Here is a 57,671-nt window from a genome sequence, read left to right as displayed (position 1 = left end):
TATGGACTGTCGCCACGTGAACTCGAAGTGTTAGATTGTCTTGTCAATGGAGATACCTATAAAAAGATCGCTGAACATTGCCACATCAGCGTAGGTACCGTACGCTCACATATCATGAATATCTACCGTAAGCTGGATGTAAATTCCCGTTCCGGCGCCATTGTTAAAGCCATGCAGGAAAGGCTGGTAGGTTAATTGACCTGTCAGTTCCCCCATCTTAACTTTTTATTCCCCTGTTTTGTTATCTAAGTGGAACATGCTATTTTAGACCATTCCTTATTGTCTTATTAGCTGCTTATCACCACGTGTCATTTAAGACGTTGCACTAACCCGCAGTACCCGTAGCATATACCCAAGTATTGTACGGCGGTCGTTTGTCCGTTTACCCATGCCTCGTTCGTTATATTTATTATTAAAATTATTCTGTCATATTAAATCATTGAAAATTAAACTACTGAGTAGTCAACCATCGAACGGTCATTATAGAAATTGATCAAACCCAAGCAACAAAAATCATCGTTATGAGAATTAATGGTACAAACAAAGCCGGCGTGCTGCTGCTATTGGCGCTATTTGCCGCCTTTCCAGCCGTAGCACAACAGGCATCTGCCCCGGCAGAGGGAACTACAGCCTCCCGCAGTGGCGGGGCCGCCGAACAGGAAGGGCCTGTAAGAGGGACAGTGAAGGATATAAACGGGGTCGGCCTTATAGGTGTGACCATCCGCGTAAAAGGTACCTCTTCTGGTACCACCTCTGGTCCGGATGGCACTTTCACACTTAATCTGCCCGCAGGAAAAGATACCCTTGTCTTTTCCTATCTCGGTTATGTAAGCCAGGAAGTAAAAGCCGGCGCCTCTCCATTGAATGTTATTCTGCAATCTTCTGAGAGCCAGCTGGAACAGGTGGTAGTAGTAGGGTACGGTACCCAGCGTAAAAAAGACCTGACAGGGTCTATTTCATCCGTAAAAGGGGAAGACCTGCTTACCCAGCCCGTTCAAACCGTTACACAGGCTGCACAGGGCCGTATTGCGGGTGTACAGGTGATCTCTTCCGGACAACCGAACTCCCAGCCGCAGATCAGGGTACGTGGTACAGGCTCTGTACTGGCCGGCGCCAATCCCTTATATGTCGTGGATGGAGTATTGACAGATGATATCCGGAATATCGCTACCGCCGATATCCTTACTATGGACGTATTGAAAGATGCCTCGGCCGCTATTTATGGTGTGCGTGCTGCCAATGGCGTTATTATCATCACTACCCGGAAAGGCCGGGCCGGTGCTCCCCAGGTGCGATATGATGCAAACGTAGGTTTCCGTGAAGCTGCCAGCCTGGTGGAAATGGCCAGCCGCGATCAATATATCGACTATCTCGCCGATGCGTCCCCTGGCAAAGACCCGGTTAACAATCCTTATGTATTCAATGGTACTACTAACTGGTATAATGAAGTGCTCCGCAAAGCATTCCAGATGAATCATAATATTTCAGTGTCCGGCGGTTCTGAAAAAAGCACCTATTACCTGAGCGGGGGTTATATCCAGGAAGATGGTATCATCCAGACCAATAATTTCAAACGGTTCACTTTCAGGGCTAATAATGAGGTCCAGATTTCTGACCAGCTGCGTTTCACCTCACAGATCTCTTACTCGCGCGCTATTTCCCGCGATGTGGAACTGGGAGATACCTATAGAAATGTGTACAGGGCAGCGCCTATTGTAAGAGCATTTGATGGTGGCCGCTATGGTAATACCTCCGGATGGGCCAACGTAGGTAATCCGCTCCTGTCTATCAACAAAAGAAATGATGGTCGCCAGGAAAGCCGTTTTCAGGGTAATGCAGCGCTGGAATATTCACCGGTATCCTTCCTGAAATTCCGCTCCGGTTTCAATGCCGATCTGAAGTTCGGAAACGACCGTATCTATGCTTACGAGTACTTAAATGATGAGAATACCTTCCTGGTAGCCGGTGGTAACCAGCGGAACCCGGACAGCCGTCTCACTCGTGAAGAATACCGGTCACAGGGATGGATATGGGATAATACCATCACCTTTGACAAGACCTTCGATAAACACTCCGTAACCGTATTGGCAGGTTCTGTAACGGAAGGTTTCTATAGCACATCCCTGAAAGGTGTGCGCATTGATGTGCCGGAAAATGAAGACCTCTGGTACCTCGATCTGGGCGATCCTAACGTGCAGTCAACAATTAATAACGTCGGTGACAAATATGCCCGTCAGTCATTCGTAGGACGTATCAACTACGGCTATGATGGCCGCTACCTGTTGAGTGCTTCCCTACGTGCGGACGGCAGCTCAAAATTCAGCGACCGCTGGGGGTATTTCCCGACAGTAGGTGTGGGTTGGGTGATCTCTGAGGAAAGTTTTATGAAAGATAAAGCCATCTTCGATTTCCTGAAACTGCGCGGAAGCTGGGGCAGACTGGGGAATGATAACATTCCTACCAATGCATATATAGCAGTTACCAGTGTGGACGCACCTTATGTCTTTAACGGAGACGTTAGTCTTGGTGGCGCGCTGAAAGAGATCAAAGACCCGTTCCTGAAATGGGAGGCAACTACCCAGTATGACATTGGTGTTGAATTCGCCTTGCTGAAGAACAGGTTGAGCGGCGAGGTGGATTACTATAGCAAAAAAACAACAGATGCCCTGGTGGTAGTGAATACACCCGCCATCCTCGGTGACCAGGATAATTCCTACATCACAAATGCGGCTTCTTTCCAGAACAAAGGTTGGGAGATCTCACTTAACTGGAAGGATAAGATCACAGAAGATCTCAGCTATAACATAGGTGGTAATGTCACCTTTAATACGAACGAGCTGACAGGACTAAACGGCGGACAGGCATTGCTGGGCGGTAATGTTGGTCAGCAGAGCTTTGTGACCCGTACAGACAACGGGCATCCTGTAGGGAGTTTTTATGTAAGAAAGGCCATCGGCGTATTCAGGGACCAGGCAGAGATAGACAACTACAAGGGAGGACCTAATGGGAATGTGATCCAGCCTGGTGCGGCTCCCGGCGATCTCAAATATGCAGACCTGGATAACGATGGCGATATAGATGACAATGATAAATTCTATGCAGGATCATTCCAGCCCAAATGTTTCTTCGGCTTTAACCTGGGACTTAACTACAAAGGATTTGACCTGAGTGCTAATTTCTACGGGAACGCAGGTAACAAGATCTATAACGGTAAGAAAGCTTACAGGTTTGATCCTGCGGATAATATCGAGGCAGAGTATGCATCTAACCGCTGGACGACTGAACGGCCATCTACAACCGATCCACGGCTGATTTCCTCAAACACGCCTGCGTCCACTTACTTCGTGGAATCAGGTACTTATCTGCGCCTCAACAACCTGATGCTGGGATACTCTCTTTCAGCTAATGCTTTGAAGGCGATCGGCATCAAGAATTTCCGTGTCTACCTTACTTCACAGAACCTTTTCACGCTGAAGAAGTTCAGTGGTTTCAGCCCGGAACTGCCAGGTGGTACTATTGATGATGCGAACGCTACCAACAATAAAAGCGGTATCCTCGATGCAGGTATAGAACTGAACGCTTATCCAACCACCCGCACTTTCGCGCTGGGTGTTAATGTCACATTTTAAAACGGAACGACCATGAATCTTATACTCAAGCATAAACATATCTGGTGCTGCCTGCTGACGGCAGTACTGACCGGCATCACATCCTGCGATAGCTACCTGGATGTAAAACCCCAGGGTCAAATTGACCAGGAGGCTTCTGCATTAGACCCTGCTACCGCGCAGAAACTCGTGATAGGTGTGTACAACACCATGTGGGAAGGGGACATGCATGGCTTTGCCTTTGTTCAGATGACAAACATTGCCTCTGATGATGCAGATAAAGGCAGTAGTACCGGCGATGACATGCCTAACTCCGGCGCCCTGGACAACCTGACCATGGATGCATCTGTAGGTACGCTGAATAATATCTGGCGACTTTTCTTCCTGGGAGTGTCCCGTGCTAATCAGGCCCTCTCTTCACTGGAAGGAAGTACGCTGGATGAAACGCTGAAGAATCAGCTGATGGGAGAAGTGCGTTTCCTGAGAGCCTATTTCTATTTTGAACTGGTGCGTTTCTTCGGAGGAGTGCCTTTGATAGATAAGGTCATTACGCCACAGGAAGCAAATAGCGCTACTTATCAGACGAAGGCTACTGAAGATGCGGTCTATGGACTTATTATATCAGATCTTGAATATGGTGTGACCAATCTGGCAATTAAAGGTGGTCCTAATTCGGCAGTAGGCAGGGCTACAAAAGGTGCAGCTGCCGGCATGTTGGCAAAAGTGATGTTATACCGTCAGAACTGGCAGCGTGCATTCAGTCTGTCTGATTCTGTCATTACTCAGAAAGTTGGCGCTTACGGATTGGCGGACAACTATTTTGAGATCTTCAGGGAAGAGGGCGCCAATAATGAGGAATCCCTCTTTGAAGTGCAGACGGGGATCAACTCTGCCTGCGAAGCGGCTATTGCCAACTTTGCAGAATGCCAGGCGCCACGCGCAGGTGGTAAATTCGGTTGGGCCGATCTTGGATGGGGATTTGGTACTCCTTCTCAAAGCCTGTTGAATGAATATGACGACGGCGATCTCAGAGAAGCAGCTACCGTTATGACCATCAATCCTAACGGAACTTTCCTGTTTGACGGTTTCCGTATACCCAGCAGGGATAGTGTTGAAAATGACCGTTATAATTACAAATCGTATCACAGCCAGATTGACGAGTCCAATTGCGGTAACAGGGGACGTTTACCAAAGAACCTGCGCATATTGCGATTAGCAGAAGTACATTTGATCCATGCGGAAGCCGCATTGGCATTAAATAATTCCGGCGCAGCAATAGCAGATATCAATGCGTTGCATCCACGTGCCGGTCTGGGGCCGGTAGGAAGTGTGACCAGGGAATCTATCTGGCATGAGAAGAGAGTGGAAATGGCAATGGAGTACGATCGTTTCTTTGATCTGATCCGGCAGGATAAACTGCAACCAGGAAGAGCTGCCGCTGCTTTTACTGCTCACGGTAAAACATTTAACGCAAGGAACAGGGTGTTTCCTATTCCCCAGCGACAAATCGATCTGGGAGGCGGTAATCTTGTTCAGAATGACGGCTATAATTGATTGATCCCGTTTTATAAAAAGCGCCCCGTGAGTCACGGGGCGTTTTTATTCCCAGAAGCCCTGTGCTTTTATCTGCTGGGCGCCCAGCCGTTTGATCAGTTTCCTTATCTGCACAACCAAAGGAATGTTCCCTGCTACATAGAATGTCGTATCGGACATGGGGAATGGTTGTTGTAATAACCAACGCTCAACGCCTGCTATATAACCGGCAGTAGTATCGACCGGCATATCGAGTATTTTAAGGGGCAAGGGCTGCTTGTGGCTAATGAGGGTATATAACTGCTGCTGTGTTCCTTTCCGGTGAAATAACGAGCTAAAATGGCCTATTGCGCTGGCGTCTCCCAGGCATACCAGATGGGCGGCTGCCGTTGGCTGGTGAATGCCTCCTCCGGGGCCTGCATACAAAAGGGCCTGCCCGGGTCGCAGCAGCCTTGCCCAATTGCTGCCAGCGCCTTCATGACCGGCATCTATGAGTAAGGTCCCCTGTTTGTTGGCCTCATTCCAATGTGCAAGCGTATAGTCACGGTAGTGACCTTTCCCGGTTTCAAATTTCAGATGCTGGCAACTGCGCCACTTTGCAAGATCAGGAGTATGCAGTGTGATGGCCAGCAGGCTATCGGTGATATTTTCTGTTGTAATGACACGCGCGGTCTTGCCTATCCGCGACATCAGGAACGCGGTGGCTTTTTCTTTAAGGTATGACATAATGCAAAAGTAAAAGAGGCCGGAGGCCGGGTATTTACACTATTCCGGGTTAGAAGGGTACTTTTCCCGGGCCTTCTCTCTGAAGGCGGCAGGCGTCTGGCCTGTGTGCTGTTTGAAGAAGCGGTTAAAATAAGAGACTTCGTTGAACTGTAAATGCCAGGCAATTTCTTTTATGCTTTCCGTAGCATGTAACAGCAGGCGTTTGGCCTCCAGTATACGCCTTTCGTTGATATGTGCAGAAAGGGTTTGCCCGGTATGCTGTTTTACTACCTGGTTCAGATGATCTGCGGAAACGTGCATGGCGCTTGCATATTGAGCTGGTTTTGTCCATTCAACAAAATGTGCGGCCAGCAACTCTCGGTAACGCACTAACAACGACGGTCCCGATTGCGCATGGTTGACTGCATGACGTTGAAACAGCATGATGAGTAACGCGAGATAATGTTGTAACATAGCCACATATTGTGGTGGACGCTCTATATACTCACGCAGTAGCTGACCGAATATGAATTGCGCCTGTTGCAGATCAGAAGCCGGCAAACGGATAGCCCCTTTTACATAATTGGGCAGTTCTATCTGCATAGGCAGCAGGAAATCGGCGTTGAATGCGAGCAGGTAGCCATTGCCGCCATAGCCTTCAATATCGATCGCCTGGTGGACCTGGCCGGGAATGATCAGCAGCATTTCTCCTGCACTGATGGTGACCTGTTCAAAGTCCAGCATATGTGTGCTGCTACCGGTCAGGCAAAGCCCAAGTGCATAGAACTCATGCCGGTGTACCTGCATCATCCGCTTATCATCTCCTGAACTATAGGGTAGTTCTTCTACAATAAAAGGGACCTCCGGCTGAAAAATATTTTTCAGCTGATAGGATGTAATAAAAGGAACAGGCGCTGACATGATCTAATTATTTCCAGAATCGGGAAGAATGTTTCCAGAATATAGACGATCGGGAAATGGATAAATTGTATGGGAGCACAATAAAAAAAATATCTCCAACCCCTTGTTTATTAATTATATTATGAATAAATTTATATGCCTATGCAAAAACACATAACCTATGAAATGGATTGAAGAACTAAATGTAATCTACCAAAAGCTGGGAGCTGTTGGTTTTGAAGAAGTCAAAAAAGAGATCCTAAAAGCTCAGATGAGCGGCCACGGAGGAGAAACCTACTACCTCGTTCTACAACAACTCATTATGATCAAAAAGGACAAGGTTAAGATCTATGAACTGATCAAAGGTGAAGTTGAAAGTATCATTCACTTCAGCAAACATATGATCCACCTGAATTGATCTAACCGGCCAATTCCTCTTTCAGCCTGGCTACTTTCCAGTAAATCGGTGCGTTTTCCGGAATTTTAAGTAACCATTCCAGGCATTGTTGTTTATCTCTTTCGCGGATATAACTCAGTGCCATATAGAAAGCTGCATCATAGCGGAACGTTGACTGGCTGTTAAACACCTTCTGAAGATCACTACGAGCTGCTGCCAGCTTACCCTCGTCTATCAGGCTAACTCCCCTGTAGTAACGGGCCGTTGAATGTAAGGAGTCCCTAACTATTACCTGATCAAGTAAACTGATCGCTTTATTAAAATGTCCGTGATTGAAGGCTGCTGCTGCCTGATGCATAAGTAATGCAGTATCCTGTTCAGCTGACTGATGATTGGCATGTACCATCTCCGTTCCTGAGAACTGGCGGTAGACGTCTTTATGCCAGGGGCTGACAAATAACAGTCCTGCCAGGCCAGCACCTATTATTGCCGTTATGACCACGTAGATGCTCACTTTGGTGTTAGGGCCGTCTTTTGTGTGGAACCAGCGTTCCCGCTGGTCGGCGATCATTTCTTCCAGTTCTTCCCTGGTGTTGTCCGTACCTTGTTTGACGTGCGGAGCTGCTAAAGCGGCTTCAATATGTTTAATATGCTGCTCGTCAAGGCCGGGTGCGGGCGCTACCGGGTGGAAGGACATAGCCTTGTTAGGGGCCTTTTGCATGAGATCCTGCTTCCATTTCAGTTGACAGGCATACAGGAAAAAAGGCTCGAAGTGATTGGTCAGGGTTATTTTGTGAAGATGGGCATAATCGTATATCGCCATCAATACATCTTCGAATACATTGGCTGCTTCCTTCATGTTGCCGCCCCAGCCTGTCACCATATGTTTCACCTTACGGGCAAAACGCTTATAAATGGCGTCTACAATGGCAGGGGAGCTGTCTAGCAAACCATCAATATATTCATCGTCATTATTTATTATCCGGCTGGAAACCATAAGTTGCTACGTCTGCTAACTAATATTAAAAGTATTAAATCACTGGTCAATAGACAAAAATAATAATACAATGCTTGTGCCGGAATCTGCGAAGGACATATAAAAGCTGACAGCTATGTTTTGTTTTTTGGTCTATTAAATAAGTTTACTATTTGTATAGGGATACAGCCTGCATATTTTATATCAAAAATGAGCAGACCGCTATCCAAAACAGCAGTTCAATCCATATTATAAAGAGATAAAATAATACTGGTAATTCAGCATATCCCCGCGTAGAGGCTGGAGACGAGCGTTTTCAGTACTTGTTTAAGGGCCTCTGCTTCCTGCTCGCCGATAATACTGGTGTACTCCTGCTGTATTTCCTGGAAACTTTCTGACGCACAAATAACCAGCTTTTTACCCTCGTCAGTCAGGCAGATCAGCGACGCCCGGTTGTCGCTCGCATGTTTGCAGGTCCAGATATATCCTTCGGCCTCCAGGTTTTTCACCACTTTGCTCATGGCCTGTTTGGTGATACGGGCTTTTTTAGCCAGTTCATTGTTGATAGTGCCTTGCGGTTCGATGTTTACGATCAGCACAAGGTCTCCCAGTTTGAAGTTGTTATATCCCCTGTGCTGTAGTTTCGCTATTATTCTACAGTCCATATCCTTCTTCAACAAGCCTAACAACCTGATAAGACTATGTTGCCGTTGCGCCAGATGCTGCTCTAATCGCTCATCCAGTGAACTGTTCATATTAATGTTTTTTGGAGCTATTTAAATAAATATCGTCAGCGTTCCTGTAGCCAGCTGCTTACCCTCTCATTTCTTATCCCAACCTTATAGAGCTGCCAGTGTGCAGCAGGTGTGGACTTTCATTTGTTGAAAAGAGAGCGTGCAATGCCGAGTTCCAGTCCCCGGAGTTCCGCTAGTCCACGCAGGCGTCCGATAGCACTGTAGCCGGGGTTGGTTTTTTTGTGAAGGTCGTCCAGCATCTGGTGACCATGGTCCGGGCGCATAGGGATGGACACGCTCCGCTTATGCATAATGGCAAGTAAGGCCCTTACCACTGCGTACATGTCCACATCTCCCTCCAGGTGATTGGCCTCGTGGAAGTTGCCAATGCTGTCCCGTTGTGTGCTTCTGAGATGTATAAAGTGAATATGTTCACCCAGGCGTTCTACCATTCCGGGCAGGTCATTGTCTGCACGTACACCATAAGAGCCGGTGCAGAAACAAAGGCCGTTAGCCGCGTAAGGTGCTGCCGCCAGCAGTTCCCTGGCATCTTGTTCGGTACTCACGATCCGTGGTAAGCCCAGGATAGGGAATGGAGGATCATCCGGATGGATAGCCAGTTTTACGCCTACTTCCTCTGCTACAGGGGCTATTTGTTGCAGGAAGTAGAACAGGTGCAATTTAAGTTGAGTGGCGTCAATGCCTTTATATTTATCCAGGGCGGCCTGGAATTGCTGCAGGGAAAAACTTTCTTCAGAACCTGGCAGGCCGGCAATAATATTCCTTTGCAGTAATACTTTTTCAGCATCGGTCATACTGTCAAAGTGTTCTTTCGCCATGGATATTTCTGCCGGATCATAATCATTTTCGGCACCCGGACGCTGTAACATGAACAGGTCGAAGGCGAGGAAGGCTGCTTTTTCAAAGCGTAATGCTTTTGAACCGTCATTAACGGTATAAGCAAGATCGGTCCTTGTCCAGTCCAGCACCGGCATAAAGTTGTAGGTCACAACGTAAATACCGCACTGTGCCAGATTGCGAAGCGACTGTTGATAATGCTGTATATATTCTTTGAATCGTCCGCTTTGGGTCTTGATATCTTCATGAACAGGTACACTCTCTACTACTGACCAGGTAAGACCGGCAGCTTCGATCATTTCTTTCCTTTTCACTATTTCCTCTACAGTCCAGATCTCTCCGTTCGGAACATGATGTAACGCCGTTACAATACCGGTTGCTCCGGCTTGTTTAATATCGGCCAGGCTAACCGGATCATTCGGTCCGAACCAACGCCATGTCTGTTCCATTCTTAGCATACGCATATCAAGGTTTAAGTCCCAAAAATAGGACTTCCGGAAAATAATTAATGATTTAGTAATAATGATTCTTCTGTATCACAAGGCCACCGTCATGTTACGACTCTTTTTTCATACCGGAATTACGTGTACTCCAATGGTTTATAATGACGCTGTTCTTGTAAAAGTTTTGCAAACCTAAGAAAATCTGTGAAGATGAACCAACGCTTCATGAAATCATTGCCAGCATAATATCCATAACGTTGGTCTGTGTAGGTCCGGTTTTAATCAAACCTCCTGTATTTTCAAAGAAATGATAAGCGTCATGCTGCCTGAGATAATGCGCTGCATCCAGTCCCATTGCTGTAGCGCTGATCATCAGCGCATGGTCTGCAATAGCGCCTGCTGCATCCGTAGGTCCGTCGGTACCATCTGTGCCTGCACTTAAGATAGTAATATCTGGCCGGGTGTTTAACAATATGCCTGCCGCCAGCGCAAGATGCTGATTACGCCCTCCCAGACCTTTACCGGTAACTGTGACGGTACTTTCTCCGCCCATTAACAGGCACGCCGGCTTGCTGCCTTTCCAGTCTTTGGCCGCCGCCACGAGTTCCGCCGCCAGGGCTGTCGCTTCTCCTGTGGCTGTTGATGTCAGTATTTGTGTTTCATAGCCAAGATTGGTGGCGTGCTCCTTTGCTGCTTTTAATGCTATGGCATTACTGCCGATAAGGAAATTGTGTACGGCCTCCAATTGCAGATTGCCTGGTTTGGGCGTTTCCGTAAGCGTTCCCGCAAGCCCCTGTTGCAAATGTTCATGTATGCCTGGAGGTAATTTCCCCGTCAGATTATATTTATCAAGTATGGCCACCGCATCTGCAAACGTGGAGGGATCTGCTACCGTCGGACCGGACCCTATAATAGAAAGATCATCCCCAACCACATCACTCAGTATCAGACTACACCATGATGTAGTATTTGCCAGCAATGCCAGCTGTCCTCCCTTGACTGCCGACAGATGTTTACGTACCACATTCATCTCATGGATATCCGCACCGCTTTTCAACAACAGTTCAAATACCTGTTGCACTTGCGTCAGACTGGCCTCTTCCGGATAATCTGCCAGCAGGGCAGAAGCGCCTCCTGAAAGAAGGAAGAGAACAATATCACCTGGCTGCACGGTTTTTAATAGTGAAACCATCTGCGTGGTAGCCTTTACGCTATTTTCATCTGGCAGAGGATGACCTGCTTCTACGACCTGTATGTGCTGTAAGGGCAATGCGTGTTCATATTTGGTAATGACAATGCCCTGAAGATCCACATCAGACAGTATTGATTCAAGTGCCTGTGCCATAGCAGCGGCAGCTTTGCCGGCGCCAAATACCCATACAGGTCTTTCCGCAGGTAATACGAATGTTTTGTCACATACCGTCAGTTTCCCCTCTCGCAAATGCACATGTTGTTGCATCAGCGATGATGGTTGTACTGCTGCTACAGCTGCCTTAAATATTGAAATAGCGTCTTCGCGTATGCTCATCTGGATTTTTTGTCGTGCAGTAAATTTAAATCAATACAACAATAAGCCCAATCACCAATGGTGAGTTTATTGTGAAGATCATCTCTTAGAAATTTAATTATAACTGAGGTAAGGGTTAAACCTGAATAACAGATCCTGGTACAAGAGAGTTGTATAATTCCTGGCACTTGTTATAACCGTTGTGAAATATGCTTCCTGCGACTGACTGACAGCATAGGGCCGTGTTGACCTGGTATGTGGTACTACTGGTTATAGTGGTATTGGTTGCAGCTTATCAGCGGGCATTACGTTTTTGTTGCTTTTTATCCATCCTGGCTTCCATCTGTTCTTTCTTTTTCATTTCCCAGTCGTTCCACTTTTTATACTGGTCTGGCGTCAGCACAGATTTAAAGCGTTGGTTACGTTCTTCGTTCAATGCTTTCATCTGCTGCATTTTGTCCTTTTTAGAAAGGGACGTGTTATGTTTGAGTTCTTCCATACGACGGGTTATATCAGTATTGATCGTATGAATATCTTTGTCCTGCTGTTTGGTAAGGTTCAACCGCCGGTCAAGTTTATCACTCATTTTATCAGCGCGTTGTTCCGGCGTAAAGCGCACTTTTTTTGCTGTTGCCGTATCTCCCCTCTGTGCCATACTGGTGCTACTGATAGCCAATAACAGACACACCAACAGCCCACTGATACGGATCATAAATGTTTTCATAAAAAGGAAATTATCTCCTGTTAAATATAGGAAATTGCTGCAATATTAATACCAATCATCAAAAATCTAGATAAATATGCAGGCGTCACATTAATCATTTGTTACTTTTAAGGATCAGCTGGGATTATCTCCTGGATAGACATTGCTGATTGTGAACACACTATGAACCCAAAATCTAAATTGTCAAACAAAGCCAATGAGTAAACTTTTTTCGTCGCGTAAGCGGCTTTCCCATCTGTGTCTTTTATTGGGCGGCCTGCTTGCAGGTAGTTATGCCCGGGCACAGGAGACCTTTCCTGTGAATGGTGTAGCAGATAACAGAGAAGGCTGTTACGCCTTTGTTAAAGCCACTATTGTAAAAAATGGAAGTACTGTATTGAACAATGCCACCCTCGTGATCCGCAATGGCCGTATCGTGAGTGTAGGCAACGGTCCCGTACCTAAAGATGCTGTAGTGATCGATTGTGGAGGTAAATATATTTACCCTTCCTTCGTAGACTTGTATAGCGATTATGGAACGCCTGCCGTAAAGAAAGCCGCCGGTAGTTACAGGTCGGACCCACAGTTCTTATCTGCTACCAAAGGCGCATATGGATGGAACCAGGCTATTAAGAGTGAAGTGAATGCTGCAACAGTTTTCACGGTAGATGGTACAAGTGCTGCATCTCTGCGTAATGTTGGTTTTGGTACCGTGCTTTCTCATCAGCAGGATGGCATTGCCCGTGGTACCGGTGTACTGGTGACACTGGCAGACGATCGTGACAATAAAGTGCTGGTGAAAGAGAAGGCAAGTGCGCACTTTTCATTTGATAAAGGCAGCTCTACCCAGAACTATCCAAGTTCTTTAATGGGTAGCATCGCTTTATTACGGCAAACATATCTCGATGCCCAGTGGTATCAGTCGCATCCTGCAAAAGAAGGTACTAACCTTACACTGCAGGCGTGGAATGAGAATAGCAACTTACCGCAGATATTTGAAGCACAGGATAAATGGGATGCTTTACGTGCAGATAAAATAGGCGATGAATTTGGCGTGCAATACATTATCAGGGCTGGTGGTAATGAATACCAGCGTATTCCTGAAATGATCGCTACCAAAGCGTCATTCATCCTGCCGCTGAACTTCCCGCAACCTATAGATGTAGAGGACCCGAACGATGCACGTTTTGTTGCGCTGAGTGATATGAAACATTGGGAACTGGCGCCTACAGAAGCTGCTGCTTTTGAAAAGGCGAATATTCCTTTCTGCTTCACCGCATCCGGATTAAAAGATGTAAAACAGTTGCTCGCAGCTGTGAGAAAATCTATTGAATATGGTCTCAGCGAACAAAAGGCATTAGACGCATTGACACTGGCGCCTGCACGTATTATCAAAGCTGATGACCAGGTAGGTTCACTGGAGCCTGGTAAACTGGCTAACTTCCTGGTAACATCAGGCACTATCTTTAATGAGAACACAATTCTGTTCCAGAACTGGGTACAGGGGAAAAAATATGTTGTTAAAGACGAAGGTTGGAAAGACGTGCGTGGCACATATACACTCACTATCAATCCAGGCAACACTAAATATACTATCCTGTTAAAAGGATCTGCTGCAACACCTGCTTTGTCGCTGATCCAGCAGGATACACTGGCGGGTACCGTTACTATAAATGGTCAGCTGGTTAAACTTGCTTTCCCATTAAGGAAAGGTGGCGAGCAACTGAGGCTGAGCGGTGTAGCAGGAGCTGCAGAATGGACGGGTACAGGGCTTGATACAAGTGGTAAATGGGTGAAATGGAGTGCTGCATTCACTGCTGCCGCTTCTAAGCCGGATACTACCAAAACTAAGACTGCTCCACAGATAGGCAATCTTTATTTCCCTTTCAACGGTTACGGATGGGAAGCATTGCCTAAACAGCAGGATGTGCTGATAAAGAATGCTACTGTCTGGACAAACGAGAAAGAAGGCAAACTTGAAAATACAGACGTGCTGGTACGTAGTGGCAAGATCGCACAGATAGGTAAGAACCTACCTGCCGGTAATGCCCGCGTGATCGATGGTACGGGTAAGCACCTCACTGCAGGTATCATTGATGAGCACTCTCACATCGCTATATCCAAAGGTGTGAATGAAGGCTCACAATCTGTAACATCAGAAGTGCGTATAGCTGATGTCGTGAATCCGGATGATGTGAATATCTACAGACAACTGAGCGGAGGCGTGACCGCTTCTCATCTGTTGCATGGCTCTGCCAACACTATCGGCGGACAAAGCCAGCTGATAAAATTACGCTGGGGCGCTGATGCGGAAGAACTGAAATTTGCCGGATCTGATCCTTTTATCAAATTCGCATTGGGTGAGAACGTGAAGCAATCCAATTGGGGTGATCGCCAGCGCGAACGTTTCCCGCAAACACGTATGGGCGTTGAACAGGTACTGGCAGATGCATTTACCCGTGCCCGTGACTATGAAAAAGCAGGTGCAGGCAAACGCCGCGATCTTGAACTGGATGCGCTGGTAGAGATCCTGAACAACAAACGCTTTATTACCTGTCACTCTTATGTACAGAGTGAGATCAATATGCTGCTGCATGTGGCTGATACTTTTCATTTCCGTGTGAATACATTCACCCACATCCTGGAAGGATATAAAGTGGCCGATAAAATGAAACAGCATGGTGCCGGCGCTGGTACCTTCGCTGACTGGTGGGCGTATAAAATGGAAGTGCAGGATGCTATCCCTTATAATGCTACCATCATGCAACGTGTAGGTGTGAATGTTGCCATCAACTCTGATGATGCTGAAATGGCCCGCAGGCTGAACCATGAAGCTGCAAAGAACATTAAGTACGGTGATATGACAGAAGAGGAAGCACTGAAGCTTGTCACCCTCAATCCGGCTAAATTACTGCACGTGGATGCACAGGTAGGTAGTATTAAAGCTGGTAAAGACGCCGACCTCGTACTTTGGAGTGATAATCCGTTGAGCATTTATGCGAAGGCTGACAAGACCCTTGTAGACGGTATCGTTTATTTTGACAGGGAGAAAGACTTTGAGCTCCGCCAACGTATCAGCAAAGAACGTAACCGCCTGGTGCAGAAAATGCTGGGAGAGAAGAAAAAAGGTACGCCTACCCAGAAAGCAGCTGCTTCTATGGAAGAAATGTACCATTGTGAAGATCTGCAGGGAGGCCATCAGCAACGCCTGACAGATGGAAACAGCGAATTGTAATTGCCGGACAGTATCAATCAAACAACATGAAACGAATCATCTTAACATATCTCACAGCACTTTCCTGTACGGCAGCAATGGCCCAGGAAACAATATATCCTGCCCCTCCGCAGGGGAAGACCGTTTACCTGATCAATGGTGTTATTCATGCCGGTAACGGACAGGTCTTCCAAACCGGTTCACTGGTTTTCACGAACGGAAAGATCACTGCCGTAGGCAATAATCTTCCTGCTCCATCTGCCGATGGAATAGTCGTAGACCTGAAAGGTAAACATGTATATCCGGGCGTTATCGCACCGCTTACTTCCCTGGGTTTGACAGAAGTGGAAGCTGTAAGGTCAACCAACGACTTCAGCGAAGTAGGGGAGATCAATCCGTCAGTTCGTTCGCTGGTAGCTTACAATACCGACTCTAAAGTGATCAATACCCTTCGATCTAATGGTATCCTGTTAGCACAGGTAACTCCGGAAGGCGGAATGATACCTGGTTCTTCTTCAGTAGTACAACTGGATGCGTGGAACTGGGAAGATGCTGCCTATAAGAAAGATGGGGCTATACATTTCTATATGCCAAGCCTGTTGCCACCGCCTTCACTGCCCGGACGTTTCCCTATCACTAAAGACAGGGCAGAGGAGTTTGCTGAAAAGACCGGTAAGGTGCGCGCCTTCCTGAGTGAAGCAAAAGCGTATTACCAGGAAGATAAACACAGCGCGGTAAACCTGAAATTTGAAGCAGTTCGGAAGCTGTTCACAAAAGAACAGAAGCTGTTCATTCACTGTAACCTTGTAAAGGAAATGCTGGTGGCAGTCGACTTTGCAAAAGAGTTCGGCATTGACGTGGTAATTGCTGGTGGTGCAGATTCCTGGATCATAGCAGATGTCCTGAAACAGAATAATATTGCTGTGGTACTTGGCCAGCCGCATAGCCTGCCTGTTACGGCAGATGATGATGTGGACCAGCCATATAAAACGGCGGCTCAGTTACAGCAGGCAGGTGTATTGTTCTGCTTGAGCAATGAAGGCTTCTGGCAACAACGTAACCTGCCGTTTGAAGCAGGTACGGCTAGTGCTTATGGTTTGTCAAAGGAAGAGGCGCTGACGGCCGTTACATTGAACGCCGCAAAGATCCTGGGAATCGATAAAACGACCGGATCACTGGAGACAGGTAAGGATGCTAACATCGTTATCAGCACAGGCGATCTTCTTGATATGCGCAGCAGCATTGTAACCCAGGCCTTCATTCAGGGCAGGGAGATCAACCTCGACAATAAACACAAACAACTGTACGAACGTTATAAACATAAGTACGGCTTGAAGTAGAAAAAATAGAAAATCATTGAAAAGCAGGGTGTTGTATTTACAATACCCTGCTTTTTTTTAAGTTGTGGCATGAATTTTACTGTTGGATAGCAAATGCATTTAGAAATGGGAGCGATCCTCAAAAGAGAAGATGCTATCCGGAAGGTCACTGACCTGATCAACGAAGTACGGATATGCATGTTCACCACAATAGACGATCATGGACATGTCATTTCCAGGCCTATGGCCACCGTGGATGTGGACAAGGAAGGAAATGTCTGGTTCTTTTCAAACGAGTATTCTGGTAAGGTCACCCAGATTTCCGAGAATAATGAGTTAAACCTCATCTACTCTCATCCAGGACACAATACCTATCTGAACATCTTTGGTATTGGTTCGATCATCGTTGACAAGGAGAAAATGAAGCAGTTATGGACGCCGGCGGTAGAAGTCTGGTTTCCTGACGGCATTGATGATCCAAGATTATGCCTTCTCAAAGTCGACACAAAGCAGGCATGGTTCTGGGACAATTCCTCCAGTAAGATGGTCATCTTCTTTAATATGCTGACCTCGATCATCAGGGGCAAAAGGTATGAGGAAGGGGAACATGGGGAACTGGATATAGAGTAGAATAACACGTTACAGGTCACAACGGAAAGAGATTAAATAACAAAGGCTGGCAAATATGAATTGCCAGCCCTCGTTCTTATACTGTTTTGTTTACTTCGTTATTACCAGGGAGTAGTTTTTACTTCCTCTCTGTACAAGAATGTATTTGCCATTCAGTAACTGGTTCTTGTCAATCACTGCATCTATCCCGGTAACCTTTACTTTATTGATACTGATACCATTGTTCTGTACCATCTTTCTGGCTTCACTTTTGCTCGGCAGAATGCCCGTTTCCGCGAGAAATGAAACAATATCCTTTCCTGCGTCTATATCGGATGCTGCAAATTCGAACTGAGGTACACCATCCATTACTTCCAGCAATTGTTGTTCGGTCAGTGACTTTAATATCTCAGCAGTGTCTTTACCGAACAGCATCTCACTTGCCTTGACGGCAAATTCATACTCCTTTTCGCCGTGGATAAAGATGGTAAGTTCCTGAGCCAGTCTTTTTTGGAGCTGCCGTAAATGAGGGGCTTGATCATGAGCTGTGATCATTTCATCAATCTCTTCCTTATTGAGGAAAGTAAATATCCTGATATAGTTCTTGGCATCTTCATCCTGTGTTTTTAACCAGAATTGGTAGAACAGGTACGGAGATGTCTTCTCTGGGTCCAGCCACACGTTACCATTCTCAGATTTACCAAACTTACTGCCATCCGCTTTCTTCAGCAGCGGACAGGTGAACGCAAACGCCTCACCACCCGCCTTACGGCGTACCAGTTCAGTACCGGTCACTATATTACCCCACTGGTCAGAACCGCCCATTTGCAGTTTACAGTTCTTCGCAGTGTATAAATGGAAAAAGTCGTATCCCTGGATCAGCTGATAGGTGAATTCTGTAAAGGACATCCCGCTGTCTCCTTCCAGTCTTCTTTTTACAGAATCTTTGGACATCATGTAGTTAACAGTAATATGTTTACCTACATCACGGATGAAATCCAGGAAGGAAATGTCCTTAAACCAGTCAAAGTTATTGACCATTTCGGCGGCATTAGGTTTAGCCGGGTCGAAATCAAGGAACTTCTCCAGTTGTGCCTTAATACCTTTCTGGTTGTGCGCCAGGGTATCCAGATCCAGCATTTTCCGCTCTTCTGCCTTAAAAGAAGGATCACCCACCATACCTGTAGCACCACCCACCAGCGCCAGTGGCTTATGACCGGCCCTTTGCAGGTGTACCAGCAGCAGGATAGGTACCAGGCTGCCTATATGAAGGGAGTCTGCTGTCGGGTCAAAGCCCACGTAAGCAGTAGTCATTTCTTTTAATAATTGCTCCTCTGTGCCCGGCATTATATCCTGCACCATTCCTCTCCAGCGTAATTCCTCTATCAGGTTCATGATTAATTGGGATAATTTTTGCAAACGTAAGAAAAGAATTTTAAACGATATGGGGGAGAAGGGCGATGTACAGGAAATTCGTACATTAACATCCGGATAAAACCGCCATTTTCTGTAAAGAATACATTATGAAAAAAAGTTTGTTTTTTATCGCATGTCTGCTGCTGGCAGTCAATGTGTTAAGTGCCCAGGACTGTAAGAATTACTACTATTTGCTGAATAACGCAGAAGTAGAGATGACCATGTTCGACGCAAAGGGCACGGCTGTAGCTAAAAACGTATACAACGTATTGTCTGTCAGTAAGGAAGGTAGTGCCAGCGTATCCGATTTTACTTCTACACTGAAAGATGCAAAAGGTAAAACCATCTCTTCCGGAAAAGGAAAATTCAAATGTACCGGTGGAGAGATCATGGTGGATATGAAAATGTCCCTGCCCAATCTTCCGCAGCTGCAGAACATGAAAATGGAGTCAGAAGGGAATGCATTCCTGAATTATCCTGCTAATTTGAAAGAAGGACAATCCCTGCCTGATGGCTCATTCGACATGAGCGGCAATGCCAATGGCATGGATATGAGCCTTCAGTATAAAGTGACTGACCGTAAAGTGGTTGGGAAGGAGAAAGTAACGACCGCCGGCGGTAGCTGGGATTGTTATAAGATCAGCTATAATATGAGCCTTTCCATGAAAATGATGGGCATGAACCTCCCTATGGATATGGTGGCTGCAGAATGGTTTGCGCCTGGCTTTGGGGTAGTGAAAACAGAAACTTCCAAAGATGGTAAACCTGCCGGTCATATGGAAATCACTCACGTAAAGAAATAACAGGAACCTGTATAAAAAGTAAAGCCCTCGTACCAATGGTGCGAGGGCTTTAACTTTTTTAGTATACGGTCTACAGGTTTTTAAGGCAAGCCTTCAGGCTTTCGCGCCAGTAAGGGATCTGTAAGCCGAAAGTATCTCTGATCTTTTGTTTGTTCATGACACTGTAAGCGGGTCTTTTCGCCGCAGTAGGGTACATGTCTGACGTAATAGGCGCCACGGTGCAGGAGGCCCCTGTCAGCTCTCTGATAGCCACTGCGAAGTCGTACCAGCTGGTCACCCCTTCATTACTGAAGTGATATACGCCGCCATAGTTCCCCGGAGCATCCCATACTTTAGTCAGCACATCCAGGATAGCCTTTGCCAGGTCCACCGCATAGGTAGGCGTTCCTGCCTGGTCAAATACAACGTTCAGGTTGTCCTTCTCCTGCATCAGCTCACGCATACGCTTTACGAAGTTAACACCGAACTCAGAATACAGCCAGGAAGTACGTAGTACAATGGTATCCGGATTGGTATCTATAGCCGCTGCTTCACCGCGTAATTTGGAGCTGCCGTAAATACTTTCAGGGCTGGCGTCGTCAGTCTCCGAATAAGGTACGGTCTGTTTGCCATCGTAGACATAGTCAGTGGAGATGTGGACAAACTGTGCCCCGTGTTGCTGACAAATAGTAGCCAGGTTCAAAACAGCTTCAAAGTTCAGTTTGAATGCCAGTTCCTCATCATTTTCTGCTTTGTCTACCGCAGTATACGCTGCACAGTTGATACAGCCATGTATTTCCTGCTGTGAGAAGAAGTTAGCCACAGCTTCTTCGCTGGTAACATCCAGCTCATTGAAGTCGGTATACACAAACGAAAACCCGGAATAGTCCGCAGCAATCTTTTTCAATGCTTGTCCCAGCTGGCCATTGGCGCCGGTTACCAGAATATTTTTCATTTACTTATTTGAATTGAAAACGAAGTTATGCGTACAATTTTCAAGTGTAGGCAGCACTGTATCTTTTTCTGAAACAAGAGCATCAGCCAGGTTAATGCCCCAGTCGATGTTCAGTGCAGGATCATTATAGATAATACCGCCTTCACTAGGCTTGTGATAAAAGTTATCGCATTTATACATCACTTCAGCGGTTTCACTTATCACAGAATATCCATGAGCAAAACCTTTCGGCACCAGCAGTTGTTTTTTGTTCTCTGCAGTCAGTTCTATTGCAAAGGCTTTGCCATAAGTAGGAGAGCCTTTACGGATATCTACCGCCACATCGATGATCTTTCCTTCCAGCACTCTTACCAGCTTTGTCTGTGCATATGGCTCCAGCTGATAATGTAATCCTCTCAGTACTCCATATGTAGAACGTGCCTGGTTGTCCTGTACAAAAGGAAGGTGTAATCCTTCCTGTTCAAAGGTCTGGGCATTATAACTTTCGAAAAAATAGCCACGGCTATCATTAAATACCCTGGGTTCATATACTAACAACCCTGGTATTCCTGTCTCTGTAAAAGGCATAGTTATCTCTTTTGGTACTGATCACTGTAATAGTCCTGGTACGCTCCGCTGGTCACATGTTCCAGCCATTCTTCATTGGCGAGGTACCATTCCACTGTTTTTTCCAGCCCTTCTTCGAACTGAAGTGAAGGTTCCCAGCCCAGTTCTTTATTCAGCTTGGTAGCGTCGATAGCATAACGCAGGTCATGGCCGGCGCGGTCTTTGACGAAAGTGATCAGTTGTGCAGATGTACCTGGTGCTCGTTGCAGTTTTTTATCCATGATCATGCACAGCAGGTTAATAAGGTCGATATTTTTCCATTCGTTGAAGCCGCCAATGTTATAGGTCTCACCTACGCGGCCTTTATGGAAAATAGTATCTATTGCTCTGGCGTGATCTTCCACAAACAACCAATCGCGCACGTTCTCACCTTTACCATATACAGGTACCGGTTTATTGTTCTTAATGTTGTGGATAGCCAGCGGAATTAATTTTTCCGGGAAATGATTCGAGCCGTAGTTATTGGAACAGTTAGATATAATAGCAGGCAGATGATAAGTGTGGTAGTATGCCATCACAAAATGATCAGAGCTGGCTTTGGATGCAGAATAAGGTGAACGGGGATCATATGCGGTCTGCTCGGTAAAGAAACCTTCTTCTCCCAGACTGCCATATACTTCATCGGTAGACACATGATAGAACAGTTTGCCTTCATAATTGTCTTTCCAGTATTTTCTACTGGCGTTCAACAGCACTGCCGTACCCATTACGTTGGTTTTGATAAAGGCCAGCGGATCCATGATAGACCTGTCCACATGACTTTCAGCCGCGAGGTGGATTACCCCATCGAACTTATAAGTAGCAAATAGTTCATCAATGAATGATTCATCTGTGATATCACCCTTAACGAATTTGTAATTGGGCTGATCCTTGATGTCTTTCAGGTTTTCAAGATTACCGGCATAGGTTAATGCATCCAGATTAATGATCTGGTAATGAGGATAGTTCTTTACAAAGAGCCTTACTACATGAGACCCGATAAATCCTGCGCCACCGGTGATTAATATGGTGTTGTGCATAAAAGTTATTTAATTCCGGGGTCCAAATTACGAATTGCGGATGAACCTTCATCTAACCAGTTTTGGTAGTAAGGGTTCACCCGCTTTCCCGAGTTATTTATTTAAAGCTTGCTTGAAATACTCATAAGTGATCTTCAGGCCTTCTTTCCTGTCCACTTTCGGCGCCCAGCCCAGTAATTCCTGTGCTTTGGTGATATCCGGTTTCCTTTGTTTCGGATCATCTTTCGGAAGTGGCTGATAGATGATCTTTTGCTTGCTGCCCGTCAGTGCCAGGATCTCTTCTGCAAATTCCTTCAGGGAGATCTCTGCCGGGTTACCGATATTCACAGGAAGGTGATAATCGCTCAGCAGCAAACGGTAAATACCATCTACAAGGTCAGATACATAACAGAAAGAACGGGTCTGGGATCCATCACCAAAAACAGTGAGGTCCTGTCCTGTCAGCGCCTGGCTCATGAAAGCTGGCAGCGCACGGCCGTCATCGAGGCGCATACGTGGGCCGTAGGTATTAAAGATCCTGATGATCCTTGTATCTACGCCGTGGAAGTTATGATATGCCATCGTGATGGACTCCATGAAACGTTTAGCTTCATCGTACACACCACGTGGACCTACCGGGTTCACATTACCCCAGTATTCTTCCGGCTGAGGATGCACATTCGGGTCGCCATATACTTCAGATGTAGACGCCACCAGGATGCGGGCCTTTTTCTCTTTGGCCAGTCCCAGCAGATTGTGGGTACCCAATGAACCTACCTTCAATGTCTGGATCGGCATTTTCAGATAGTCGATCGGGCTGGCAGGAGAAGCAAAGTGTAAAATGTAATCCAGGTCGCCTGGTACATGTACGAATTTGCTTACATCATGATGATAGTATTCAAATTCCGGTAACGGAAAGAGATGTTCTATATTTTTGATGTTACCGGTCAGGAGGTTATCCATTCCGACAACACGGTATCCTTCTTTAATAAAGCGATCACACAAATGTGACCCCAGGAAGCCGGCAGCGCCGGTAATCAGTACTCTCTTCATTTCGATAGGCAATTGATGATGTGCAATAATTAGTTAGTAGCAGCAGCTCGTCCAACACTTTCGTAGTGGAAACCCAGTTCAGCCATACGGGCTACATCGAACAGGTTCCGGCCGTCAAATATCAGTTTATTTTTCAGGGTAGCGCCGATCTTGTCAAAATCAGGTGTCCTGAACACGCTCCATTCGGTAGCAATGATGAGGGCATCAGCATCCGCAAGGCAGTCATATTGGTTGGAAGCGTAAGTTACTTTGTCTCCAATGAGGCGTTCCACATTTGCCATCGCTTCAGGATCAAATACCGTTACGGTAGCTCCTGCATCACGCAGCGCGTCTATCATGTATAACGCCGGTGCTTCGCGGATATCATCTGTATTAGGCTTGAAGGCCAGTCCCCATATCGCGAAATGTTTACCTTTCAGGTCATCGTTGAACCATGTCCTGATCTTTGGAAGGAGGAACAATTTCTGCCGCTCATTTACATCCATCACTGCTGTGAGTATTTTGAAATCATACTCCGCATCTTCAGATGATTTTACCAGCGCCTGCACATCTTTCGGGAAGCAGCTGCCGCCATAACCGATGCCGGGGAACAGGAAACGTTTACCGATCCTATCGTCGCTGCCTACACCTCTGCGCACCATATCAACATCAGCGCCCAGTTTCTCACACAGAATGGCTATTTCATTCATGAATGAGATCTTGGTGGCCAGGAAGGAGTTTGCTGCATATTTAGTTAATTCTGCAGATTTCTCGTCCATGAACAATATCGGATTACCCTGACGTACAAATGGTGCAAACAGATCGCCCATTACTTTACGTGCTCTTTCAGAACGGGTACCGATCACTACACGGTCAGGTTTCATGAAGTCATCTACTGCTACACCTTCACGCAGGAATTCCGGATTGGATACAACGTCGAAAGGGCATTTGCAATGCTTCGCGATAGTCTCCTGTACTTTTTCAGCAGTACCTACAGGTACAGTACTTTTATCGATGATCACTTTGTAGTCTGTCATGATCTTTCCCAGTTCATCTGCTACACGCAGAATATAGGAAAGGTCTGCAGAGCCGTCTTCTCCCGGAGGGGTCGGCAGCGCCAGAAAGATCACTTCACCATGCTGTGTGCCTTCTGCAAGGCTGGTGGTGAAGTGGAGACGTCCTTCCTTCAGGTTACGCTCAAACAATTTTTCCAGTCCCGGCTCGTAGATGGTTATTTGTCCGTTAGAGAGCTTGTTGACCTTATTTGCGTCGATATCAACGCACACAACATCGTTGCCTGTTTCAGCGAAGCAGGTCCCGGTAACCAGTCCCACATAGCCTGTGCCTACTACTGTGATCTTCATTTGGAGTTTTGATTTAAGAATGATTTAACTGAATCAATTATGTGCTGCAGCTGATCTGCATCCATCTCTGTATGAATAGGTAGTGAAATAACCTTAGTGGTAAGATTGTCAGTAACCGGGAGATTGAATTCAGCGCCACCGAAATTCTCGAACATTTTCTGGCGGTGGGCAGGTACAGGATAATAGATCATTGCAGGTACCTGGCGTTCCTGCAGGTATTGTTGTAACGCATTGCGGTCAGCCCCGTTTAGTTGCAGCGTATATTGATGGTATACATGGTAGCTGTTGTCGGCCCTGTAAGGAGTCGTGATCTGCGGAATGCCGGCAAATCCGGCATCGTAGGCATCCGCAACAGCACGACGGGCCTTGATATATTCATCCAGCAAAGGCAGTTTGACATTCAGTACAACTGCCTGCAGTGTGTCCAGACGGGAGTTTACACCCACTACATCATGGTAGTAACGGGCCGACTGGCCGTGATTCGCGATCATTCTTAATTTACCGGCCAGTTCATCGTCATTGGTAAAGATAGCGCCGCCATCTCCATAACAACCCAGGTTTTTGGAAGGGAAGAAGGAGGTACAGCCTATCTGGCCGATAGCACCCAGTTTCTGGGTAGTTCCGTCAGAGAAAGTATAATGACCGCCAATTGCCTGTGCATTATCTTCAATAACCGGAATGTTATATTTTCTGGAGATCTCCATGATCGCCTCCATTTCCGCACTGTGACCGTAAAGGTGTACGGGTACGATAGCCTTCGTTTTTGGTGTGATCGCTTTCTCCACCTGTACCGGATCGAGACAGAACGTTTGAGGGTCTACGTCCACAAATACAGGTTTCAGATGCAGCATCGCGATCACTTCCGCCGTAGCAATAAAGGTGAAGGAAGGAGTGATCACTTCGTCGCCCGGCTTAAGGTCGAGCGCCATCATGGCTATCTGTAGTGCATCTGTACCGTTTGCACATGGAATGACATGTTTCACACCGAGGTAGTCCTGCAGCGCTTTGGTGAATTGTTGTACTGGTGCGCCATTAATAAAAGCAGCATTATCGAGCACTTCAGCCATCGCAGCATCTACCTGCGGCTTTATTTTCAAGTATTGGCGTTTTAAATCCACCATTTGAATAGGAACCATGAGTGGGATAGATATTTTGTTTAAAGTGAGCAAATTTACAAATTTTGCCATAGGAAGGGCAGTATCTTTGCAGCCGATCCAAAAAACAATAAAAGTACCTCGGGCATGGCCATAAGCACCATTATATACAATCTGGGAATAAGAGGATATAAAGCGGGAGTGGCCCTGGCCGCCGCCACAGGGAATATCAAGGCCCGTAAATGGCTGGAAGGACGGCGCGACTGGAGGGCCTTGCTGAAAAAACATCTGCCCGATGCCGGTCCCATCGTTTGGGTACATGCAGCCTCCCTGGGCGAGTTTGAACAGGGTAGACCTGTCCTGGAAGCTATCAGGGAGGAATACCCGCATTGTAAGGTGCTGCTTACCTTTTTCTCGCCCTCCGGCTATGAGGTACGTAAAGACTATCCCGGGGCCGATTACGTGTGCTATTTGCCGTTGGATACACGACAGAATGCAAGGGATTTTACCCGTATAGTGAAGCCCACGCTCGCCATCTTTATCAAGTATGAGTTCTGGTATCATATGCTCACAAGCCTTTACCGTGAAAAAGTACCGGTATTACTGATATCCGGTATTTTCAGGCCGGGACAGGCTTTCTTCAAGCCATACGGCGGCATGTTCCGGAAATTGCTGCAACAGTTCAGCTACATCTTCGTGCAAAACAAGGAATCTGTCTCCCTGCTGGAACAAGCTGATATCAAACATGTCGCGCTGGCTGGAGATACGCGTTTTGACCGCGTATGGGCCTTACAGGAGGAAGAACGTTCGCTACCGGGTATTCCGGAATTTATCGGAACGCAACACGCCATCATTGCGGGTAGTACCTGGGAAACAGATGAGGCCTTGCTGGCCGCCTGGTGGAAGAAACAGCATATAGATGGACGTTGCCTGATCATCGCTCCCCATGAAATAGATCCGGCACATATCCATAAACTGGTAGCATTGTTCCCGGAAGCCATCAGGTATACGGAGTGGATAAAAAATGAGCATAAACAGCCGGGACGTGTATTGCTGATAGATAATGTAGGCATGCTGTCGGCACTATACCGGTATGCTACAGTGACGTATGTAGGAGGAGGTTTCGGGAAGGACGGGATTCACAATATCCTGGAACCGGCTACCTATGGTAAACCTGTATTGTTCGGGCCTGTATTCCATAAGTTCCCGGAGGCAGCCGCATTGATCGCTGCCGGCGGAGGCATCAGTATCCATGACCTGGGCACCTTCGATGCACAGGTGGGAAAACTGTTGCAGGATGGAACTGCCCGTTTACAGACGGGCGCCCTGGCTAAGAATTATGTGGCTGAAAATAAAGGAGCTACCGGCAAGATACTACAGTATATTCAGGAGAAACGTTTCTTGACGAGATTGTAAAACTGCCTTACAGCACGGTTATCGTCGACCCAACCCTGGCGGATCTTCAACTCTCTTTCAATCCAGTATTCTGCTTCCTGCAGCGTGTGTAACTCATTGATGGTCTTTACAGAACGTTCATAAGTGTCCACGTCGCCCCGGAACAATTCCTGTATGAACTGGAATTTATCGTTGATCCCGATCGCCTGACGCAGGTCCTTGACAGGAGTTTCACTCAAACGGTCGGCAACTTCGGTCTGCGATTGCTTCCAGCGGTCATTCAGTGAAGGCGTATTCTGGGCCACCAGCTGGTTCAGTTCTTTTAGCTCCTTAAGTTCCTTATGTACACCATTGGTTTCAGGCTTTTTCTCACTGGCAGCTGGCGGTGTGTTAACCGGTTGCTGTGTTTCCGTATTGCCATAGATGGTGATGAAAGCCGGTTTCCTGTCTGCCGGGGCCTGTTCCGCAGGTTGAGACGCAGGAGCAGGGGATGGCATTTGATGAGCCGTAGCGCCGTTGTGAGTTGTTTCTGCAGTTACAGCAGCCGGAATAGTATTTACAGGGGCCGCCGTAGTTCCATTGCCATTGCTTGCAGCTACCGGCTTGGGAAGGGACGTGTTCTGCAACGGTAATGTCAAGGTCGATTCCGCTGCAGGTGCAGATGTTACCGCAGGAGCCGTCTGTTTGTTTTCCGGTAATGTTTCTCTCGATGATGTCGTTACAGGTACTTCTACTATGATGGTAGAGGGACTCGCAGTGGTTGTCAGTGGAGTGGAAGGCATGATCACGGCTACATGACTGTCCTGCCGCTCTTGCACACGTTCCTGCTCTCTTTGAAGATTCCTTGCGTGTAAGATCTCCGCCTGCAGCAGTTGCACATAATAAGATATCGACTGCAAACCAGCGTTTGAATTCTTTAATTCCTGTAACTTATCAATTAATGCACTTATTTTTTCCATAGCAGTAAAAAAAATAACTTGAATGCAAAATGCGTTCCATGCCTTAATTGTTAACGCGGTATGGGGGAATTTATTTTATTTGCATAAAGTTAGGGCATTTTAATTAACTGTTAATCAAATACTAAAATATGTTTATTGAACCTTCTCTAGCAGGAGGGCGAAGAGGGTGGATAGAAGTGATCTGTGGCTCAATGTTTTCCGGAAAAACGGAAGAGTTGATCAGAAGATTGAAACGGGCCCGGATTGCCAATTTAAAAGTAGAGATCTTTAAACCGGTGATAGATACACGGTATGATGTACAACACATTGTATCTCACGACGAAAGCCGCATTGTAAGCACGCCATTGGAGAATTCTCAGCAGATCCTTCTCCTTGCGCAGGAAGTGGATGTAGTGGGCATCGATGAAGCACAATTCTTTGATGGCGAATTGCCAGAAGTATGTGACCAGCTTGCATTGCGGGGTATCAGGGTGATTGTGGCGGGATTGGATATGGATTTTATGGGTAAGCCCTTTGGGCAGATGCCTTTCCTGCTGGCAAAGGCTGACTACATTACCAAGCTGCACGCAATCTGTGTCAAATGCGGAAATATCGCCAATTACTCCTACCGTAAAACGAAAGAAAAAAATACCGTGCTCCTCGGAGAAACAGACCTGTATGAACCACGATGCAGGCATTGTTATTACGAAGACGTCAAATAACAAAACAGCAAGCGTTCGCCTCGGCGAGCGCTTGCTGCTTTAAGAACAAATTATTTCAATAGTCATTTATGTTGATTTCGCATTCTTTCTGTATTCAGCCGGACTTATACCATTATACTTTCTGAATTGCCTGCTTAAGTGGCTTTCATCTGTAAAGCCCAGCTCTCCTGCAATCTGGCTCACCGTAAGTACGCTGTTGGCAAGCCGCTGCTGCACCAGCTTTATCCTGTAATGCGTAATATAATGTTGCAGGCTTTCGCCGGTCAGTTTCCTGAAATACTCACCTACATAGTTTTCTGAGAGATTAAAATGAGATGCCAGAAAATCTATCCTCAGTTTATCAGGATCACTGATATGCTGACGTATATGCAATAACATCCTGTTGATCAGTGGATCAGGGGTATCGCCCGCGCCGGACATCGCAGTGCTGTCGCTGACATTCCGCGCCAGTATGTTCAGGATCAGCGTTACAAAATGCTGAAGGTTCTCTTCTTTGTATGGCCGGTCGTGCGCATATTCTCTCACCAGGTTATCTATTAGTGAAGCGATCAGGTGGCAATCGCCCGGTTGCTTTACCAACAGCTCCTGGAAGCGGTTGTGATGAAAGAAGATATGTTCCAGTTGTTTCAACCATGATGAGATCCGTTCCCTGTCCTGTACCGTTTTACATTTTCCGAGAAAGACTTCCGAGAAACGTATAGCGCAGAAACGCGTAGGGGTCTTAATATCAAAACCTCTGCAATCGAGCGGTGTAAAGAGGAAAATGCTACCCTTCCTGTAAGGGAAAGTGTTACGGTTTGTGATGCGCAGGCCCTCTCCATCCAGGATCTGCACGATCTCAAAAAAATGATAGATCAGCGGACGCTCGTTCCAACATTCCATATCTGATACAAACAGCTCAAAAGGCTGGTGTAAGAGTTTCCGTTCCATACCTGCCAATTTACAGGAAAAACCCCGCTTTGTCACTGTTCCGGGGTAGTGGCCACAGGTAATTTTGTGGGATCAAAAAAGTAATCTATATGAGTTCAAGAGAAAAGTTGTTGTCACCGCTGGTCACGCCGGCATTTACATTGCGCAACCGTGTGGTGATGGCGCCTATGAGCAGACGCCGTTCTCAGGATGGTGTTCCTGGTCCGTCTGCACATGTTTACTACGGACAAAGGGCTGGTGCTGGTTTGATCATTGCAGAAAATAGTGCGGTAACCGCTAATGGTGTTGGTTATCTTAATGCGCCCGGTATATATAATGATACACAGAAAGCGGCATGGAAGCAAATTGTAGATGAGGTCCACGCTCGTGACGGGAAGATCGTTCTCCAGCTGGTACATACAGGTCGTATAGGACATCCGCTGAATAACGAGGGTGCTGCTTTATTAGTCGCTCCCTCCGCAGTAAGGGCCGAAGGAATAATGAGGACGCCGGGCGATCAGTATCTGACAATGCCCGAACCACAACCTTTGAGTATCGCGGACACACAGTCATTGATCGAAGCACACATCCGCGCGGCAAACAGTGCGATCGAAGCAGGCTTTGATGGTGTTGAGATACATGGAGCACATGGATTTCTGGTAGAGCAGTTCTTACATCCACACACCAATCGCAGAACAGACCATTATGGCGGCAGTATAGCCAACCGGTCCCGCTTCCTGCTGGAAATAATGGAGGGAGTTACTGCAGCCATTGGCAAAGAGCGGACGGGCATCCGGCTTTCGCCTTTTGCTGTTTTAAACGACCTGCCTGCATATCAGGAGGAAATTGCTACTCATCAATATATCACTGATGTCTTGGAGGAAATGGGCATCTTGTATATCCATCTGTCGGATCAGCCATCAAACGGATATCCTGCAATTCCACCAGCGTATATCCGTGATGTGCGTCAAAGATTCAGTAACCTGTTAATCCTTGCTGGCGGACAAACCGCAGAATCCGCAGAATTTAATCTGCAGTCCGGACTGGCCGATCTGATTGCCTTTGGAAGGCCATTTATTGCTAACCCCGACCTTGTGGAACGGTTCCGGCATAATGCGCCGCTGGCTGCGGGAGATAAGGATACCTTTTACCAGGGAGGTGATAACGGCTATATTGATTACCCGGCCATCTATACAGGTAAAGCGTTAAGTAGCAATGCCTTTTAAAGAAAAGACCGCCTCGTTTGAAGCGGTCTTTTCTTTAAAAGTATGTTATATGTATTAAGCGCCTGCTTTGACCTTGAAGGTGAATTTCTTCTGTGTCAGATAGCTGAAGCCTACTACAAAGATGGTTGTCAGTATTTTAGCGATGGTTGGATAGATGAGGAAATATTCTACGAACAGTTTCATAAACCCATAGTTCAGACAGATACAGATACCTACCAGCATGAAATACCTTACTAGTTGTACCCGGCCCCTTAAATTAGATTCTGAGAACACAATGTATTTGCTCAGCAGGAACCCGGTAGGGAATGTAACGGTCATAGACATGAACAGTGCGGCAATGTGCGCGCTGATAGTCAGATAAGTGAAATGAAGCGGCGTTTCGTTAAGGATAAAATGAAAACTAATGTAATACAATAGGATATCCATAGCCGTATTACCACTGCCACAGGCTAGGTAACGGAAAGTTTGCAAAGGCATGAGCTTCGCAAAGGGTAGGTAAAAAAAATCTAATACCAATAAAATGAACCTTTTCATAAAATATTTGTACAGCAACAAAACTAATCAGTTTTACCGTTACTGTACTGCGCTTTTAATTTATCTTAACAATTTCCTGTTCTTCCAAAGTTTTTGTTCTTGATTAACAGGTTGTTGTCTGATCCGGCGCTGTTCATCCTGCCATACTTGTACAGCCAGTATAGCCGCGGCTTTTGCGGCTTCAGGGTCTGCACGTTCCAGTGATTCCGGTGTAAAATACTTCCCGATAAAATTAGTGTCAAAAGCGCCATTGATAAAGGCGGGCTGTTGTAAAGCCCAGCTTCCGAACGGAAGTGTGGTGCGGATCCCTTTTACCTGGTATTCACTAATAGCGCGTAACAATCTTTCCCTGGCTTCTTCCCTGTCAGCTCCCCAGGCTATCAGCTTAGAGATCATAGGGTCGTAATAAATGGGAATATCCATGCCCTGCTCATAGCCATCATCTACACGGATACCATAACCCTGCGGACGAACGTAGGTTGTGAGTGTGCCCGTGTCCGGTAGGAAATTGTTGGCCGGGTCTTCTGCGCAGATGCGCAATTCAATGGCATGTCCGTTTATTTTAAGGTCAGCCTGGGCAAAGGAAAGTTTTTCGCCTCTGGCCACCCTGATCTGTTCTTTAACGAGGTCCAGTCCTGTGATCATTTCCGTTACCGGATGTTCTACCTGCAGGCGGGTATTCATCTCCAGGAAATAGAACTGCAGATTTTCATCGACGAGGAACTCGACGGTACCTGCACCATAGTATTGGCAAGCGCGGGCTACGTCCAGCGCACATTTGCCCATAGCTTCCCGGATGTCGGGCGTCAGGCAGGAGGAAGGCGCCTCCTCAATAAGTTTCTGGTGCCTTCTTTGTATAGAGCACTCACGTTCAAACAGATAGACATAATTGCCATGCTGGTCGCCAAGTACCTGGATCTCTATATGGCGGGGTGCGCCTACATATTTCTCAATGAATACGGCATCGTCTCCGAAAGCGCTCATAGCCTCACTCTTAGCCATCCTCACCTGTTCTTCCAGCTCACCGGCGTTATTAACCACCCGCATACCTTTACCGCCACCACCGGCAGATGCCTTGATGAGGATAGGGAAACCGGTCTTTTTCACTACTTCCCGGGCTTCATCGATACTGCGCAATGGAGTTTCGGTGCCGGGTACCATAGGAACGCCAAACCGCTGGGCGGCCTGTTTAGCGGCCAGTTTGCTACCCATCATTTCGATGGCTGACGGACTGGGACCGATAAAAATAAGGCCTGCATCTTTTACCACCTGGGCAAAACGTGCATTCTCACTTAGAAAGCCATATCCGGGATGTATAGCATCCGCACCAGTTTGCCGGGCCGCCCCCATGATCTTGTCCATCATCAGATAGGACTGACTGGAAGGGGCGGGGCCGATACACACTGCCTCATCGGCATATTGCACAAAAGGCATAGCGCGGTCGGCCTCGGAATATATTGCTACTGTTGCGATGCCCATTTCCCTGGCGGATCTCATGATCCGCAATGCGATCTCACCACGGTTGGCTACCAGTATTTTTTTCATGGAAGCGAATATAAGTGATTCTCCTATCTTTGCGCCAACATGAAATCTAGTGGCTTCAAACAAACAATTACACTGGTAAAAAAGGACATCCTGCTTGAGTTACGGCAGAAATATGCCTTTTACGGGATCCTGTTATATATTATATCTACTGTATTTGTTATTAACCTGATGATAGACAAACCGGAAGAAAAGATCTGGAATGCGCTTTTCTGGGTGGTGCAGCTGTTCGTGGCGGTAAATGCCATTGCAAAGAGCTTCCTGCAGGAAAACCGGGGCCGTCTCCTGTACTTCTATTCCCTGGTACATCCCCGCAGTTTTATAGTAGCTAAACTGATCTATAATATCATCCTGATGTCGGTGATGACCTTGATCACGATGGGCTGCTGTATGATGTTCCTGGGTAACCCGGTTACCAGTTTCTGGTATTTTCTGGGGGTGATCCTGCTGGGGGGCATTAGCCTGTCACTGCTTTTTACCATGCTGGCGGCTATTGCAGCCCAGGCAAATCAGAATGCGGCATTAATGGCTATTATGGGCTTTCCTATTATGCTGCCCCTGCTCATGTTGCTGTCTAATATCGCTAAATCCTCCTTTATCACTGTATTTCAGCCCGGACTGCCCAAAATGTTCCTGATGCTGAGCAGTATGGATGTTCTGATCATCGCTCTTTCCCTGGTATTATTCCCTTTTTTATGGAAAGATTAACAACTGTGGAAAAGTAGCCGGAAACAGGTTACTGAATTTTGTGATTAGTGATAAAACGTGTAGGTTTGCCCCCAATATAGTTGGTTAAAATGGCAAAGCATTGGTGGAAAGCTCTAGCGGTATTGATCCTTGTTTATGTAATAATAGCAGGATTCACGATTGAAATACCGATTATCGGCACAAACGGTCAGTCTTCCCGCGGCCTCTTCTTTCACGTTCCTATGTGGATATGCATGTACACCATGTTCACTATCTCCGTAGTCAATTCTGTTCTTTATCTCGCTAAATACGATCTCCGTAAAGATGCATATGCCAGCGCTGCTGCCAGTGTAGGGGTGTTTTATGGTATTCTGGGATTCGCAACAGGTACCCTTTGGGCTACCTATACATGGGGAGGCTCTTTCACCCGCGATCCAAAACAGATGCTGACCGCCGTGGCGCTCATGATCTATATGGCATATCTTGTATTACGCCTGTCCATTCCGGACATCGATAAACGCGCCAGGATCTCTGCCGTGTTTAACGTTTTCGCATTCGCTTTGTTGATTCCCTTAACGTATATCATCCCGCGCATGGTCGATTCCCTTCATCCCGGAAGCGCCACTACGCCTGGATTCGCATCCAGTGACACCGACAACCATATGAAATGGGTATTGTACCCCGCTTTCCTGGGTTGGACCTTACTGAGTGTCTGGATCTATACCTTGCTTGTCCGGTACAAAAAACTAGAGCTAAAAAATATTTTTAAATGATCAACAAAGCGTTTTCTTTTTGCTGTACCTGTTTGCTGTTGCTAGTTTCACTTTTCGCTAACGCGCAGGAAAACCAGAATCAGAACACAGAGACAGGGCCTGTAAACGAATTTTTCCGTAGCAATGGCAAGATATATGTTATAGTAGGTGTGCTACTGATCATCTTTTTAGGCATCGTGATATTTTTGATAGCGCTCGACCGGAAGCTTACAAAGCTGGAACAAAGGGAAAATTTGCATAGCAAATAAGTCCAACTCTACATATTTATACCAAAACAATTGTCTATGGCGCAAGAGCAACATTATGACTTCTTTCAAAGCGTAGAAAGAAGTTTTGACAAAGCCGCAAAATTCACGAAATGGGAAAAAGGGATTCTTGAACAGATCAAGGCCTGTAACGCTGTGTACCGTATTAAATTCCCGGTACGCGTTGGAGACTCGATCGAAGTAATAGAAGCCTACCGCGTTCAACACTCTCACCACAAACTGCCTTGTAAAGGCGGTATCCGTTTCAGCGATGCCGTAAACCAGGATGAAGTAATGGCGTTAGCCGCCCTCATGACCTATAAATGTGCTATCGTGAACGTTCCGTTCGGTGGCGCTAAAGGAGGCATCAGGATCAATCCACGTAACTATTCCCCATTCCAGCTGGAAAACATTACCCGCCGTTACACAGCGGAACTGGTAAAAAAGAACTTTATCGGACCAGGCGTAGACGTTCCCGCTCCTGACTATGGTACAGGTGAAAGGGAAATGAGCTGGATCCTGGATACGTACATGAGTCTCCGTCCGGGCGAGATCGATGGTTACGGTTGTGTGACCGGTAAACCTGTATCGCAAGGTGGTGTACGTGGTCGTAAAGAAGCTACCGGTCTTGGTGTGTTCTTTGGCTTGCAGGAACTCTGTAACATCAAGGAAGACATGCAGCGTATCGGCCTTGAACCAGGTATCATCGGTAAGAAAGTGATCGTACAGGGTTTAGGTAACGTAGGTTACCATGCCGCTAAATATTTCCATGAAGCAGGTGCTATCATCGTAGGTCTGATCGAATGGGATGGAGCACTGTACAGCGAAAAAGGACTGGATCCGGATGCTGTACTGAAACACAGAAGTGAAACAGGTTCTATCGTTAACTTCCCGGGAGCCAAAACACTGGCAAAAAATGAGGAAGGCCTGGAGATGGATTGTGATATCCTGATCCCTGCTGCACTGGAAAACGTGATCCATAAGGATAACGCCCCGCGTATCAAGGCGAAGATTATAGGTGAAGGCGCTAACGGGCCTATTACACCAGAAGCAGATGAGATCCTGAACAAGAAAGGTGTGATCGTTGTACCGGATATGTTCCTTAACGCCGGTGGTGTGACCGTTTCTTACTTCGAATGGTTGAAAAACCTGAGCCATGTACGTTATGGCCGTTTGGGCAAACGCTTCGACGAGAATATGAATATTCACATCCTCGGTGTGATCGAAGACCTTACCGGAAAATCAGTATCAGAAAGAGAAAGGAAATTCATTGCACATGGTGCAGATGAAGTTGACCTGGTATATTCTGGTCTGGAAGAAACCATGCACGCAGCCCTGCATGAAGTGCGTACCATTATGGTAAATCATAAGGATATTCATGATATGCGTACTGCCGCTTACGTTTGTGCTATTGATAAAGTGGGGGCAGCCTACGATCAGTTAGGTATTTTCCCTTGATTTCATATCAATATAAAAGTTTACAAAAGAGGGTGTATCTTTATAAGGTACGCCCTCTTTCTATATTATATTCTCCCATTTAGCTCCTCTTTAAGTCCAACTCAAGTCCACCTCATCTCCACCTTAACTCCTGGTATACTTCGGGTATACAGTAGCCATGATACTGCTTTCAGGCAGATATACGCCATTGACGGGTGATGTAAAAATAAGCCATGTTAAAATAGCATTACAAATGAGGAGGTAGTTGAGTAATGAATTGCCATTGTTGTGCATCCACCATATGCTGGCAGCAGAAGGTGTTTACACCATTGGTTATAACCAGGTAGGCCGTGGGCAATACCATATGATAACGAACGATCTGTTCCAGGGTAGTCTGTGTCAGCGGAACGTCCATTTCCTTACATTCCACGATCATCCAGGGTTGCATGTCCCTGTTATAAACAACAATATCACAGCGTTTGCGGAGCTCTCCCAGGTATATTTCCTTCTCAATACCAATGAGGGAAGCGGGGTATTGCAGTGTATTTACCAGATAATTAAGGAAGTTCTGTCGCACCCATTCCTCCGGTGTCAGTACCACATACTTTTTACGGAAACGGTCGAAAATGAGCGTTTTGTCCTTCTCCTGTACAATTTTGAAGTCCGGCTTGGGAAATTCAATAGCGATCATTCCGCAAAGATAGCGGATAGATTCCCGTGCTGAAAGCCCCCGTCCAGCATATCTCCGGGATATATTCTATAACCTATAGGCACGCTACGCCGTTATTACAGGCATATAGGTTATAGGACGTAACAGCGTCTTAACACCGTAGTGACGCAGGTAGATCGGAGATTTTTCCGTATATTCGTTTGCCAAAAGGCTATGAAGACAAAAGAAGAAATTGTCGCTAACTGGCTCCCTCGCTACACGGGAGAAAAGCTGGAGAACTTCGGCTCCCACATCCTCCTGACCAACTTTAGTAACTACCTCACTTACTTTGCAGAATGGCATAACACCGAAATTATCGGCAGCGGAAAACCTATGCAATGTGCCACTGCCGATGACATCACTATCATCAATTTTGGGATGGGAAGTCCTTCCGCAGCAACGGTGATGGACCTGCTTAGCGCTATCCATCCTAAAGCAGTGTTGTTCCTGGGTAAATGTGGAGGATTGAAAAAGAAAAATAACATCGGCGACCTGATATTACCTATTGCGGCTATTCGTGGTGAAGGTACATCTAACGACTACTTTCCACCGGAAGTACCTGCACTGCCGTCGTTCGCACTGCAAAAAGTACTCTCCACCACCATTCGTGAATATGGTTGCGACTACTGGACAGGTACCTGCTACAGTACTAACCGCAGGGTATGGGAACATGATGTTGAGTTTAAACGCTATCTTGAGAAGATAAGAGCAATGGCCATCGATATGGAAACTGCCACTATCTTTTCCGTTGGTTTTTCTAATAAGATCCCTACCGGTGCATTATTGCTGGTGTCCGATCAGCCGATGATCCCTGAAGGTGTAAAAACAGAGGAAAGCGACAGGAAAGTGACCACCGAATATGTAGAGAGACATATCCGGATCGGTATCGACTCTCTGAAAAACCTGATTAACAGTCACCAGACAGTAAAGCACCTGCGGTTCTAGACCGTTTTCTCAATATGCAGCAACCATTATTATCCATCCGGAATCTGGAGGTTTCTTTTGACGGTACAAAAGCTGTCAACGATATTTCACTGGACATTATGCCGGGTGAGATTGTCGGTATTGTGGGTGAATCCGGTTCCGGAAAATCTGTTACCGCATTATCGCTCATGCGCCTGTTGCAAAGCCCTGGTAAAATAACTGGCGGCAGTCTGCAATACCAGCTGCGTGGCAGTAAGGTGCCGGTACAGGACATCGTCAGTTTATCCGAACCTGAAATGCGTTCCTGGCGTGGTAATGAGATCGCCATGATCTTCCAGGAACCGATGACGTCCCTGAACCCGCTGCACAAATGCGGTCAGCAGGTAACGGAGTCCCTGCTGTTGCACAAAAAAATGAACAAGGAAGAGGCCAGGTTGCAAACACTGGCTTTGTTTAAACAGGTGCGGTTGCCGGATCCGGAACTGTTGATGGAAAGATATCCTCATCAGCTGTCCGGCGGCCAAAAGCAGCGGGTCATGATCGCCATGGCCATAAGTTGCCAGCCTCGTTTACTGATAGCTGACGAGCCGACTACAGCACTGGACGTAACCGTTCAGAAAACCATCCTGGAATTGCTGAAAGAGCTGCAACGTCAAACAGGTATGAGTGTGATCTTTATTACGCACGACCTGGGCGTTATTGCCGAAATAGCAGACAGGGTAGCGGTCATGTATAAGGGCCGTATTGTGGAAGAAGGTACTGTTCAGCAATTGTTCACCCGTCCGCAACATCCCTATACCAGGGGCTTGCTGGCTTGCCGGCCACCGCTCGACAAACGCCTGTTCAGGCTTCCCGTAACGCGGGATTTTATGGAAGTGGACCTGCAAGGCAATATTGTGGAAAAGGCACAGGAAATAAAAACATTCGTCCATAGTCTGGAAATCCCCGCCGATATTATCAACAACAGAGAACAACAATTATCCCAACGTCCGGCGCTGCTGGAGGTAAAGGACCTGCATACCTGGTTCCCGGCCAGGAAGAATTTTTTCGGGAAAGTACTTTCGTGGACTAAAGCAGTGAACGGTGTCAGCTTTGATGTGAGGGAGGGAGAAACGATGGGACTGGTGGGAGAGTCAGGTTGTGGCAAAACCACCCTGGGAAGGACTTTATTGCGGTTAGTTGAGCCTACATCCGGGAGCATTCTTTACAAAGGGAGGGACATTACGAGTTTGCCGGCAGCCGAGCTGCGGGACCTGCGTAAAGACATCCAGATCATCTTCCAGGACCCTTATTCTTCTCTCAATCCCCGTTTAACAATAGGACAGGCCATCCAGGAACCGATGACAGTGCACGGTTTGTATGGCAATGAGGCCGGCCGGCGGGAGCGGGTGAAAGAGCTGCTGGAAAAAGTAAATCTGCTACCGGAGCATTATCATCGTTATCCACATGAGTTTTCCGGCGGACAGCGGCAGCGTATTGTAATAGCCAGGGCGCTGGCGCTGGATCCTTCATTTATCATCTGTGATGAATCGGTAGCTGCGTTGGATGTCAGCATCCAGGCACAGGTGCTCAATCTGCTGATGCAGTTAAGAGAAGAATTCGGATTTACAAGTATCTTTATTTCACATGATCTGTCCGTAGTACGTTTTGTCAGCGACCGGATGATGGTAATGAACAAAGGCCGGATCGAAGAAGCAGGTCGGGCAGTAGAAGTCTATGAAAATCCGCAGAGTGCATATACAAAGCAGTTAATTAATTCCATACCTAAAAATATTTATGCGTAAGTTTGTGAACTGCAATCTTACCATAATCAATTTTGATAGATTGTATAATAATCAATACCTTTGCAGCCTTTAAATTTATTCATACCGTAATATGAAACTATCACAGTTTAGATTCGATCTGCCTTTAAATCTGATTGCACAGCACCCTTCCAAGACAAGAGATGAAGCACGTTTGATGGTGGTAAACCGAGCCACCGGAAAGATAGAACACAAAGTTTTTCGTGATATTATCAACTACTTCAATGATAAGGATGTAATGGTGGTGAACAACACCAAAGTATTTCCTGCGCGTCTTTATGGACGTAAAGAGAAGACTGGTGCAAAGATTGAAGTTTTCCTGCTGCGTGAGCTGAACAAGCAGAACCGTTTGTGGGATGTAATCGTAGATCCTGCCCGTAAGATCAGGGTGGGTAACAAGTTATACTTTGGCGATGATGAATCGCTGGTAGCAGAGGTAATTGATAACACCACGTCCCGTGGCCGTACGATCCGTTTCCTGTTCGAAGGTAATGATGATGAGTTCAAGCAGGTGCTCGACACCCTGGGTGAAACGCCACTGCCTAAATACATTAAACGTAAGCCGGAAGATGAGGACAAGGAACGTTATCAGACAGTGTACGCTAAATATGAAGGCGCCGTAGCAGCTCCGACTGCTGGTCTGCATTTTAGCCGTGAACTGATCAAACGTCTGGAGATCAAAGGCGTGAAATTCGCAGAAGTAACACTGCACACCGGTTTAGGTACATTCCGTCCTATCGAGGTAGAAGACTTGAGCAAACACAAAATGGATGCAGAGTATTTCAACATCGACGAGTATGCTGTTAAGATTGTCAACAAAGCGAAGGAAGATAACCGCAAGGTTTGCGCTATCGGTACTACAACCGTAAGGGCAGTTGAATCTTCCGTAACCGCACAGAACCTGCTGAAAGCAGCAGAAGGTTGGACGAACACATTCATTCATCCACCTTACGATTTCTCTATTCCAAATGCACTGGTTACAAACTTCCACCTGCCTAAAACAAGCCTCCTGATCATGGTATGCGCATTCGCAGGATATGATCTGGTGATGGAAGCCTACCAGCAGGCGATTAAAGAAAAATACCGTTTCTTCAGCTATGGCGACGCCATGCTGATCATATAAGCGTAAAAGAATTATTGAAAAGGTCCTGTCTCGTATCATGCGGGACAGGACTATTCATGTAAGGCCATTTATGGAACAACGTAATAAGATAGCGATCATAGTAGCCGGCGGTTCAGGCTCCCGTATGGGAAGCACAATACCCAAACAGTTCCTGGAGCTGTCGGGAAAGCCTGTATTATGGCATACGGTGAACGCATTTGCAAGTGCTTTCAATGATATGCAGATCGTACTGGTATTGCCGGAAGTACATTTCGGATATGTTGAACCCTGGTTGCATGAGTTTAACGGAAACGGTCAGATCACCCTGATAAAGGGAGGGGAGACACGTTTTCATTCTGTGAAGAATGGTTTGCAGGAAGTTAAAACGCCTTCAGTCGTGTTTGTACACGATGGTGTGCGTCCGCTGATCAGTACTTCGCTGATCCGTACCTGTTATGAAACGGCTTTGACAAAAGGAAGCGCTATTCCTGTCATCGATATGAAAGATAGCGTACGGCAGGTGGAAGGAGAAGAGAATAAAGCGGTAAACCGCGAACAGTTCAAGATTATACAGACCCCTCAAACGTTTTTGTCGGAGTGGCTATTGCCTGCATTTGACCTGCCTTATGATCCGTTATTTACGGATGAAGCGACAGTAGTTGAGCGGCAGGGACATCGCGTACACCTGGTACCCGGTGAAGAAGCCAATATAAAGATCACGCGCCCGCTTGATCTGACAATTGCCAGCGCATTATTGAAAGAAAAGGATTTATAATTATTGAGCTACGTCTGAAGACAGGCTCTTGTTAATTTTTGACAGGATCTGGTGGGCAACTTCCATTGCCTGTAATCCGTCTATTGCATTAACAGGAACCGGTTTATTCAGGAGGATACTATCACGGAACAGTTCCAGTTCCATGCGGATAGCGTTCACCTGTTTGATCTCCGGATTATCGATAGCGATGGTTTTTTTACCGGAATTGGTATCAATGTCCAGGGTAAACAGTCCTTCATCTTCCGGAGTTTTCAGTTTGATGATCTCCGTCTTTTTGTCGAGGAAGTCGATCCCGATATAGGCGTCTTTCTGAAAGAGGCGCATTTTGCGCATTTTCTTCAGAGAGATGCGGCTGGAGGTCAGGTTAGCAACGCAGCCATTATGGAACTCTATCCTTACGTTCGCAATGTCGGGAGTATCGCTCATGACAGCAACGCCGCTGGCAGAGATACGATTGACGGTGGATTGTACGATGCTCAGAATGATATCAATGTCATGGATCATCAGGTCGAGGATCACACTTACATCTGTACCGCGGGGATTGAATTCAGCCAGGCGATGCACTTCAATGAACATGGGTTTCAGTTCATGTCCTTTGAGGGCAAGGAAGGCTGGATTAAAGCGTTCTACATGGCCTACCTGGAATTTGATGTTGGCTTCTTCCACCAGCTTCACCAGTGTTTTGGCCTCTTCCATTGTATTGGTCATCGGCTTTTCCACAAAGATGTGTTTACCATTTCGGATAGCCTGTTCACATAATTTGAAGTGTTGTGTAGTAGGAGCGATGATGTCTATCGCGTCTGATGCTTGTATCAATTCTTCCGCGGAGGCGAATCTCGGAATCTGGTACTGTTGAGCTACACTATCGGCATTTGCATTACCTGGATCAAAAAAACCGACTATTTCTACGTCTTTCATAGTGGCCCATTGGGATAGATGTATCTTGCCCAGGTGCCCCACACCGAAGATTCCTATTTTGAGCATGTTACTATTTGATAATAAAATAATTGCGAATGTAAGGAAAAAGAGATGATTATATACAAAAGTTATATAATGAAACGCTCTTCTACCATACTGCAATAACCGGCCTCAGAAACTATGATATGGTCTAGCATTGTCATATTCAGCAAATGGCCGGCCTGCTGGATTTGTTTTGTGATGGCGATATCCGCTTTGCTGGGACGTAAATTGCCGGATGGATGGTTGTGACAGAGTAAAATTTGTGTGGCACCCAGGTGTAATGCGCCCTGGTAAATGAGTCTGACATCTACAATTGTACCGGTTACCCCGCCTATGCTAAGGCAGCGATGTTGTATTACACGGCTGGCGTTGTTGAGGTAAAGCACGTGGAATGACTCATGATTGGAATCAGCTAATATTGGCTTAAAATAAAGTGCTGCTTCGGCGCCGCTGCGGATGGTCTTTTTAACGTGCATGTAACCGGCCTGCCTGCGCCGTGCAAGCTCCATAGAGGCAACGATAGTACAAGCCTTTGCAATGCCGATGCCTGGTATTTCTTTTAGCTGCTGAATATTCAGCTTGCCCATTTCGCTGAGATTATTGGAAGAGGCCCGTAATACTTCCTGGGCAAGGTCAAGGGCAGATTTCTGACCGTGGCCATTATTGAGCAGGATAGCCAATAATTCAGCATTGCTTAAAGCGGCAGAGCCCTTATTGATCAGTTTTTCCCGTGGCTGGTCATCGACAGCCCAATGTTTGATCGGAACGTGGTTTTGTGGATTAACTATCACTGTCATTTTGCTAAAAATATTAGCAAATATATTCCTTCCTCCCGAATTTTTTCACTTCCCCCCAATTTTAATTTAAATTACATATCCAATAAGGAACTCAGCGCAGTCTGTGAATGTAATATCTTGTAAATAACCGCATTATCTATTGATGAAATAGTCGAATCGTTTACTGTCAGGCATAATGCCTAAAAAAATCAGAATACGTACTTCAAAAAGCATAGTTTTGCAACCTCTTTCTTATAATCCATGCAACCATCAGTAAAAATTTTCACAGGGAACAGTAATACAGCTCTTGCAGAAAAAATTGCAAAGCGTTACGGTAACGGTCTTGGTAAGCTGACCATTCAGAAGTTCAGCGATGGCGAGTTCCAGCCAATTTATATGGAAAGTATCCGTGGCGATTATGTTTTCCTGGTACAAAGCACCAATGCTCCTTCCGACAATCTCATGGAGTTATTGATGATGATCGATGCAGCTAAAAGAGCATCCGCAGGTTACATAACCGCTGTGATACCATATTTTGGTTTCGCCAGGCAGGACAGAAAGGACAAACCCAGGGTGGCCATCGCCTCCAAGCTGGTAGCTAATCTGTTAACTTCTGCAGGTGCCAATAGGGTGATAACCATGGACTTACATGCTCCGCAGATCCAGGGTTTCTTCGATATCCCGGTGGACCACCTGGACAGTTCCGCAATTTTCATCCCCTACATTGAGAATTTAAAGCTGGAAAATCTTACCTTTGCGTCCCCTGACGTGGGTAGCACTAACAGGGTAAGGGAGGTAGCGGCCTATTTCAATGCTGAAATGGTGATCTGCGACAAGCACCGTAAACGTGCGAATGAGATCGCTTCCATGGTGGTGATAGGTGATGTAAGGGACAGGGATATTGTTTTGATAGATGACATCTGCGACACGGCAGGTACATTGACAAAGGCGGCTAACCTGTTAAAAGAGAAAGGAGCAAGAAGTGTACGGGCGTTTTGTACACACCCTGTGTTGAGTGGTAAGGCTTTCGAGAATATCGAAAACTCAGTGTTGGAAGAATTGGTGATCTGTGATACGATGCCGCTGAAACAGCAGAGTTCAAAGATCAAGGTGATCAGTGTAGCCGACCTCTTCGCAGTAGCTATCCGGAATATGCACGAAAACAGGTCTATTACAAACCTGTTCGTTCATAGTCACAGGAGGTAAGAACAAGCATTATTTATAACAACCATAAATGTTTAATCAATGAAATCGATAACAATCGAAGGACAACTCAGGAGCGAATTTGGCAAAAAAGCCACCCGCCAGGTACGTTCTGAGGGACAAGTGCCTTGTGTTATTTACGGGGGTGCGGAAACCGTAAACTTTTCAGCTCCGGCTACATCTTTCAAGAACCTGATCTACACTCCTGATTTTCAGCTGGCTGAAATCAAATTGGGTGCTAAGACTTACAGATGTGTATTGAAAGACAAACAGTTTGACACTGTTACAGACGAACTGGCACACATCGACTTCCTGGAACTGGTAGAAGATAAACCAGTTGCTGTTACCCTGCCAATCAGAATTACCGGTCAGTCCGAAGGTGTTAAAGCCGGTGGTAAACTGGTAGTAAAGATCAAGGCGCTGAAGGTAAAGGCACTGCCTAAACACCTGCGTGAGAATATCGAAGTAAACATCGACAAACTGGAACTGAACGGTAACATCCGTGTAGAAGACGTTGTTGCTGAGAACATCGAGATCCTGAACTCTCCGCGTATTCCTATCGCTTCCGTAGTAATGACCCGTCAGCTGCGTCAGGAAGAAGCTCAGGACGCTAAAAAGAAATAGTTTCTTCAGAATATTTTGCAAAAAGTCCCGTTCCGGCTCGTCCAGGACGGGACTTTTTCTATTTTTGCCCTGCATTACGTATTGCTGCCCTTCGTATGTATTTACAGGGTAGGGCGTGATACAGGCTCTGGTTTTAAAATTGTAATCCGATGAAGTACCTGATAGTAGGATTAGGTAATATAGGTACAGAATACGAACATACACGCCATAACATAGGGTTCGACATTGCAGATGCTTTTGTAGAAAAGCACGGCGGCTCTTATCGGGCTGACCGGCTGGCTGATGTGGCTGAAGTGAAATGGAAAGGCCGCACTTTTGTGGTCATCAAACCCACCACTTACATGAACCTGAGTGGTAAGGCTGTAAAGTACTGGATGGACAAGGAAAAAGTTCCACTGGAAAATATACTGGTATTAGTAGATGATCTGGCACTACCATTGGAAGTAATACGTCTCCGTGCAGGCGGCAGTGATGCTGGCCAGAACGGACTGAAAAGTATTCAGGAATTACTGGGTACTAATCAATATCCACGTTTGCGCTTTGGTATTGGAAATAACTTTCCCAAAGGCAGGCAGGTAGAGTTTGTGTTGGGCAAGTGGAACAACGAAGAATGGGCTGTTGTGATGGCAAAGTTGGGGAAATGTGTGGAAGTGATCGAGAGTTTTGCCGCAGTTGGATTGCCACGTACCATGAATATCTTTAATACCTTGGTCTATCCTTATTAGTAATAAATTTACGCAATCAGATATGATCCGTTCATTTAACCTTAAAACCAAGAAACACCTGTCATGAAAATTATTTGTGTCGGAAGAAATTACGCTGATCATGCAAAGGAACTGAAAAACGAGGTGCCAACTGAACCAGTGATTTTCATGAAGCCGAAGAATGCATTGTTGCAGAACAACCATCCGTTTTATTATCCTGAATTTACCGACAATCTTCACTATGAATGTGAGTTGGTATTACGTATCAGTAAAAACGGTAAACATATCCAGGAGAAATTTGCCGACAAGTATTATGACCAGATAGGCATCGGTATTGATTTTACGGCCCGCGACCTGCAGGATAAACAAAAGCAGAAAGGGTTACCATGGGAAATAGCAAAGGCTTTTGACAACTCTGCAGTGGTAGGACAGTTTATCCCCATTACACCGGAGCTGGACAAGAAAGATATCAATTTCTGCCTCTATAAGAACAAGGAACTGATGCAGCAGGGCAATACAAAAGATCTGTTGTTCTCTTTTGATTTCCTGATCGCCTACATCTCTAAATTCTTCACCCTGAATATCGGCGACCTGGTATTCACTGGTACGCCCGCAGGTGTGGGCCCAGTTGAGATAGGGGACACACTGGAAGCATTTATTGAAAACGACAGTCTGCTGGAGTTTATGATAAAATAATTACGGACATCTATATTGAACGCTTAACGCAACAGGTAACATCCTGCGTTAAGCGTTTTTTTATTTTATACAGGCAACGGTTTCCCTGCCGCATGATGCAGTACAGTATATAAGCTGGCAGAACTACTATCCGGGGAATGTAATCAGAGAATTAAGAAGCTGGCAGATAGTTTACGTCGATGACAGATTTGCGAATAGTTACTTCATGGTCAGGACCTGCGGGTAGTCTTCAATTCAAAGTGATAGCTCTCAGGGGATATTATTATAGATCACATCAAGTATCCTGGTCAGTTCGGAATAGTCTTCTTCAGTTAATCCCGTCCATCCCGTTTTTCGCATGTCCAATACCAGGGGTCTTACCTCTTTATATTTTTCATGGCCTTTAGTGGTCAGCTGAAGGAATACCTTACGGCGGTCTTGCGGGGAGCCTTCCCTGACAACAAGTTCCTTTTTAACCAGCAATTCAATAATACGGGAAACAGTGGTAATATCTTTTGAAGTCAATCTGGCAAGCTCATTGTGTGTAATTTTCTTGTGCTTGTGAAGGTTTTCAATAAGTAACCACTGGTCTACGGTAATATCTTTTTTATGGGCGTCAAAGGTTTTTTGCCAGTAATTCCGTATCCTTTTTAAGGTAGCGTCCAACTTAAAAAAAGACGGATTGCTTACAAAAGTATCAGTCATATTTGTTAATTTGCAATAGCAATAGTTGTAGTAGCAACTAAATAGTCTAACCACCAAAACAATCTTACGTGTTTAAAGATAGTATAAGTGTACCAACTTTAAAAGCTGCTGTTCCCGGTAAGGAGCGGTCTTCCGGCAAGCAGGTAACACTATTAAAGGCATACCGCTTCATGCGTCAGGCTGCTGAGATGGCGGCCACCTACGAAGCTAACCGCAATATCTGTAAATATGTACATTCTACTTCCCGCGGTCATGAAGCTATTCAGATAGCAGCCGGTATGCAACTGAAGCCCTGGGATTATGCCAGTCCTTATTACAGGGATGACAGCATGCTGCTGGCCATGGGATTCACGCCTTATGAACTGATGCTGCAATTGTTGGCTAAAAGAGATGATACCGCTTCCGGCGGACGCTCTTATTACAGTCACCCGAGCAGCCTGGACGAAGAGAAGCCGGTCATTCCGCATCAGAGCAGTGCTACCGGCATGCAGGTGATCCCTGCCACTGGCATGGCGCAAGGTGTCCGGTATCTGGAAAAAATAGGCGCTGCTTCTTTGAGAACAGGCCCGAACGGGGAAGCGCCCGTAGTGCTTTGTTCCCTCGGCGATGGCAGCGTAACGGAAGGAGAAGTGAGTGAGGCCTGGCAGAGTGCTGTATTATGGGAACTACCCATTATATACCTTGTACAGGACAATGAATGGGGTATTTCAGCCAGTTCTGCCGAAACCCGGGTAATGGACGCTTATGAGTATGCGGCCGGCTTTAAGGGCATGGAACGCATGCGTGTAGATGGTAGCAATTTCGAGGAGTGTTTCAATGCAATGGGAGCGGCTATCAGTTATGTACGGCAGGAACGCAAGCCGATCCTTGTACATGCCTGTGTGCCTTTGTTAGGACATCATACCTCTGGCGTGCGGAAGGAATGGTACCGCACGGAAGAAGATCTGGCGCTGCATGCCGAAAAAGATCCAATACCACTGTTACGTCAGCGGTTACTGGAGATAGGAGTATTGGAGAAAGATCTGTCAGGAATAGAGTCAGACACCCCAAAATATATCAGTCTCGAATTCGACCGGGCAAAAGAAGCATTTGAACCTGCTGCATCTTCAGTAGGAGATCATGTTTTTGCTCCGGCAGCTGTTACCACTGAAAAAGGTAACAGGTTCCCATCCAACGGTAATAAGGTCATGATGGTAGATGCCGCCCTGCACGCGGTAGAGGAGATCCTTCAACAGTTCCCCGAAGCTATCTTTTTTGGTCAGGACGTAGGTCGCAGGCTCGGAGGCGTATTCCGGGAAGCAGCTACGCTGGCAGAAAAGTTTGGCGATAACCGGGTGTACAACACTGCCATCCAGGAAGCCTATATCGTTGGTTCGACCGCCGGCCTTTCAGCTGTGGGTGTTAAGCCCATAGTAGAGATCCAGTTTGCTGACTACATTTATCCCGGCTTCAACCAGCTGGTGACCGAGATCTCCAAATCCTGTTACCTGAGTAATGGAAAGTTCCCCGTGCAGACACTCGTACGCGTCCCTATTGGCGCATACGGTGGTGGTGGTCCTTACCATTCCGGTAGCGTGGAATCCACCCTGCTCACCATCAAAGGCATCAAAGTAGTATATCCTTCTAATGCCGCTGACATGAAAGGCTTGATGAAGGCAGCCTTCCTTGATCCCAATCCCGTAGTGATGCTCGAGCACAAAGGTCTTTACTGGAGTAAAGTGCCAGGCACTCAGGCCGCTATTACCGTAGAACCGGACGCGGACTATGTGATACCGCTAGGCAAAGGAAGGATCGTTCAACAAGCCCATCCCCGTGATGTGAAAAAAGGAGATACGCTCTGCATTATTACTTACGGTATGGGCGTATACTGGGCACAAGCCGCAGCCGCAAATTTTCCAGGTCAGGTAGAGATCATCGATATGCGTACACTGTTTCCGCTTGATGAAGAATTGATCTTTACAACTGTTAAGAAACATGGTAAAGTGCTTGTCTTAACAGAAGAGCAATTGAACAATTCATTTGCTGAAGCACTGGCAGGCCGTATTCAACGTACATGTTTTAAATCGCTCGATGCCCCGGTGTTTACACTGGGAGCGCTGGATCTGCCGGCAGTTCCGATCAATACAATCTTGGAAAATGCGATGTTACCAAATCCTGAAAAGGTAGCCGCAGCAATGAAAGAATTGTTGTCTTATTAAATATTATAAACTTTTTAAGGGTAGCTCTTGTCTTTTAGGAAAAGAGCCATTATCTTTGCACTCCCGTTTTGGACGAGTGGAACGGTGGAATTGGCGAGGTAGCTCAGGTGGTTAGAGCGCAGGATTCATAACCCTGAGGTCTCGGGTTCAACTCCCGATCTCGCTACACTGGTAAAAAGGCTTAGAAATTGTTTCTAAGCCTTTTTTGCTGTATAGCCCAATTTAGAATTATCTGCTTATTTACTTACAACCTCACTATGAAAACACTATACCTTTCGTTACTCCTCTTGGTACTATTCTCTGCTTGCAAAGAAACTGCAACAAATGCCCAACAACAAACATCTCACAAAGTTATAAGTCCTGCCGACAGGGCTGTTTATAAAAGTATGATGACTAATGAATTTTGTGATTGTTTTTCAGAACAAAACATGAACAAGAAACCTTCGGTAGCAATAGATACCTGTTTTAAAATCATTGCTGAAAAATTCGCTGATGAGCTTAAGGACATGGGGGTGGATACTTCATTATCACCCGTGGAAAGCCATCTGATTGATAATATAAACATATTTGCCTGTGGTAATGCAATTCATCTTATGGAAGAAGAAAAAATAGCTGAAGAGGCAAAATTATTGCTTGTCAAAGGTCAGTTTATTTCACAAAAAAAACTATCAACTGGTGAGTATGAGGTAGTACTTCGTGAGGACAAAACCGGGAAACAAAGGGTCTTGAAAAGTAAAAACCTGTTTAACGAAGAACTAGTTAAAGACAAGTCACTTGGATATGAGTTGACAGTTGAATATAAAATTGTGAAGAACAAAAAGACTGGGAAAGATGAACAATATGTTAAAGATGCGAGTGAGGGAGGATTGATTTCAGTAACAGGTCCTGTTGAATTTGAAGTTGAAAAATAGCCGCATTCGAAGTTTAATATCTCAGGATGGTTGTTAGATAATTTACCCGTTCCGGCTACACTTTTGAAAAGGCTTTCAGGTATACGCTTGGAAGCCTTTTTACATTCTTTACATTAGAATGCATCACACTTATAACGGATCAAGTTGAAAACCCTGGGATTTGCGTGTTCAGCGTAAATTTCAGAACGCCCAAACAAGATAAATTCTATCCCGTTACCCCTTGCATCGCAGTCCTGAACCGGATGGTTTTGACAATCCTGCAATTTTCCCACATCAGAATAATAGACTCCCCAACTATAGTTAATCCTTATACAGTGCTCGAATACGTTATCTATCGGCTTCATATAAGCTTACTAAAAGATTACCAAAAGGATATTTAAAGGGCATTTATATATCAAATCGATATTGAAGTGACCTTTAAATGACCTTTTAACGACATTTTAGTATAGTTATACGTACCTTTGAGAACAGATATAGTAACGTTGTAATTATAACCTCAAAACGACCTTTTTATGGCCATTGTTAAAGACAATATCCTCATGCAACTGGTGCGGGGTACCCTCGGCAAACAGATCACGATCTATGAAAGGAACGGGCAGATCATTATGGCGAAGAAACGCGGCCCTTCAAAGAAAAAGCCTACACAAAAGCAGCTGGAAGCCAGGCATAAGATGACCATTGCTTCGATGCGTGCGCAGATAATGCTGGAAGATCCGCAGATAAAGGCTTATTATCAGTCGCTGGCAGGGCCGGGGCAAAATGCTTATAATATAGCAGTGAAGGATGCTTACCGCAGTCCTGAAGTCCAAAATATAAGATTGGAAGGCGATGAGGTTGTAGTGACTGCCCAAAACGAGTTTAGGGTAGCAGAAGTGGAGGTAAGGGTAATAAACGCCGACGGTGTTATTACCGAGCGTGGACGTGCATTTTCGGGCCGGAACGGGATTGATTGGCATTATAAGATCACCGCGCTGCCTGCAGGCGGTAAAGTCATTGTGATAGTAAGAAGTTTGCCGGGGAATCCAACTATAAGGGAATTGCTGCTTACATAAAAAACGGCTTCACGGTTTATGAATGGTTTCTTTCAGGTTAAGGAACATTCTCAAATATGCTTTAATTTACCAGCCTGGCATGGATTATTTTGATATGTATTGTTCCGCGTTAAAAGTGGATATGCGTCGCCGTGACCTGATCACACGAAACCCCAGGTTTTCAACTTGATCTCAGATAAGCACCTACGGAACGAATTCATTTATCTTGGTGGTTAGATATTGGTGATTTTTCGCGTTGTAATAAATCCTCCCGGAAATAGCTTCATTTGCAAACATCTTTTGTTTTTCCAAATCGCTGAAATTCCACGCCAGCCGCAATTATTGTAACTTTTCCAAAGAATTTTTAATCAGTTTCTCAAGGTTAGATATAGTCGGTGCAATGGCCTTCAGTTCTTTCTGAATTTGCTGCATTTGCTGGTTTAAATGGTCGGTTGTCAGATCATAGGTTTCTTTATCAATATCCACCGGACCATTGACGAATTTTCAGTTCCTTTGACTTCTTTTCAAATGATGCCGGTTGCTTTTTAATTCTTCATCATTATTCTGGCTATTCCCATTATATAATGATTAAACAGTTTTATAAGCTGCAAGGAGACAAGTGGCGCGATGGCATATTCGGGACGGAATAACTGTCAAGATAACCCCGAAACAGATCATTAGCTCCTTTGCGTAGCGCAAAACGTGATATGATAGAGTTTTACACAGCCCCTTTGCATTTCTGGCAACGATAATAATGCAAGTTTCTTTTCTTGATACGGTAACCGACCATGTCCCTTGCAATCGTTACATTTCAGCAGATGGGTAAGGGGCGCATTTGTTTTTCTTTGTTATGCTGACAACCCGCCATGTCGCAGTCAAGAATGCGCTGGATTTTGATAAAATCCTCCTGACGGACAATGGCAGGTCTGTGCCTTGGACTAGTGCTTCGATCATTTTATTAATCAAGATGCAGCAGTAAAACGGGTGCGCCAAATCTTGCTCAATTTCTGGTGATCTTCAGGCCGCGGGCTTCCAGTTTGGCAAGGATCTGCGCATCATTATAGAGACAGGATAATCTCCATTGCCATGCCTCTTTCAGCAATTTTCCATCTTTATTGATCTTAATGCGTTGTGTAAGGCTCAAGAATTTTTCATTACGAACACGCAGCCCGTAATGATGATACCCTACCAGGCAAGCGCCAAAGCGTTTCCCGTCCTTTAAATGCGCCTGCATAAAAGAAATGATGATTTCTTTACGTCCCAGATTTTGCTTGTATGCGTGATACAGGCTTTAATAGATGGCAGCTTTCCCAAGTTCTGTTCTAGTTGATGGGCCTGTGCATATCTAAATCAAGTTGACACCAAGTTCCTCTACCAGCTTATTGACAAGGCCAATAGCGGAACCGCCAGAGCGGCTGTCCTGAAAACGATATGGTTGTTAGGAGTCTTTAGGCTGCTCTTTTTCATGACTTTACATTAAGAATTCAACTACTTTATGAACTAACAATTCAGGATTTTTTAACTCACACTGCCAAATGATAAGGCTTTCCCATCCCATTACTAACAACTGAGACTGAACAAGCTTATCACGCCGAACATTTTTTTCGAATTTTTCATTCCAAAAACCGATATTTGTTTTAGGGCTAGTAGCGTATTTGCATTCTGGGTGCCGGTGCCAGAAACAACCGTGAATAAAGACAATCTTTTTCCGACTCCTGAATACTATGTCTGGTTTCCCCGGTAAACTAGTGTCATGAAGCCTGTAACGATATCCCAACCCATGAAGCATTCGCCGCACAGTTAGCTCTGGCTGGGTCTCTTTGGACCTGACAGCGGCCATATTCTCGCTGCGTCGTTTAGGTGTCAGGTGATCTGTCATTATCTATTGTATTGTTGATATCATTATTAATAATAGACTTAAATTATTAAATAGAGAGAAATTCTCAGTTTATGTTGAAAAGAGTTTTCTTTTCCATCAACAATATGAGATTTTATCTCATCATTGGAATTATTTTTTATGCAGGGACAACAAATGCTTGCCATTGATTTATTTTCAGGTTGTGGGGGATTGAGTATTGGTTTAGAAAAAGCCAAATTTAACATCATTGCCGCGGTTGAAAATGAAAAACTGGCTGCAAAGGTATACCGCCTTAATCACAAAAATACGCACCTACTGGAAAAGGACATACGTTCCGTTGACCCGAAAGAACTGATGCAGACCCTTGGTTTAAAAGAGGGGGATTTGGATTTACTTGCAGGCTGTCCCCCATGTCAGGGATTTTCAACGTTGCGTACTAAAAACGGTTCAAAAAAAATCGACGAACCGATGAACGATTTACTTTTTGAATTTATAAAGTTTGTTGACGCCTTTAAACCCAAGTGCATAATGATGGAAAATGTTCCTGGTTTGGCAAAAGATAAACGTATAAAAACTTTTGAAAACCATTTAAAAGGAAAAGGGTATCAAACCAAATATGATGTCTTTGACGCCGCGGATTTTGGTGTTCCACAACATAGAAAAAGAACCGTGTTTATTGCGGCTCTTACCGGCACCCCAATTTTTGCAAAAAAAACGAATAGAAAAACAACAGTAAAAGACGCTATCGGCAAATTGCACCGGCCGGGTTTAGGAAAGGACCCTCTACATGACTATGAAGAAACCCGATCCAGTAAAGTAATTAAAATGATTGCACATATACCACAAAATGGAGGTAGCAGGTCGCAACTGCCGAAAGAATTGGTTTTAGCGTGTCATACAAAAACAGATGGATTCAAGGATGTGTATGGAAGAATGCATTGGGAAAAGCCTGCTCCCACAATGACAGGGGGATGTATTAATCCATCCAAAGGAAGATTTCTTCATCCAGAACAAAATAGAGCCATTACTTTACGGGAAGCCTCGCTCATTCAAGGATTTCCTAAAAACTATAAGTTTGATATAAATTGCGGCAAATATCCCGTTGCACAACTCATAGGTAACGCATTTCCACCCGCATTCGCAAAAGCTCATGCGATAAATTTAGCAAAACTGATAACTTCAAAGAGAAATAACCACAATGACCTCAGTACAAAAGATACTATCAAACGAACTAAACGGCGAGCAGCTAAAGGCCGCCGTTGAAACAGCTGGCGAAGTCCTTACGCTTGCCTGTGCCGGATCGGGTAAATCTAGGACACTTGCTTATCGCATAGCATGGCTTTTGGCTGAACAGAAAGCTAAACCAGAAGGGATCGTTGCATTTACCTTTACAGAAAAGGCGGCGGATTCTATCAAACTACGCGTAGCTGGTGCATTGCAGAAATGTGGAATTGATCCAAATGTTTTGGGCCGTATGTATATCGGCACGATCCATTCATATTGCCAACATCTCCTCGGACAAATTGATGCACGGTATAGACAATTTGAAGTTTTAGATGACAACCGACTAAAACTTTATTTAATCAGTAGATATCCTCAACTTGGCTGTCATAAAGTGAGAGACGCTAAAGGCGCTCGGTATTTCCAGGCTATAGATGAACTAAGTCATGCTTGGTCGGTACACAATGAGGAGATGCTTTCCATCAATGATATAAAAATACATGATCCCATTATTGGGGAATTTCTGGAAGTGCTAAAGGCCGCTTTGGATAGGGACGGCTTTATGGATTTCTCCTCTATGCAAAGAATTGTAGTGGATCGCCTTGAAGCCGGTTCTCTTAACGCGCTCAGTGCCATATCAGATCTTGAACACCTGCTTGTTGATGAATATCAAGATATAAACCCGGTTCAAGATAGGCTCATTTCCAAATTGAGAGAAAGCAGCAAAACCTTGTTCGTTGTGGGAGATGACGATCAATCAATTTATGGCTTCAGGGGAGCTGACGTTACGAGAATACTTACATTTGGCACCCGTTATCCGAATGCCGCATCCCATACTTTAAATGTGAATTATAGGAGTACCGAAGCAATAGTATCCTCCGCCAACGCGTTCGCCTGTCAAGAGCTTGGAGCAACCCGTTTATCAAAAGCTCCTACTGCACTAACCAAAACAGGCACACGTGACTATAGAGTACTATGGTTCGATGAACGTCCGGACGAAACTGAATGGGTAGTTTCGAAAATAAATGAGTTATTAGGAACAGAATATCATGAAAGCGACGGTCAAGGCGGTGTTAAAGTTCGTGGACTTACACCGGCTGACTTCGCCATACTTATGTATTCAACAGGTGGTGATGAACAAGACGGAACCAGTCGGCACACGGCTTTCACAAATCTTCTTGAGCAAGCCGGTATTCCATATACACTAGAATCTGGCGGCGGCATCTTTAGACAACCACATGTTCTTGCTTTAAAGGAAAGCTTCCTTCTACTTCGGGATGGAAATCCGGATAGAACAATGGCAAAAGTGTGTTTTGACCAATTTGTCCTACCTGCATATCCCATTGCAGATTTCCAAAAATTCGCCAAAACACTTAATGATTGGGGACATAAGGTACATGGCCCTACAGAAGCTAGCCGGCGAAGGGTCTTCCCACAAAATTTGGTTTACGACCTTCTGGATGCCTTCAATCTTAAGACACTGAGTCTGAGTGATGTAACAATGCTTGGAATAGGCGTTTTCAGTCGTATAATACAAGATGTTGAAGCGGTCTTCGTCAGTGTAGATTCCCAGCGTCGGTTTACAGAAATTCTGAATTTTCTCGAAAACGTTGCGGAAAGCGGATACGAGGCTTCTACATATGAGATCGTACTCAGACCCGATGCAGTTACAGTTTCGACTGTTCATAAAATGAAGGGGCTGGAATTTCCCGTCGTTTTTGTTGTTGATGTGGAGAAGGGAAGATTTCCCGGTAATCGTGGCTCCTACAATGGATGGCTGCCTCATGCTCTATTGAACGGTTCGATTGGTAAAGGAGCGTATTGCAATACTCCTGAACAATATGCCCGTTTGTTTTATACAGCAATCACACGATCAGAGAGATATTTATATGTGACCGGCTCCAAGTTGCTTCCTGGTGGACGGCAGACCAAAAAAGAATACTATACACTGCGATTAAATCACAATGAAATTTCCAGAGATACAAATGGTTCTATCACCAACCTTAAAAAGTGCCAACCGGAACGCCGGCTCGATGAAAGTAATCTACCAACTAGCTATTCGGATGTAAAATATTATCTCAACTGCCCTAAAAACTATCAATTTCGCAAAGCATATGGTTTCAGCCCTCCTATCACTGAAATGTTTGGCTTTGGGATGAGTGTCCATGCTGCTGTAGGGAAATTGCATGAAGTTTACAGGGGATCAGCGCCTGCAGAGCAACAGGCTCAAGACATAGCGAAAGATCTTTTTCATTTAAAGCATGTCTATCCAAGCAAGGACCCGATAAGTTCTCCAGGCCCCTATGAACGGGCGAAAAACAGAGCTGCTGAAGTTGTCGGAAACTATGCCAAAAATTTCGCCAGTGACTTTGAGTCTAAGCGCCAGGTTGAAGCTAGGTTTGAAATTCCACTGAAAGATGCAGTAATATCTGGTGCTATCGATTTAATGATTGAACAAAATACGAAAGGAGAAATTGTTGATGCATGCGTTGTTGATTTTAAGACGATAGAAGGTGGAGAAGATCCGCATACAAACGATAAACTAGACTGGGAAAACCTCTCTTTACAAGTTCAGCTTTATGCTCGGGCTGCAAAGGATGTTTTAGGGAAAATCGCGAAGGCAGGATATGTTCATTTGCTTAAAGACGGTAAACGTATCGCCATTCCTGTGAATGACATGGCACTCGATGCCGCCATTAAAAACTTGGAATGGGCTGCAAGAGGCATTATTAATGAAGATTTTCCTATGCGACCGCATCCTCAAAAATGCGAAACATGCGATTTTAATAAAATATGTTCTAAAACCCCTCAAAATTTTAAAACAAGAACTCAACCGCCTCCATTGCATATACCCGAAGGGGGCCCAATGATGGTTGGCGCGTTCAATCTTTATAAAAGTAATTAAGGCAAAGGTCATCTCCCAAGCGGAATTTTGGCATTACATTTTATTTATACTATATGTAGTATTGTATGAAAATCTATGGTGCCAAAATGAGGTTCATTGAAATCACTAAACGCATTAAGTCTTCATATAACATCTTGCTAAATAATCTGCCACCCCATGCTACCATAAAAAGGCTTTCGGCAATCCTGAAAGCCTTTTTATGATTTAAGTCTCAAAGAATTAAACTGTCAGCCTTTCTTTTCAGCCATAACTTTATTTCTAAATCAAAAATCGCCCTCTTCTAACTCAATTTCTCCTACTTTGTATCCTAATTCTTTTGTTGAAATTGCTTTTGTGTATTCCGGAGATGCTGACCAGCGGAACGGTATCTTGACCACCGACAAAACTTAATTCCTGCCGAAGGCAGGCCTTCCATACTTTTTGTGGA

52 protein-coding genes and 1 tRNA gene (1 of these 53 running past the window's edge) are annotated in these 57,671 nt (G+C 45.6%); 29 read left to right on the top strand and 24 right to left on the bottom strand.

The annotated features are described in order from the left end of the window. From C7475_RS31390 to C7475_RS31380, 3 genes are all read left to right on the top strand, one after another. Positions 1–195, top strand: partial view of a response regulator transcription factor gene (locus tag C7475_RS31390; RefSeq protein WP_110057394.1) — the 3' end only. It extends 399 nt beyond the left edge of the window; 195 of the gene's 594 nt are visible here — the last part of the coding sequence; its start codon lies off the left edge, out of view; its stop codon occupies positions 193–195. Positions 196–521: 326 nt separating this feature from the next. Further along, positions 522–3,629 carry a TonB-dependent receptor gene (locus C7475_RS31385; protein ID WP_110057393.1) on the top strand — a complete coding sequence of 1,036 codons (3,108 nt, stop codon included), beginning with the start codon at positions 522–524 and terminating at the stop codon, positions 3,627–3,629. A gap of 12 nt (positions 3,630–3,641) precedes the next feature. Continuing rightward, the gene (locus C7475_RS31380) at positions 3,642–5,162 is read left to right on the top strand and encodes a RagB/SusD family nutrient uptake outer membrane protein (protein ID WP_110057392.1); all 1,521 of its coding nucleotides are present in this window, start codon (positions 3,642–3,644) and stop codon (positions 5,160–5,162) included. A gap of 45 nt (positions 5,163–5,207) precedes the next feature. Here the strand turns inward: C7475_RS31380 and C7475_RS31375 are convergent, their stop codons facing one another. Together C7475_RS31375 and C7475_RS31370 are read right to left on the bottom strand one after the other, a co-directional pair. Next, a complete protein-coding gene (locus tag C7475_RS31375; RefSeq protein ID WP_110057391.1) occupies positions 5,208–5,867 on the bottom strand; it encodes a siderophore-interacting protein in 660 nt (219 codons plus the stop codon). A 39-nt stretch (positions 5,868–5,906) separates the two neighbouring features. Then, positions 5,907–6,767, bottom strand: a complete 861-nt coding sequence (locus C7475_RS31370; RefSeq protein WP_110057390.1) for an AraC family transcriptional regulator — start codon at positions 6,765–6,767, stop codon at positions 5,907–5,909. A 160-nt stretch (positions 6,768–6,927) separates the two neighbouring features. Here C7475_RS31370 and C7475_RS31365 point away from each other — a divergent pair, with 160 nt between their 5' ends. Beyond that, positions 6,928–7,164, top strand: a complete 237-nt coding sequence (locus C7475_RS31365) for a hypothetical protein (protein ID WP_110057389.1) — start codon at positions 6,928–6,930, stop codon at positions 7,162–7,164. A 1-nt stretch (position 7,165) separates the two neighbouring features. Here C7475_RS31365 and C7475_RS31360 read toward each other — a convergent pair whose 3' ends face one another. From C7475_RS31360 to C7475_RS31340, 5 genes are all read right to left on the bottom strand, one after another. Beyond that, the gene (locus C7475_RS31360) at positions 7,166–8,092 is read right to left on the bottom strand and encodes a tol-pal system YbgF family protein (protein ID WP_146217719.1); all 927 of its coding nucleotides are present in this window, start codon (positions 8,090–8,092) and stop codon (positions 7,166–7,168) included. Between the two features lie 305 nt (positions 8,093–8,397). Continuing rightward, positions 8,398–8,874: a MarR family winged helix-turn-helix transcriptional regulator gene (locus tag C7475_RS31355; RefSeq protein ID WP_110057387.1), complete on the bottom strand. Its 477-nt coding sequence runs from the start codon at positions 8,872–8,874 to the stop codon at positions 8,398–8,400. A 119-nt stretch (positions 8,875–8,993) separates the two neighbouring features. Beyond that, positions 8,994–10,169 (bottom strand): mannonate dehydratase, encoded by a 1,176-nt coding sequence (gene uxuA, locus C7475_RS31350; protein WP_110057419.1) that lies wholly within the window; start codon positions 10,167–10,169, stop codon positions 8,994–8,996. A 208-nt stretch (positions 10,170–10,377) separates the two neighbouring features. Next, positions 10,378–11,682, bottom strand: a complete 1,305-nt coding sequence (locus C7475_RS31345) for a glycerate kinase (protein ID WP_110057386.1) — start codon at positions 11,680–11,682, stop codon at positions 10,378–10,380. Between the two features lie 274 nt (positions 11,683–11,956). Continuing rightward, on the bottom strand, positions 11,957–12,385 hold the full coding sequence (locus tag C7475_RS31340) for a hypothetical protein (protein ID WP_110057385.1): 429 nt from the start codon (positions 12,383–12,385) through the stop codon (positions 11,957–11,959). Between the two features lie 196 nt (positions 12,386–12,581). Here C7475_RS31340 and C7475_RS31335 point away from each other — a divergent pair, with 196 nt between their 5' ends. The 3 genes from C7475_RS31335 to C7475_RS31325 all read left to right on the top strand — a co-directional run bounded on the left by C7475_RS31335 (position 12,582) and on the right by C7475_RS31325 (position 17,527). Further along, positions 12,582–15,599: an amidohydrolase family protein gene (locus C7475_RS31335; protein WP_110057384.1), complete on the top strand. Its 3,018-nt coding sequence runs from the start codon at positions 12,582–12,584 to the stop codon at positions 15,597–15,599. A gap of 26 nt (positions 15,600–15,625) precedes the next feature. Then, the gene (locus C7475_RS31330) at positions 15,626–16,918 is read left to right on the top strand and encodes an amidohydrolase family protein (protein ID WP_110057383.1); all 1,293 of its coding nucleotides are present in this window, start codon (positions 15,626–15,628) and stop codon (positions 16,916–16,918) included. 105 nt (positions 16,919–17,023) lie between these two features. After that, positions 17,024–17,527, top strand: coding sequence for a pyridoxamine 5'-phosphate oxidase family protein (locus C7475_RS31325; protein ID WP_110057382.1), 504 nt, complete (start codon positions 17,024–17,026; stop codon positions 17,525–17,527). Between the two features lie 90 nt (positions 17,528–17,617). Here C7475_RS31325 and tyrS read toward each other — a convergent pair whose 3' ends face one another. Continuing rightward, entirely contained in the window at positions 17,618–18,901 is a 1,284-nt protein-coding gene (gene tyrS, locus C7475_RS31320) for a tyrosine--tRNA ligase (RefSeq protein ID WP_110057381.1), read from the bottom strand. Positions 18,902–19,029: 128 nt separating this feature from the next. On the opposite strand from tyrS, the gene C7475_RS31315 reads away from it, so the two are divergent. Beyond that, positions 19,030–19,725, top strand: a complete 696-nt coding sequence (locus tag C7475_RS31315; protein ID WP_110057380.1) for a hypothetical protein — start codon at positions 19,030–19,032, stop codon at positions 19,723–19,725. A gap of 70 nt (positions 19,726–19,795) precedes the next feature. Here C7475_RS31315 and rfbD read toward each other — a convergent pair whose 3' ends face one another. The 6 genes from rfbD to C7475_RS31285 all read right to left on the bottom strand — a co-directional run bounded on the left by rfbD (position 19,796) and on the right by C7475_RS31285 (position 25,756). Further along, complete coding sequence (gene rfbD, locus C7475_RS31310; protein ID WP_110057379.1) at positions 19,796–20,659, bottom strand: dTDP-4-dehydrorhamnose reductase; 864 nt, start codon at positions 20,657–20,659, stop codon at positions 19,796–19,798. Beyond that, on the bottom strand, positions 20,660–21,226 hold the full coding sequence (gene rfbC / locus C7475_RS31305; RefSeq protein ID WP_110057378.1) for a dTDP-4-dehydrorhamnose 3,5-epimerase: 567 nt from the start codon (positions 21,224–21,226) through the stop codon (positions 20,660–20,662). A 2-nt stretch (positions 21,227–21,228) separates the two neighbouring features. Next, positions 21,229–22,284 carry a dTDP-glucose 4,6-dehydratase gene (rfbB, locus tag C7475_RS31300; RefSeq protein ID WP_110057377.1) on the bottom strand — a complete coding sequence of 352 codons (1,056 nt, stop codon included), beginning with the start codon at positions 22,282–22,284 and terminating at the stop codon, positions 21,229–21,231. Positions 22,285–22,377: 93 nt separating this feature from the next. Beyond that, positions 22,378–23,316: a UDP-glucuronic acid decarboxylase family protein gene (locus tag C7475_RS31295; protein WP_199236318.1), complete on the bottom strand. Its 939-nt coding sequence runs from the start codon at positions 23,314–23,316 to the stop codon at positions 22,378–22,380. 29 nt (positions 23,317–23,345) lie between these two features. Further along, on the bottom strand, positions 23,346–24,659 hold the full coding sequence (locus C7475_RS31290) for a UDP-glucose/GDP-mannose dehydrogenase family protein (RefSeq protein WP_110057376.1): 1,314 nt from the start codon (positions 24,657–24,659) through the stop codon (positions 23,346–23,348). Further along, positions 24,656–25,756, bottom strand: coding sequence for a DegT/DnrJ/EryC1/StrS family aminotransferase (locus C7475_RS31285; protein WP_370445448.1), 1,101 nt, complete (start codon positions 25,754–25,756; stop codon positions 24,656–24,658). The genes C7475_RS31290 and C7475_RS31285 overlap by 4 nt, the downstream gene beginning before the upstream one ends. 144 nt (positions 25,757–25,900) lie before the next feature. Here C7475_RS31285 and C7475_RS31280 point away from each other — a divergent pair, with 144 nt between their 5' ends. Further along, positions 25,901–27,169: a 3-deoxy-D-manno-octulosonic acid transferase gene (locus C7475_RS31280; RefSeq protein ID WP_110057375.1), complete on the top strand. Its 1,269-nt coding sequence runs from the start codon at positions 25,901–25,903 to the stop codon at positions 27,167–27,169. Here C7475_RS31280 and C7475_RS31275 read toward each other — a convergent pair. Next, positions 27,139–28,107 (bottom strand): hypothetical protein, encoded by a 969-nt coding sequence (locus C7475_RS31275; RefSeq protein WP_110057374.1) that lies wholly within the window; start codon positions 28,105–28,107, stop codon positions 27,139–27,141. The genes C7475_RS31280 and C7475_RS31275 overlap by 31 nt on opposite strands. A gap of 128 nt (positions 28,108–28,235) precedes the next feature. Here C7475_RS31275 and C7475_RS31270 point away from each other — a divergent pair, with 128 nt between their 5' ends. Then, entirely contained in the window at positions 28,236–28,808 is a 573-nt protein-coding gene (locus C7475_RS31270; protein ID WP_110057373.1) for a thymidine kinase, read from the top strand. Positions 28,809–28,874: 66 nt separating this feature from the next. Here the strand turns inward: C7475_RS31270 and C7475_RS31265 are convergent, their stop codons facing one another. Then, the gene (locus C7475_RS31265) at positions 28,875–29,738 is read right to left on the bottom strand and encodes an AraC family transcriptional regulator (protein ID WP_110057372.1); all 864 of its coding nucleotides are present in this window, start codon (positions 29,736–29,738) and stop codon (positions 28,875–28,877) included. An 89-nt stretch (positions 29,739–29,827) separates the two neighbouring features. On the opposite strand from C7475_RS31265, the gene C7475_RS31260 reads away from it, so the two are divergent. After that, positions 29,828–30,943 carry an alkene reductase gene (locus C7475_RS31260; protein WP_110057371.1) on the top strand — a complete coding sequence of 372 codons (1,116 nt, stop codon included), beginning with the start codon at positions 29,828–29,830 and terminating at the stop codon, positions 30,941–30,943. Between the two features lie 54 nt (positions 30,944–30,997). Here C7475_RS31260 and C7475_RS31255 read toward each other — a convergent pair whose 3' ends face one another. Both C7475_RS31255 and accC read right to left on the bottom strand, forming a co-directional pair. Next, positions 30,998–31,420 carry a GtrA family protein gene (locus C7475_RS31255; protein ID WP_233260029.1) on the bottom strand — a complete coding sequence of 141 codons (423 nt, stop codon included), beginning with the start codon at positions 31,418–31,420 and terminating at the stop codon, positions 30,998–31,000. 117 nt (positions 31,421–31,537) lie between these two features. Next, positions 31,538–33,022 (bottom strand): acetyl-CoA carboxylase biotin carboxylase subunit, encoded by a 1,485-nt coding sequence (gene accC / locus C7475_RS31250; RefSeq protein WP_110057416.1) that lies wholly within the window; start codon positions 33,020–33,022, stop codon positions 31,538–31,540. Between the two features lie 39 nt (positions 33,023–33,061). Here accC and C7475_RS31245 point away from each other — a divergent pair, with 39 nt between their 5' ends. From C7475_RS31245 to C7475_RS31230, 4 genes are all read left to right on the top strand, one after another. Continuing rightward, entirely contained in the window at positions 33,062–33,727 is a 666-nt protein-coding gene (locus C7475_RS31245; protein WP_110057369.1) for a heme exporter protein CcmB, read from the top strand. Positions 33,728–33,816: 89 nt separating this feature from the next. Continuing rightward, positions 33,817–34,479 (top strand): cytochrome c biogenesis protein CcsA, encoded by a 663-nt coding sequence (gene ccsA / locus C7475_RS31240; RefSeq protein ID WP_110057368.1) that lies wholly within the window; start codon positions 33,817–33,819, stop codon positions 34,477–34,479. Then, positions 34,476–34,727, top strand: a complete 252-nt coding sequence (locus tag C7475_RS33615; RefSeq protein ID WP_370445447.1) for a CcmD family protein — start codon at positions 34,476–34,478, stop codon at positions 34,725–34,727. The genes ccsA and C7475_RS33615 overlap by 4 nt, the downstream gene beginning before the upstream one ends. 36 nt (positions 34,728–34,763) lie before the next feature. Further along, entirely contained in the window at positions 34,764–36,182 is a 1,419-nt protein-coding gene (locus C7475_RS31230; RefSeq protein ID WP_110057367.1) for a Glu/Leu/Phe/Val dehydrogenase, read from the top strand. A 226-nt stretch (positions 36,183–36,408) separates the two neighbouring features. Here the strand turns inward: C7475_RS31230 and C7475_RS31225 are convergent, their stop codons facing one another. Next, complete coding sequence (locus C7475_RS31225; protein ID WP_110057366.1) at positions 36,409–36,852, bottom strand: type I restriction enzyme HsdR N-terminal domain-containing protein; 444 nt, start codon at positions 36,850–36,852, stop codon at positions 36,409–36,411. A gap of 192 nt (positions 36,853–37,044) precedes the next feature. Here C7475_RS31225 and C7475_RS31220 point away from each other — a divergent pair, with 192 nt between their 5' ends. From C7475_RS31220 to C7475_RS31205, 4 genes are all read left to right on the top strand, one after another. Beyond that, complete coding sequence (locus C7475_RS31220; RefSeq protein WP_110057365.1) at positions 37,045–37,815, top strand: AMP nucleosidase; 771 nt, start codon at positions 37,045–37,047, stop codon at positions 37,813–37,815. 14 nt (positions 37,816–37,829) lie between these two features. Continuing rightward, positions 37,830–39,578, top strand: coding sequence for an ABC transporter ATP-binding protein (locus C7475_RS31215; protein WP_110057364.1), 1,749 nt, complete (start codon positions 37,830–37,832; stop codon positions 39,576–39,578). A 91-nt stretch (positions 39,579–39,669) separates the two neighbouring features. Beyond that, entirely contained in the window at positions 39,670–40,719 is a 1,050-nt protein-coding gene (queA, locus tag C7475_RS31210; RefSeq protein WP_110057363.1) for a tRNA preQ1(34) S-adenosylmethionine ribosyltransferase-isomerase QueA, read from the top strand. A 70-nt stretch (positions 40,720–40,789) separates the two neighbouring features. After that, entirely contained in the window at positions 40,790–41,473 is a 684-nt protein-coding gene (locus tag C7475_RS31205; RefSeq protein WP_110057415.1) for a 2-C-methyl-D-erythritol 4-phosphate cytidylyltransferase, read from the top strand. On the opposite strand, the gene C7475_RS31200 is transcribed toward C7475_RS31205, so the two are convergent. Together C7475_RS31200 and radC are read right to left on the bottom strand one after the other, a co-directional pair. Beyond that, on the bottom strand, positions 41,474–42,457 hold the full coding sequence (locus tag C7475_RS31200) for a Gfo/Idh/MocA family protein (protein ID WP_110057362.1): 984 nt from the start codon (positions 42,455–42,457) through the stop codon (positions 41,474–41,476). A gap of 62 nt (positions 42,458–42,519) precedes the next feature. Continuing rightward, complete coding sequence (gene radC / locus C7475_RS31195; RefSeq protein ID WP_110057361.1) at positions 42,520–43,230, bottom strand: DNA repair protein RadC; 711 nt, start codon at positions 43,228–43,230, stop codon at positions 42,520–42,522. A gap of 240 nt (positions 43,231–43,470) precedes the next feature. Between radC and C7475_RS31190 the strand changes: the two genes are divergently transcribed. The 4 genes from C7475_RS31190 to C7475_RS31175 all read left to right on the top strand — a co-directional run bounded on the left by C7475_RS31190 (position 43,471) and on the right by C7475_RS31175 (position 46,436). After that, complete coding sequence (locus tag C7475_RS31190) at positions 43,471–44,415, top strand: ribose-phosphate pyrophosphokinase (protein WP_110057360.1); 945 nt, start codon at positions 43,471–43,473, stop codon at positions 44,413–44,415. Between the two features lie 39 nt (positions 44,416–44,454). Then, positions 44,455–45,036: a 50S ribosomal protein L25/general stress protein Ctc gene (locus C7475_RS31185; RefSeq protein ID WP_110057359.1), complete on the top strand. Its 582-nt coding sequence runs from the start codon at positions 44,455–44,457 to the stop codon at positions 45,034–45,036. A gap of 149 nt (positions 45,037–45,185) precedes the next feature. Beyond that, a complete protein-coding gene (gene pth / locus C7475_RS31180) occupies positions 45,186–45,761 on the top strand; it encodes an aminoacyl-tRNA hydrolase (protein ID WP_110057358.1) in 576 nt (191 codons plus the stop codon). A 63-nt stretch (positions 45,762–45,824) separates the two neighbouring features. Then, positions 45,825–46,436: a fumarylacetoacetate hydrolase family protein gene (locus tag C7475_RS31175; RefSeq protein WP_110057357.1), complete on the top strand. Its 612-nt coding sequence runs from the start codon at positions 45,825–45,827 to the stop codon at positions 46,434–46,436. A 249-nt stretch (positions 46,437–46,685) separates the two neighbouring features. Here the strand turns inward: C7475_RS31175 and C7475_RS31170 are convergent, their stop codons facing one another. After that, positions 46,686–47,120: a MarR family winged helix-turn-helix transcriptional regulator gene (locus C7475_RS31170; protein WP_110057356.1), complete on the bottom strand. Its 435-nt coding sequence runs from the start codon at positions 47,118–47,120 to the stop codon at positions 46,686–46,688. 68 nt (positions 47,121–47,188) lie between these two features. Between C7475_RS31170 and C7475_RS31165 the strand changes: the two genes are divergently transcribed. From C7475_RS31165 to C7475_RS31150, 4 genes are all read left to right on the top strand, one after another. After that, complete coding sequence (locus C7475_RS31165) at positions 47,189–49,318, top strand: thiamine pyrophosphate-dependent enzyme (RefSeq protein ID WP_233260028.1); 2,130 nt, start codon at positions 47,189–47,191, stop codon at positions 49,316–49,318. A 92-nt stretch (positions 49,319–49,410) separates the two neighbouring features. Further along, positions 49,411–49,484: transfer RNA gene (locus tag C7475_RS31160), tRNA-Met, on the top strand. A 91-nt stretch (positions 49,485–49,575) separates the two neighbouring features. Next, positions 49,576–50,229, top strand: coding sequence for a hypothetical protein (locus C7475_RS31155; RefSeq protein WP_110057355.1), 654 nt, complete (start codon positions 49,576–49,578; stop codon positions 50,227–50,229). 512 nt (positions 50,230–50,741) lie between these two features. Further along, positions 50,742–51,281 (top strand): hypothetical protein, encoded by a 540-nt coding sequence (locus C7475_RS31150; RefSeq protein WP_110057354.1) that lies wholly within the window; start codon positions 50,742–50,744, stop codon positions 51,279–51,281. A gap of 979 nt (positions 51,282–52,260) precedes the next feature. Here C7475_RS31150 and C7475_RS31145 read toward each other — a convergent pair. Both C7475_RS31145 and C7475_RS33610 read right to left on the bottom strand, forming a co-directional pair. Further along, positions 52,261–52,494 carry a hypothetical protein gene (locus C7475_RS31145; RefSeq protein ID WP_110057353.1) on the bottom strand — a complete coding sequence of 78 codons (234 nt, stop codon included), beginning with the start codon at positions 52,492–52,494 and terminating at the stop codon, positions 52,261–52,263. A gap of 237 nt (positions 52,495–52,731) precedes the next feature. Beyond that, positions 52,732–53,139, bottom strand: coding sequence for a very short patch repair endonuclease (locus C7475_RS33610; RefSeq protein WP_110057352.1), 408 nt, complete (start codon positions 53,137–53,139; stop codon positions 52,732–52,734). A 138-nt stretch (positions 53,140–53,277) separates the two neighbouring features. Here C7475_RS33610 and C7475_RS31135 point away from each other — a divergent pair, with 138 nt between their 5' ends. Next, positions 53,278–54,381 (top strand): DNA cytosine methyltransferase, encoded by a 1,104-nt coding sequence (locus C7475_RS31135; protein WP_110057351.1) that lies wholly within the window; start codon positions 53,278–53,280, stop codon positions 54,379–54,381. After that, entirely contained in the window at positions 54,317–57,244 is a 2,928-nt protein-coding gene (locus C7475_RS31130) for an ATP-dependent DNA helicase (protein ID WP_110057350.1), read from the top strand. The genes C7475_RS31135 and C7475_RS31130 overlap by 65 nt, the downstream gene beginning before the upstream one ends. The last annotated feature ends 427 nt before the right edge of the window (positions 57,245–57,671 follow it).

The sequence above is a fragment of the Chitinophaga sp. S165 genome (genome assembly GCF_003182155.1).
Lineage (GTDB): Bacteria > Bacteroidota > Bacteroidia > Chitinophagales > Chitinophagaceae > Chitinophaga.
Note: the sequence above shows the minus strand (reverse complement) of the source record. Positions and strands in the feature narration are given on the sequence as shown.

Excerpts from the sequence above, each read along its gene's own strand:
- C7475_RS31255 (WP_233260029.1), bottom strand. The coding sequence starts at position 31,420 with ATGCCTTTGCAAACTTTCCGTTACCTAGCCTGTGGCAGTGGTAATACG.
- C7475_RS31230 (WP_110057367.1), top strand. The coding sequence starts at position 34,764 with ATGGCGCAAGAGCAACATTATGACTTCTTTCAAAGCGTAGAAAGAAGT.
- C7475_RS31215 (WP_110057364.1), top strand. The coding sequence starts at position 37,830 with ATGCAGCAACCATTATTATCCATCCGGAATCTGGAGGTTTCTTTTGAC.
- C7475_RS31295 (WP_199236318.1), bottom strand. The coding sequence starts at position 23,316 with ATGAAGAGAGTACTGATTACCGGCGCTGCCGGCTTCCTGGGGTCACAT.
- C7475_RS33615 (WP_370445447.1), top strand. The coding sequence starts at position 34,476 with ATGATCAACAAAGCGTTTTCTTTTTGCTGTACCTGTTTGCTGTTGCTA.
- queA (WP_110057363.1), top strand. The coding sequence starts at position 39,670 with ATGAAACTATCACAGTTTAGATTCGATCTGCCTTTAAATCTGATTGCA.
- C7475_RS31265 (WP_110057372.1), bottom strand. The coding sequence starts at position 29,738 with ATGGAACGGAAACTCTTACACCAGCCTTTTGAGCTGTTTGTATCAGAT.
- C7475_RS31200 (WP_110057362.1), bottom strand. The coding sequence starts at position 42,457 with ATGCTCAAAATAGGAATCTTCGGTGTGGGGCACCTGGGCAAGATACAT.
- rfbC (WP_110057378.1), bottom strand. The coding sequence starts at position 21,226 with ATGCCTTTTACAGAGACAGGAATACCAGGGTTGTTAGTATATGAACCC.
- uxuA (WP_110057419.1), bottom strand. The coding sequence starts at position 10,169 with ATGCTAAGAATGGAACAGACATGGCGTTGGTTCGGACCGAATGATCCG.
- C7475_RS31270 (WP_110057373.1), top strand. The coding sequence starts at position 28,236 with ATGTTTATTGAACCTTCTCTAGCAGGAGGGCGAAGAGGGTGGATAGAA.
- C7475_RS31175 (WP_110057357.1), top strand. The coding sequence starts at position 45,825 with ATGAAAATTATTTGTGTCGGAAGAAATTACGCTGATCATGCAAAGGAA.
- ccsA (WP_110057368.1), top strand. The coding sequence starts at position 33,817 with ATGGCAAAGCATTGGTGGAAAGCTCTAGCGGTATTGATCCTTGTTTAT.
- C7475_RS31170 (WP_110057356.1), bottom strand. The coding sequence starts at position 47,120 with ATGACTGATACTTTTGTAAGCAATCCGTCTTTTTTTAAGTTGGACGCT.
- C7475_RS31185 (WP_110057359.1), top strand. The coding sequence starts at position 44,455 with ATGAAATCGATAACAATCGAAGGACAACTCAGGAGCGAATTTGGCAAA.
- C7475_RS31355 (WP_110057387.1), bottom strand. The coding sequence starts at position 8,874 with ATGAACAGTTCACTGGATGAGCGATTAGAGCAGCATCTGGCGCAACGG.
- C7475_RS31150 (WP_110057354.1), top strand. The coding sequence starts at position 50,742 with ATGGCCATTGTTAAAGACAATATCCTCATGCAACTGGTGCGGGGTACC.
- pth (WP_110057358.1), top strand. The coding sequence starts at position 45,186 with ATGAAGTACCTGATAGTAGGATTAGGTAATATAGGTACAGAATACGAA.
- rfbD (WP_110057379.1), bottom strand. The coding sequence starts at position 20,659 with ATGAAAAATATTCTGGTAACCGGCGCCAATGGCCAGCTGGGACAAGCA.
- C7475_RS31145 (WP_110057353.1), bottom strand. The coding sequence starts at position 52,494 with ATGCAGGCGCATTTAAAGGACGGGAAACGCTTTGGCGCTTGCCTGGTA.
- C7475_RS31330 (WP_110057383.1), top strand. The coding sequence starts at position 15,626 with ATGAAACGAATCATCTTAACATATCTCACAGCACTTTCCTGTACGGCA.
- C7475_RS31345 (WP_110057386.1), bottom strand. The coding sequence starts at position 11,682 with ATGAGCATACGCGAAGACGCTATTTCAATATTTAAGGCAGCTGTAGCA.
- C7475_RS31135 (WP_110057351.1), top strand. The coding sequence starts at position 53,278 with ATGCAGGGACAACAAATGCTTGCCATTGATTTATTTTCAGGTTGTGGG.
- radC (WP_110057361.1), bottom strand. The coding sequence starts at position 43,230 with ATGACAGTGATAGTTAATCCACAAAACCACGTTCCGATCAAACATTGG.
- C7475_RS31315 (WP_110057380.1), top strand. The coding sequence starts at position 19,030 with ATGAAAAAAAGTTTGTTTTTTATCGCATGTCTGCTGCTGGCAGTCAAT.
- tyrS (WP_110057381.1), bottom strand. The coding sequence starts at position 18,901 with ATGAACCTGATAGAGGAATTACGCTGGAGAGGAATGGTGCAGGATATA.
- rfbB (WP_110057377.1), bottom strand. The coding sequence starts at position 22,284 with ATGCACAACACCATATTAATCACCGGTGGCGCAGGATTTATCGGGTCT.
- C7475_RS31275 (WP_110057374.1), bottom strand. The coding sequence starts at position 28,107 with ATGGAAAAAATAAGTGCATTAATTGATAAGTTACAGGAATTAAAGAAT.
- C7475_RS31245 (WP_110057369.1), top strand. The coding sequence starts at position 33,062 with ATGAAATCTAGTGGCTTCAAACAAACAATTACACTGGTAAAAAAGGAC.
- C7475_RS31130 (WP_110057350.1), top strand. The coding sequence starts at position 54,317 with ATGACCTCAGTACAAAAGATACTATCAAACGAACTAAACGGCGAGCAG.
- C7475_RS31190 (WP_110057360.1), top strand. The coding sequence starts at position 43,471 with ATGCAACCATCAGTAAAAATTTTCACAGGGAACAGTAATACAGCTCTT.
- C7475_RS31370 (WP_110057390.1), bottom strand. The coding sequence starts at position 6,767 with ATGTCAGCGCCTGTTCCTTTTATTACATCCTATCAGCTGAAAAATATT.
- C7475_RS31380 (WP_110057392.1), top strand. The coding sequence starts at position 3,642 with ATGAATCTTATACTCAAGCATAAACATATCTGGTGCTGCCTGCTGACG.
- accC (WP_110057416.1), bottom strand. The coding sequence starts at position 33,022 with ATGAAAAAAATACTGGTAGCCAACCGTGGTGAGATCGCATTGCGGATC.
- C7475_RS31290 (WP_110057376.1), bottom strand. The coding sequence starts at position 24,659 with ATGAAGATCACAGTAGTAGGCACAGGCTATGTGGGACTGGTTACCGGG.
- C7475_RS31225 (WP_110057366.1), bottom strand. The coding sequence starts at position 36,852 with ATGATCGCTATTGAATTTCCCAAGCCGGACTTCAAAATTGTACAGGAG.
- C7475_RS31280 (WP_110057375.1), top strand. The coding sequence starts at position 25,901 with ATGGCCATAAGCACCATTATATACAATCTGGGAATAAGAGGATATAAA.
- C7475_RS31335 (WP_110057384.1), top strand. The coding sequence starts at position 12,582 with ATGAGTAAACTTTTTTCGTCGCGTAAGCGGCTTTCCCATCTGTGTCTT.
- C7475_RS31325 (WP_110057382.1), top strand. The coding sequence starts at position 17,024 with ATGGGAGCGATCCTCAAAAGAGAAGATGCTATCCGGAAGGTCACTGAC.
- C7475_RS31205 (WP_110057415.1), top strand. The coding sequence starts at position 40,790 with ATGGAACAACGTAATAAGATAGCGATCATAGTAGCCGGCGGTTCAGGC.
- C7475_RS33610 (WP_110057352.1), bottom strand. The coding sequence starts at position 53,139 with ATGACAGATCACCTGACACCTAAACGACGCAGCGAGAATATGGCCGCT.
- C7475_RS31155 (WP_110057355.1), top strand. The coding sequence starts at position 49,576 with ATGAAAACACTATACCTTTCGTTACTCCTCTTGGTACTATTCTCTGCT.
- C7475_RS31220 (WP_110057365.1), top strand. The coding sequence starts at position 37,045 with ATGAAGACAAAAGAAGAAATTGTCGCTAACTGGCTCCCTCGCTACACG.
- C7475_RS31260 (WP_110057371.1), top strand. The coding sequence starts at position 29,828 with ATGAGTTCAAGAGAAAAGTTGTTGTCACCGCTGGTCACGCCGGCATTT.
- C7475_RS31375 (WP_110057391.1), bottom strand. The coding sequence starts at position 5,867 with ATGTCATACCTTAAAGAAAAAGCCACCGCGTTCCTGATGTCGCGGATA.
- C7475_RS31340 (WP_110057385.1), bottom strand. The coding sequence starts at position 12,385 with ATGAAAACATTTATGATCCGTATCAGTGGGCTGTTGGTGTGTCTGTTA.
- C7475_RS31365 (WP_110057389.1), top strand. The coding sequence starts at position 6,928 with ATGAAATGGATTGAAGAACTAAATGTAATCTACCAAAAGCTGGGAGCT.
- C7475_RS31385 (WP_110057393.1), top strand. The coding sequence starts at position 522 with ATGAGAATTAATGGTACAAACAAAGCCGGCGTGCTGCTGCTATTGGCG.